This is a genomic window from Allobosea sp. (assembly GCF_035999205.1).
Lineage (GTDB): Bacteria > Pseudomonadota > Alphaproteobacteria > Rhizobiales > Beijerinckiaceae > Allobosea.
The window spans coordinates 671,728-726,846 of the sequence record NZ_DASYHA010000026.1 but is presented as its reverse complement, the minus strand read 5'-3'; the positions used below and the strand labels follow the sequence as shown (position 1 = coordinate 726,846).

The 55,119-nt window shown below is 66.8% G+C and carries 58 protein-coding genes and 1 tRNA gene (1 of these 59 only partly in view); 30 read left to right on the top strand and 29 right to left on the bottom strand.

The genetic code is table 11. The annotated features are described in order from the left end of the window. The 3 genes in view from VGN82_RS25450 to VGN82_RS25440 are tightly spaced (at most 19 nt apart) and all read left to right on the top strand, a layout consistent with a single transcriptional unit that may run on beyond the window. On the top strand, window positions 1-176 hold the 3' portion of the coding sequence (locus VGN82_RS25450) for a MaoC family dehydratase (RefSeq protein ID WP_327529856.1). Its footprint begins 322 nt before the window's first position; the window shows 176 of its 498 coding nt (coding positions 323-498); the start codon falls outside the window, past its left edge; it ends in the stop codon at window positions 174-176. 6 nt (window positions 177-182) lie between these two features. Beyond that, window positions 183-1,061 (top strand): HpcH/HpaI aldolase/citrate lyase family protein, encoded by an 879-nt coding sequence (locus VGN82_RS25445; RefSeq protein ID WP_327529855.1) that lies wholly within the window; start codon window positions 183-185, stop codon window positions 1,059-1,061. Between the two features lie 19 nt (window positions 1,062-1,080). Beyond that, entirely contained in the window at window positions 1,081-1,293 is a 213-nt protein-coding gene (locus tag VGN82_RS25440; protein WP_327529854.1) for a heavy-metal-associated domain-containing protein, read from the top strand. Between the two features lie 15 nt (window positions 1,294-1,308). On the opposite strand, the gene VGN82_RS25435 is transcribed toward VGN82_RS25440, so the two are convergent. Together VGN82_RS25435 and VGN82_RS25430 are read right to left on the bottom strand one after the other, a co-directional pair. Then, window positions 1,309-1,914, bottom strand: coding sequence for a flavin reductase family protein (locus tag VGN82_RS25435; RefSeq protein WP_327529853.1), 606 nt, complete (start codon window positions 1,912-1,914; stop codon window positions 1,309-1,311). Between the two features lie 4 nt (window positions 1,915-1,918). Beyond that, entirely contained in the window at window positions 1,919-2,488 is a 570-nt protein-coding gene (locus VGN82_RS25430; protein WP_327529852.1) for a nitroreductase family protein, read from the bottom strand. 104 nt (window positions 2,489-2,592) lie between these two features. Here VGN82_RS25430 and VGN82_RS25425 point away from each other — a divergent pair, with 104 nt between their 5' ends. Next, a complete protein-coding gene (locus VGN82_RS25425) occupies window positions 2,593-3,522 on the top strand; it encodes a collagen binding domain-containing protein (protein ID WP_327529851.1) in 930 nt (309 codons plus the stop codon). Window positions 3,523-3,626: 104 nt separating this feature from the next. On the opposite strand, the gene VGN82_RS25420 is transcribed toward VGN82_RS25425, so the two are convergent. From VGN82_RS25420 to thrS, 5 genes are all read right to left on the bottom strand, one after another. After that, a complete protein-coding gene (locus tag VGN82_RS25420; protein WP_327529850.1) occupies window positions 3,627-4,331 on the bottom strand; it encodes an SGNH/GDSL hydrolase family protein in 705 nt (234 codons plus the stop codon). 62 nt (window positions 4,332-4,393) lie between these two features. Then, a complete protein-coding gene (locus VGN82_RS25415; RefSeq protein WP_327529849.1) occupies window positions 4,394-5,596 on the bottom strand; it encodes an OpgC family protein in 1,203 nt (400 codons plus the stop codon). 231 nt (window positions 5,597-5,827) lie between these two features. Then, window positions 5,828-6,448 (bottom strand): GDYXXLXY domain-containing protein, encoded by a 621-nt coding sequence (locus VGN82_RS25410; RefSeq protein WP_327529848.1) that lies wholly within the window; start codon window positions 6,446-6,448, stop codon window positions 5,828-5,830. Next, window positions 6,445-7,731, bottom strand: coding sequence for a DUF2157 domain-containing protein (locus tag VGN82_RS25405; RefSeq protein ID WP_327529847.1), 1,287 nt, complete (start codon window positions 7,729-7,731; stop codon window positions 6,445-6,447). The genes VGN82_RS25410 and VGN82_RS25405 overlap by 4 nt, the downstream gene beginning before the upstream one ends. Window positions 7,732-7,884: 153 nt before the next feature. Further along, the gene (gene thrS, locus VGN82_RS25400) at window positions 7,885-9,885 is read right to left on the bottom strand and encodes a threonine--tRNA ligase (protein ID WP_327529846.1); all 2,001 of its coding nucleotides are present in this window, start codon (window positions 9,883-9,885) and stop codon (window positions 7,885-7,887) included. Between the two features lie 279 nt (window positions 9,886-10,164). Here thrS and VGN82_RS25395 point away from each other — a divergent pair, with 279 nt between their 5' ends. Then, a complete protein-coding gene (locus tag VGN82_RS25395) occupies window positions 10,165-10,392 on the top strand; it encodes a cysteine rich repeat-containing protein (protein WP_327529845.1) in 228 nt (75 codons plus the stop codon). Here the strand turns inward: VGN82_RS25395 and yidD are convergent. Then, complete coding sequence (gene yidD / locus VGN82_RS25390) at window positions 10,389-10,691, bottom strand: membrane protein insertion efficiency factor YidD (protein WP_327529961.1); 303 nt, start codon at window positions 10,689-10,691, stop codon at window positions 10,389-10,391. The two genes, VGN82_RS25395 and yidD, sit on opposite strands and share 4 nt — an antisense overlap. 82 nt (window positions 10,692-10,773) lie before the next feature. Between yidD and VGN82_RS25385 the strand changes: the two genes are divergently transcribed. Continuing rightward, window positions 10,774-11,520, top strand: a complete 747-nt coding sequence (locus tag VGN82_RS25385) for a phosphatase PAP2 family protein (RefSeq protein ID WP_327529844.1) — start codon at window positions 10,774-10,776, stop codon at window positions 11,518-11,520. A 31-nt stretch (window positions 11,521-11,551) separates the two neighbouring features. Here VGN82_RS25385 and VGN82_RS25380 read toward each other — a convergent pair whose 3' ends face one another. After that, the gene (locus VGN82_RS25380; protein WP_327529843.1) at window positions 11,552-12,004 is read right to left on the bottom strand and encodes an iron-sulfur cluster assembly scaffold protein; all 453 of its coding nucleotides are present in this window, start codon (window positions 12,002-12,004) and stop codon (window positions 11,552-11,554) included. Between the two features lie 203 nt (window positions 12,005-12,207). Here VGN82_RS25380 and folE point away from each other — a divergent pair, with 203 nt between their 5' ends. The 3 genes from folE (at window position 12,208) to VGN82_RS25365 (ending at window position 14,536) form a co-directional block, all read left to right on the top strand. Beyond that, window positions 12,208-12,828 (top strand): GTP cyclohydrolase I FolE, encoded by a 621-nt coding sequence (folE, locus tag VGN82_RS25375; RefSeq protein WP_327529960.1) that lies wholly within the window; start codon window positions 12,208-12,210, stop codon window positions 12,826-12,828. Between the two features lie 86 nt (window positions 12,829-12,914). Next, window positions 12,915-13,319 carry a phosphoribosyl-AMP cyclohydrolase gene (gene hisI, locus VGN82_RS25370; RefSeq protein WP_327529842.1) on the top strand — a complete coding sequence of 135 codons (405 nt, stop codon included), beginning with the start codon at window positions 12,915-12,917 and terminating at the stop codon, window positions 13,317-13,319. Window positions 13,320-13,564: 245 nt separating this feature from the next. Further along, a complete protein-coding gene (locus tag VGN82_RS25365) occupies window positions 13,565-14,536 on the top strand; it encodes a patatin-like phospholipase family protein (RefSeq protein WP_327529841.1) in 972 nt (323 codons plus the stop codon). Between the two features lie 12 nt (window positions 14,537-14,548). On the opposite strand, the gene VGN82_RS25360 is transcribed toward VGN82_RS25365, so the two are convergent. Further along, complete coding sequence (locus tag VGN82_RS25360; RefSeq protein ID WP_327529840.1) at window positions 14,549-14,980, bottom strand: CBS domain-containing protein; 432 nt, start codon at window positions 14,978-14,980, stop codon at window positions 14,549-14,551. Between the two features lie 165 nt (window positions 14,981-15,145). After that, on the bottom strand, window positions 15,146-15,967 hold the full coding sequence (locus VGN82_RS25355) for a rhomboid family intramembrane serine protease (RefSeq protein WP_327529839.1): 822 nt from the start codon (window positions 15,965-15,967) through the stop codon (window positions 15,146-15,148). Window positions 15,968-16,384: 417 nt separating this feature from the next. Between VGN82_RS25355 and VGN82_RS25350 the strand changes: the two genes are divergently transcribed. The 4 genes from VGN82_RS25350 (at window position 16,385) to VGN82_RS25335 (ending at window position 19,313) form a co-directional block, all read left to right on the top strand. After that, window positions 16,385-16,957, top strand: a complete 573-nt coding sequence (locus VGN82_RS25350; RefSeq protein WP_327529838.1) for a PAS domain-containing protein — start codon at window positions 16,385-16,387, stop codon at window positions 16,955-16,957. A gap of 61 nt (window positions 16,958-17,018) precedes the next feature. Beyond that, window positions 17,019-17,633 (top strand): PilZ domain-containing protein, encoded by a 615-nt coding sequence (locus VGN82_RS25345; RefSeq protein WP_327529837.1) that lies wholly within the window; start codon window positions 17,019-17,021, stop codon window positions 17,631-17,633. Window positions 17,634-17,749: 116 nt separating this feature from the next. After that, window positions 17,750-18,475, top strand: a complete 726-nt coding sequence (locus VGN82_RS25340) for an HAD hydrolase-like protein (protein ID WP_327529836.1) — start codon at window positions 17,750-17,752, stop codon at window positions 18,473-18,475. 202 nt (window positions 18,476-18,677) lie between these two features. Then, entirely contained in the window at window positions 18,678-19,313 is a 636-nt protein-coding gene (locus VGN82_RS25335) for a transglutaminase-like cysteine peptidase (RefSeq protein WP_327529835.1), read from the top strand. Between the two features lie 209 nt (window positions 19,314-19,522). Here VGN82_RS25335 and VGN82_RS25330 read toward each other — a convergent pair whose 3' ends face one another. Continuing rightward, window positions 19,523-20,053: a gamma carbonic anhydrase family protein gene (locus tag VGN82_RS25330; RefSeq protein WP_327529834.1), complete on the bottom strand. Its 531-nt coding sequence runs from the start codon at window positions 20,051-20,053 to the stop codon at window positions 19,523-19,525. A gap of 57 nt (window positions 20,054-20,110) precedes the next feature. Then, the gene (locus VGN82_RS25325) at window positions 20,111-20,437 is read right to left on the bottom strand and encodes a DUF6949 family protein (RefSeq protein WP_327529833.1); all 327 of its coding nucleotides are present in this window, start codon (window positions 20,435-20,437) and stop codon (window positions 20,111-20,113) included. Between the two features lie 179 nt (window positions 20,438-20,616). Here VGN82_RS25325 and VGN82_RS25320 point away from each other — a divergent pair, with 179 nt between their 5' ends. Beyond that, window positions 20,617-21,387: a hypothetical protein gene (locus tag VGN82_RS25320; RefSeq protein WP_327529832.1), complete on the top strand. Its 771-nt coding sequence runs from the start codon at window positions 20,617-20,619 to the stop codon at window positions 21,385-21,387. A gap of 103 nt (window positions 21,388-21,490) precedes the next feature. Here the strand turns inward: VGN82_RS25320 and VGN82_RS25315 are convergent, their stop codons facing one another. Then, window positions 21,491-21,703, bottom strand: coding sequence for a DUF3126 family protein (locus VGN82_RS25315; RefSeq protein ID WP_056806570.1), 213 nt, complete (start codon window positions 21,701-21,703; stop codon window positions 21,491-21,493). Window positions 21,704-21,903: 200 nt separating this feature from the next. Between VGN82_RS25315 and VGN82_RS25310 the strand changes: the two genes are divergently transcribed. Then, window positions 21,904-23,274 carry a serine hydrolase domain-containing protein gene (locus VGN82_RS25310; RefSeq protein ID WP_327529831.1) on the top strand — a complete coding sequence of 457 codons (1,371 nt, stop codon included), beginning with the start codon at window positions 21,904-21,906 and terminating at the stop codon, window positions 23,272-23,274. 60 nt (window positions 23,275-23,334) lie between these two features. On the opposite strand, the gene cysE is transcribed toward VGN82_RS25310, so the two are convergent. Next, window positions 23,335-24,183: a serine O-acetyltransferase gene (gene cysE, locus VGN82_RS25305; RefSeq protein ID WP_327529830.1), complete on the bottom strand. Its 849-nt coding sequence runs from the start codon at window positions 24,181-24,183 to the stop codon at window positions 23,335-23,337. Between the two features lie 187 nt (window positions 24,184-24,370). Then, complete coding sequence (locus VGN82_RS25300) at window positions 24,371-25,138, bottom strand: alpha/beta fold hydrolase (RefSeq protein WP_327529829.1); 768 nt, start codon at window positions 25,136-25,138, stop codon at window positions 24,371-24,373. Window positions 25,139-25,251: 113 nt separating this feature from the next. Between VGN82_RS25300 and VGN82_RS25295 the strand changes: the two genes are divergently transcribed. The 4 genes from VGN82_RS25295 (at window position 25,252) to VGN82_RS25280 (ending at window position 28,251) form a co-directional block, all read left to right on the top strand. Further along, window positions 25,252-26,235, top strand: a complete 984-nt coding sequence (locus VGN82_RS25295; protein WP_327529828.1) for a heparan-alpha-glucosaminide N-acetyltransferase — start codon at window positions 25,252-25,254, stop codon at window positions 26,233-26,235. 73 nt (window positions 26,236-26,308) lie between these two features. Then, window positions 26,309-26,560, top strand: coding sequence for a zinc-finger domain-containing protein (locus VGN82_RS25290; RefSeq protein WP_327529827.1), 252 nt, complete (start codon window positions 26,309-26,311; stop codon window positions 26,558-26,560). 107 nt (window positions 26,561-26,667) lie between these two features. Further along, window positions 26,668-27,846: an FAD-dependent monooxygenase gene (locus tag VGN82_RS25285; RefSeq protein ID WP_327529826.1), complete on the top strand. Its 1,179-nt coding sequence runs from the start codon at window positions 26,668-26,670 to the stop codon at window positions 27,844-27,846. Window positions 27,847-27,933: 87 nt separating this feature from the next. Continuing rightward, entirely contained in the window at window positions 27,934-28,251 is a 318-nt protein-coding gene (locus VGN82_RS25280; protein ID WP_327529825.1) for a hypothetical protein, read from the top strand. Window positions 28,252-28,260: 9 nt separating this feature from the next. Here the strand turns inward: VGN82_RS25280 and chrA are convergent, their stop codons facing one another. The 3 genes from chrA to VGN82_RS25265 all read right to left on the bottom strand — a co-directional run bounded on the left by chrA (window position 28,261) and on the right by VGN82_RS25265 (window position 31,880). Then, a complete protein-coding gene (gene chrA / locus VGN82_RS25275) occupies window positions 28,261-29,655 on the bottom strand; it encodes a chromate efflux transporter (RefSeq protein ID WP_327529824.1) in 1,395 nt (464 codons plus the stop codon). Window positions 29,656-29,664: 9 nt separating this feature from the next. Further along, the gene (locus VGN82_RS25270) at window positions 29,665-30,483 is read right to left on the bottom strand and encodes a sulfurtransferase/chromate resistance protein (RefSeq protein WP_327529823.1); all 819 of its coding nucleotides are present in this window, start codon (window positions 30,481-30,483) and stop codon (window positions 29,665-29,667) included. Window positions 30,484-30,617: 134 nt separating this feature from the next. Next, window positions 30,618-31,880 carry a hemolysin family protein gene (locus VGN82_RS25265; RefSeq protein ID WP_327529959.1) on the bottom strand — a complete coding sequence of 421 codons (1,263 nt, stop codon included), beginning with the start codon at window positions 31,878-31,880 and terminating at the stop codon, window positions 30,618-30,620. A 211-nt stretch (window positions 31,881-32,091) separates the two neighbouring features. On the opposite strand from VGN82_RS25265, the gene VGN82_RS25260 reads away from it, so the two are divergent. Beyond that, on the top strand, window positions 32,092-32,703 hold the full coding sequence (locus tag VGN82_RS25260) for a DUF938 domain-containing protein (protein ID WP_327529958.1): 612 nt from the start codon (window positions 32,092-32,094) through the stop codon (window positions 32,701-32,703). An 18-nt stretch (window positions 32,704-32,721) separates the two neighbouring features. On the opposite strand, the gene VGN82_RS25255 is transcribed toward VGN82_RS25260, so the two are convergent. From VGN82_RS25255 to VGN82_RS25240, 4 genes are all read right to left on the bottom strand, one after another. Next, window positions 32,722-32,808 (bottom strand) — tRNA-Leu (locus VGN82_RS25255). Between the two features lie 66 nt (window positions 32,809-32,874). Next, window positions 32,875-33,543 carry a DUF1190 domain-containing protein gene (locus tag VGN82_RS25250; protein WP_327529822.1) on the bottom strand — a complete coding sequence of 223 codons (669 nt, stop codon included), beginning with the start codon at window positions 33,541-33,543 and terminating at the stop codon, window positions 32,875-32,877. 28 nt (window positions 33,544-33,571) lie between these two features. Beyond that, the gene (locus tag VGN82_RS25245) at window positions 33,572-35,152 is read right to left on the bottom strand and encodes an AMP-binding protein (RefSeq protein WP_327529821.1); all 1,581 of its coding nucleotides are present in this window, start codon (window positions 35,150-35,152) and stop codon (window positions 33,572-33,574) included. A gap of 97 nt (window positions 35,153-35,249) precedes the next feature. After that, window positions 35,250-38,081 carry a phosphoenolpyruvate carboxylase gene (locus tag VGN82_RS25240; protein ID WP_414644388.1) on the bottom strand — a complete coding sequence of 944 codons (2,832 nt, stop codon included), beginning with the start codon at window positions 38,079-38,081 and terminating at the stop codon, window positions 35,250-35,252. A gap of 176 nt (window positions 38,082-38,257) precedes the next feature. Here VGN82_RS25240 and VGN82_RS25235 point away from each other — a divergent pair, with 176 nt between their 5' ends. Further along, window positions 38,258-39,460: a Zn-dependent hydrolase gene (locus tag VGN82_RS25235; protein WP_327529820.1), complete on the top strand. Its 1,203-nt coding sequence runs from the start codon at window positions 38,258-38,260 to the stop codon at window positions 39,458-39,460. Window positions 39,461-39,609: 149 nt separating this feature from the next. After that, on the top strand, window positions 39,610-40,524 hold the full coding sequence (locus tag VGN82_RS25230) for a DMT family transporter (protein ID WP_327529819.1): 915 nt from the start codon (window positions 39,610-39,612) through the stop codon (window positions 40,522-40,524). A gap of 34 nt (window positions 40,525-40,558) precedes the next feature. Here VGN82_RS25230 and gpt read toward each other — a convergent pair whose 3' ends face one another. From gpt to VGN82_RS25210, 4 genes are all read right to left on the bottom strand, one after another. Beyond that, the gene (gene gpt, locus VGN82_RS25225; RefSeq protein ID WP_327529818.1) at window positions 40,559-41,068 is read right to left on the bottom strand and encodes a xanthine phosphoribosyltransferase; all 510 of its coding nucleotides are present in this window, start codon (window positions 41,066-41,068) and stop codon (window positions 40,559-40,561) included. A gap of 135 nt (window positions 41,069-41,203) precedes the next feature. After that, window positions 41,204-43,030, bottom strand: coding sequence for a methyl-accepting chemotaxis protein (locus tag VGN82_RS25220; protein WP_327529817.1), 1,827 nt, complete (start codon window positions 43,028-43,030; stop codon window positions 41,204-41,206). A gap of 301 nt (window positions 43,031-43,331) precedes the next feature. After that, entirely contained in the window at window positions 43,332-44,099 is a 768-nt protein-coding gene (locus tag VGN82_RS25215) for a competence/damage-inducible protein A (protein WP_327529816.1), read from the bottom strand. Between the two features lie 138 nt (window positions 44,100-44,237). After that, window positions 44,238-45,095 (bottom strand): FkbM family methyltransferase, encoded by an 858-nt coding sequence (locus VGN82_RS25210; protein ID WP_327529815.1) that lies wholly within the window; start codon window positions 45,093-45,095, stop codon window positions 44,238-44,240. A gap of 153 nt (window positions 45,096-45,248) precedes the next feature. On the opposite strand from VGN82_RS25210, the gene map reads away from it, so the two are divergent. The 8 genes from map to VGN82_RS25170 all read left to right on the top strand — a co-directional run bounded on the left by map (window position 45,249) and on the right by VGN82_RS25170 (window position 53,946). After that, complete coding sequence (gene map / locus VGN82_RS25205) at window positions 45,249-46,073, top strand: type I methionyl aminopeptidase (RefSeq protein WP_327529814.1); 825 nt, start codon at window positions 45,249-45,251, stop codon at window positions 46,071-46,073. After that, window positions 46,070-46,867 carry a RadC family protein gene (gene radC / locus VGN82_RS25200; RefSeq protein ID WP_327529813.1) on the top strand — a complete coding sequence of 266 codons (798 nt, stop codon included), beginning with the start codon at window positions 46,070-46,072 and terminating at the stop codon, window positions 46,865-46,867. The genes map and radC overlap by 4 nt, the downstream gene beginning before the upstream one ends. After that, window positions 46,864-47,217, top strand: a complete 354-nt coding sequence (locus VGN82_RS25195; protein ID WP_327529812.1) for a DUF488 domain-containing protein — start codon at window positions 46,864-46,866, stop codon at window positions 47,215-47,217. The genes radC and VGN82_RS25195 overlap by 4 nt, the downstream gene beginning before the upstream one ends. Before the next feature lie 168 nt (window positions 47,218-47,385). Further along, window positions 47,386-48,801, top strand: a complete 1,416-nt coding sequence (locus VGN82_RS25190) for a circularly permuted type 2 ATP-grasp protein (protein ID WP_327529811.1) — start codon at window positions 47,386-47,388, stop codon at window positions 48,799-48,801. A 73-nt stretch (window positions 48,802-48,874) separates the two neighbouring features. Further along, window positions 48,875-49,816 (top strand): alpha-E domain-containing protein, encoded by a 942-nt coding sequence (locus tag VGN82_RS25185; RefSeq protein WP_327529810.1) that lies wholly within the window; start codon window positions 48,875-48,877, stop codon window positions 49,814-49,816. 84 nt (window positions 49,817-49,900) lie between these two features. Beyond that, window positions 49,901-50,728 carry a transglutaminase family protein gene (locus VGN82_RS25180; RefSeq protein ID WP_327529809.1) on the top strand — a complete coding sequence of 276 codons (828 nt, stop codon included), beginning with the start codon at window positions 49,901-49,903 and terminating at the stop codon, window positions 50,726-50,728. 115 nt (window positions 50,729-50,843) lie between these two features. Then, window positions 50,844-51,593, top strand: coding sequence for a proteasome-type protease (locus VGN82_RS25175; protein ID WP_327529808.1), 750 nt, complete (start codon window positions 50,844-50,846; stop codon window positions 51,591-51,593). Between the two features lie 172 nt (window positions 51,594-51,765). Further along, window positions 51,766-53,946, top strand: coding sequence for a putative bifunctional diguanylate cyclase/phosphodiesterase (locus VGN82_RS25170; RefSeq protein ID WP_327529807.1), 2,181 nt, complete (start codon window positions 51,766-51,768; stop codon window positions 53,944-53,946). A 28-nt stretch (window positions 53,947-53,974) separates the two neighbouring features. Here VGN82_RS25170 and VGN82_RS25165 read toward each other — a convergent pair whose 3' ends face one another. Further along, window positions 53,975-54,541, bottom strand: coding sequence for an exopolysaccharide biosynthesis protein (locus VGN82_RS25165; protein ID WP_327529806.1), 567 nt, complete (start codon window positions 54,539-54,541; stop codon window positions 53,975-53,977). A gap of 175 nt (window positions 54,542-54,716) precedes the next feature. Continuing rightward, complete coding sequence (locus VGN82_RS25160; protein ID WP_327529805.1) at window positions 54,717-54,986, bottom strand: usg protein; 270 nt, start codon at window positions 54,984-54,986, stop codon at window positions 54,717-54,719. Window positions 54,987-55,119 lie beyond the last annotated feature (133 nt).

Genomic DNA, 55,119 nt, shown 5'->3' with positions numbered 1-55,119 from the left:
ACACGATCAACTGCACCACGGAAATCGTCGCCAAGCGCGAATCACGCTCGCGCCCGGATGCCGGCATCGTCGAGTTCCACCACCGCGCCTACAAGCAGGACGGCACGCTGGTCGCGCAGTGCCGGCGGCAGGCCTTCATGCGCCGCCACCCTGCGCCTGCAACCGTCGCGGTCTGACCCCTCATGCGCTCGCTTCTCTTCGTTCCCGGCGACAGCCCCCGCAAACAGCAGAAGGGCCTCGACAGCGGCGCCGACGCGCTGATCCTCGACCTTGAGGATTCCGTCGCACTCGACGCCAAGCCGCAGGCCCGCGAGATCACCCGTGCCTTCCTGGAGGCGACGCGCGCCCTGCCCCGGCGCCCCCGCCTGATCGTGCGCATCAACGCACTGTCCACCGGCCTGACCGAGGCCGATCTCGACGCGGTCATGCCGGGCGCGCCGGATGCGATCATGCTGCCGAAATCGGAGGGCGGCACCGATGTCAGCCACCTCGCCGCCAAGATCGCCGTACGCGAAGCGGAGAGCGACCTGCCGGATGGCGCGACCAAGATCATTCCGATCGCGACCGAGACCGGCAAGGGCATCTTCTGCCTGGGCAGCTATGCCGGCGCGACACACCGGCTCGCCGGCCTGACCTGGGGCGCGGAGGATCTGTCGGCCGATCTCGGCGCGGAGACCAACCGGCTTGAGTCCGGCACCTATACCGATCCCTACCGCCTTGCCCGCTCGCTGACGCTGTTCGCCGCGGCCGCGGCACAGGTCGATGCGATCGATACCGTCTTCACGGCCTTCCGCGATGCCGAGGCGTTTCGTACCGAATGCCTTGCGGCACGGCGCGACGGCTTCGCCGGCAAGATGGCGATCCACCCAGATCAGGTCGCACCGATCAACGAGATCTTCGCTCCCTCTCCGGAGGCCCTGGCTCGGGCAGAGGCGATCATCGCCCTGTTCGATGCCAATCCCGGCGTCGGCGTGATCGGGCTGGATGGCGAAATGCTGGATCGTCCCCATCTCATCAGGGCAAAGCGCGTCAAGGCACGCGCTCAGAAGCTGGCTGAATGAACCGCTGGAGGCGATTCCAATGACTCGGGTTTTTGAGGTTTCGGGCATGCATTGCGGCGGCTGCCTTTCGCGGGTCCAGCAGGCCGCGACGAGGCTCGCTCCCGGCACGACGGTCACGCTCGATCCGCCGCGGCTGACGCTGCCCGAGGGCGCGGCGCTCGACGCTGCCGCGATCAACGCGGCGCTTGCCCCCCTCGGCGACTATCGCGTGAAGGCCCCCTCAGGGGCCTGAGCGAGCACCACCGCCCTAGCCACCTGGCGGGCGCTGGATCGAGAACAGGTGGTCGACCTCGGCATAATCGGCATAGCCGCAGCGCGCGATCGGATGGGCCGCGGCGGTGTCGAAGCGTCCATCGCGGATGAAGGCGTCGTCCATGAAGATGCCGACGACCTGTCCCAGCACCATCCAGCGCTCCACACTGTTGCCGTCGAGATCGACGAGCTGCTGCACCGAAAGCAGCTTGCATTCCAGCGCGGCCGGGCTCGCCGCGACGCGCGGCGGCCTGACGAATTTCGATGCCGCCATCTCGAGCCCGGCATGGCCGTACTCGCTCGTGCCGCGCGCCAGCGGCGCCGAGGTCTGGTTCATCGGATGAGCGAGCGACTTGGTCACCAGCGAGCAGGTGAATTCGCCGGTCTCCTCGACGAAGGCGATCGCGTCCTTCTTGCCCTCCGAGGAGAACATCACGATGTGCGGCCGCGTCGAGACCGCGTTGAAGAAGCTGTAGGGCGAGAGATTGATCTCGCCCTTGGCGCTCATCGCCGTGATCCAGCCAATGGGACGCGGCGTGACGATCGCCTTGAACGGGTCGTGCGACAGGCCATGGTCCTGCAGGGCCGGCGAATAGATCATGGCCTCAGGCTCCGTAGTGGCTGACGATATCGGCAAGAACCGGCCGATCCCGGTCGGAGGGGACGGATGTGGCCGTGCCGAGATGGACGAAGCCGGCGATGCGTTCGCTGGCCGAGAGCCCGAATGCATCGAGCACGCCGCGGTCGAACGAGAACCAGTTCGTCAGCCAGCTCCCCGAAAAGCCCATCGCCTGCGCCGCGACGAGCATGGTCATGCAGACGGCCCCGGCGGTCAGCTCCTGCTCCCATTCGGGGATCTTCACATGCGGCCCCGCCCGCGAGACCACGGCGACGATGACCGGCGCGTGCAGCAGGCGCTGGCGCTCGAACTCGACCTGTTCGGGCCGGGCCTCGGGATTGCGCGCACGAAACGCCGCTGCCACCACCTCGGCGGCCTTGGCACGGCCCTCGCCAGAGAACACGATGAAGCGCCAGGGCACCAGCTTGCCATGGTCGGGCACGCGCGAGGCGATCGTCAGAAGCTCCTCGAGCTGCGAGGCATCGGGACCGGGCGCGGTCAGGAATTGCGGCGGCACCGAGCGGCGCAGCTTGAGGAGGGAGAGCGTATCGGTCATGAAGCATCCGGATGCGAGGAACCGTCACAGACCTAGTGTTTCGCCATGATGAGGACAAGCGAGCCTGCTGAGACGTGAACGCACGGGTACCGAGGGCTGTGAGCATGCTTGAATTGGACGGGTTTGAAGGACGGCGCCGGCTTGCCGCGAGCCTGCTCGCGATCGCGCTCGCCCTGGATCCCGTTGTCGGCTCGGCGCAGGTCCAGCCGGCGATGCAGGCGCCGGCGCTCGGCAACGACGCTGCCCCCCCGTCGATCCAGCCCGCTCAATCCCAGACGACGCCTCTCGCCTCCCTGACCTTGACGGCGCAGTTCGCCAGCGACCGCAAGCCGATCCGCTCCGGCCTCGTCTGGCGCGTCCTGAGCGAGACCGCCGACGGTTCACCGCCTCGCATCGTGGCACGCTCGACGGACGCCCAGCCCTTCTTCTCGCTCGAGCCCGGCACCTATCTGCTGCATGCCGCCTATGGCTTCGCCAGCGGCACCAAGCGCGTCACGCTCGGCCCGATGGGCCTGCGTGAGCAGATCTCGATCAGCGCCGGCGGGCTCTCCCTCGCGGGCTCGATCGGCGATGCGCCGATCGCGCCGGCCCAGCTCAGCTTCCAGATCTTCGTCCCGCTGCAGGGCAACTCGGAAGGACGCCTCATCGCCAACGCCAAGGGCGGCGAGCTGATCCGCCTGCCGGAGGGCACCTATCACGTCGTCTCGACCTATGGCGATTCCAACGCGATCCAGCGTGCCGATGTGAAGGTCGAGTCCGGCAAGGTCACCGATGCGACGCTGCATCACCGCGCCGCCCGCGTCACGCTGAAGCTGGTCGCAGCTCCTGGCGGCGAAGCCTTCGCCGGCACCGCCTTCAGCGTGCTGACACCGGGCGGCGACGTCATCCGCGAGGCGATCGGCGCCTTCCCGCAGGTGATCCTGGCGGAAGGCGACTACGTGCTGATCGCCCGGCAGGAGGGACAGGTCCACTCCCGCGACTTCAAGGTCGAATCAGGCCTCGACCGCGACATCGAGGTGCTGGCGGCGAAGTAGGTTTTCCCGTCCGGTTCGGCTCGCCCCCTCCACCATCCCGACAAGCTGCAGGGCTGCCCACCGCTACCGAAGCGGATTCTGGCGGCGCGGGGGCTGGCCGCCCCTCAGTTCGTCGGTCTGGGACTGACTGCCAGTTCCGGCCTGGCGCCGGTCAGGGCACCGACAATGCCGTCGGCGAGGCGGATGGCGAGGCAGCGATAGGCGGCATCGACCATATGCGTCCCGTCCATTCCGACGAGCTCTTCGGGGGTAAAGCGCTTCGAGCGAGCCCAGTCCCGCATCATCCCATAGCGCGGGAAGATCGAGACGCCCTGTTCGTCGGCGGTCTTCTTCAGGATCGCACGGTACTCGTCATAACGAGGATAGCGCCCCTCTCGCGACAGCCACGGCAGGTCCATCATCACCATGTCGATGCCGGCAGCCTGGACCTTGAGGATGCCCTTGCGCAGAATCTTCGCGAGCTTGTCCTCGCTGACGTGATTGATCACGTCGTTGACCACGGTCTGCCAGATGACGATCGAGGGCTTGAGCTCGACCACATCGGCATCCATCCGCAGCAGCATCTCATAGGCCGACTGGCCGCCGACGCCCTTGTTGATGACGGTGACATCCGCATTCGGCAGCCGCCGGCGCAGTTCGTCCTGCAGCACGGCGGGGTAGGCCCTGTCCTCGGCACTGGCCCCGGCTCCGGCGGTCGTCGAGGAGCCGATTGCGACGATGGTGAGCTTGCCCGTCTCGCGCAACGCCTTGCTGGCGGCCGGCAGGACGGGCTGGAACGCGGTCTGCACCGTCCCGGAGCGGCAGCGCATATCCGTGCTTGCGGCAGGTAGCGCAGGGTTGGCCGAAGCTCCGCCCAACCCCGCCAGGAGGGTCAGTGCGGCTGCGCCGACGCCCGCCGCGAGGCTGCGGACGCATCTGCTGCGCCGGAGAGTGTGATCGACTGGTACCACGTCAAAAACATCCCTAATCCGACCAGCAATGTAATGCCCACCGCGGAAACGAGCAACTGAGGCCCCAGGGCGAAGCCGGTCTCGGCCAGGATGATCTGGCCTGTGATCGCCAGCACCGTCCCGGTGCAGAACACATCGAGCGAGTGACGTCCGACCACCGCGAGCGTCCGACCGACGGCATGGCGCAGCATTCCTTCGCCGGCGGGCAGCCAGCGCATGGCGAGCCAGGCCAGCGCCGCGACATGAAGCAGGCGGCTCCAAGCCTGGTTGGTCTTGTCGGAACCGAGTTGAACCGAGTCGAACCAATCGTTCAGCAGCGCGATGCCGATCGGATTTCCGGACGAGGTCTTCGCAACATAGGCGCAGACGAGGAAAGCCACCGCCAGCGCATCGAGCCAGGGCAGGCGCGGGGCGGCGATGCCGCGTTGCGTGGCGCAGCCCAGGATCACGCCGAGGGTGAAGACGACCTGCCAGGCGAAGGGGTTGAAGAACCAGCCGGCGGCATGAACGTTGGTGAAGTTCAGGCCGAGCCAGAGCGCAGCCTGCCAGATCGCGAGCGAGACCAGAAGGGTTCCGAGCGGGCTGATGCGCACCGCCAGATAGATCACCGGGAACAGCGCCAGCAGCACGATATAGAGCGGCAGGATGTCGAGATAGGACGGCTGGTAGCGCAGCGTCAGCACGTCGATCAGGGCTTCGAACGTGTCGGAAAAGAAGGGCTGGATGTTGATCGCCTCGACATAAAGCGGGTTCTGCGTGCGCGTCACCGCGGCTGCCACAACCCCGCAGACGATGATGAACACGGCAATATGCGCGATGTAGAGCGTCCAGACCCGCGCGCCGATCTTCAGCGCGCCGACCGCCAGGCCACGCCGTTCGATCAGGTTGCCATAAGCCAGCGTCGCCGAGACGCCGGCGAGCAGCACGAAGGCATCGGCGGCATCCGAGAAGCCGAAATTATGCGGCATGTAGCCGGCAATCACGTTCCCCGGCATGTGATTGATGAAGATGATCAGCAGTGCCAGCCCGCGGATGACATCGATGCGTGCATCCCGCTGCGCCGCTGGCGGCGCACCTTCCGGGCCGCGGCCCAGGAACAGGAATCGGGAAAGCGCCTGCGTCACGAATGGCATCCGGAATGGGTTGGCCGAGGCTAGATAGGGGAACGAGCCGCATCGGCAGAGGTTCCCGAACATGAACGGAATCTGTCGGGTCCGTTCATCTGCTGTTCATAAAGCAGAGGCGGCGCCGCGTCATCAAGCTTCGTTTCACAAGCCTGTGTAGCGACCGCCCGCCCATATCCGGCGGCACGAGCACACGAAGGTGAGGAAGTGAAATGACGAAGAATTGCGCCCCTAGTAGGGCGGCTCGGCGTAGACGAGCTTGCCGTCGATCAGCAGGCGCTTGATCGCGGCCTCGCCACCGGCGGAGACAGCCGCGACCACCTCGATCCGCGCACGGGGCGTGGTCTCGATCGCACGCCCCTCGCCCTGCGGCACGAAATAGCTCTCCAGTCCGTAGGCGATCCGCAGGCGTCGCCGTCCGGACGCGCAATCGGTCTCGCCTGCATCATTCAGGGCGCAAGCACCCGTCGACTGGACGCGGCCAGCGATCACGACATCGCTGCCCGACACCGTCGGACGGCTCCGGGCCACGGCGGTCGCGCGCGCGAAGCCCTCGGCATCACGCGTCAGGGTGACGAAGACGGCGTCGCCGCGCTTGAACCCGCTTTCGCCGCCAGCGGGGCCTTCCACCGTGCTGATCGGATAGGCGAGGACGACATAATCACCGCGGAACAGATCGCGCGGATCGACCGGGACGGTCTTGAGCCGCACCTCGGCTCCGTTGCGCAGAATGCCGGCCCGGCTCTCGACCAGAGCTAGCAGCCCGCCGGTCAGGAGCAGCATCGCCGCAAGTGTCCGCCAGAGCAGCGGCACCTTCCTGATCAGCAGGTCGGCGGAAGGAACGCGCATCATGCGACCTCCCCGGCCGGACGCGAAAGCCGCGCGAACAGCCGTCGCGCTCCGGTCGCCAGGCCAAGCAGGACGACGCCCGCCACGAGGAAGAACAGCGACTGGTCGAGCAGTGTCCCGATCGTCTGCCAGAGCAGGATCAGGATCGCGAGCCCGAACATCGCCGAACCGGCCAGCGTCAGGCGCCTGACGCCGCCGGTGACGCCCGCAACGACGAGGCAGATCGCCGCCGCCAGCACCAGGCTGGCCACGATCACCTTGCCGGCAAGGCCGACGACGGCGCCACTCCAGAACACCGGCGGCACCAGCAGGCCGAGGAGCAAGGCGATAGCCAATGGCCAGGCGAAACGCTTCTCCCGTGCCAGCGCAGCCAGGCCCGCAATCACCAGGATGGCAACGGCATAGGCGACGTAGTTCAACCAGATCGCCGATCCGGCACGCGACTCGCGCACATCGAGGATGCGGATCAGCTCGACATCGAGGACGAGGACCAGCCCGAGCAGCCCCCAGGGCAGGCAGCAGGTCAGCAGGGCCGGCCCGCCGCGGTCGAGCGCCCATCCACCGAGCGCGACAAATGCAGCCGAAACGGCGAGCGCATAGGCGAGGAGGCCGTAGTCGAAGCGGCTGTTCATCCAGTCGCCCGGCAACAAGGCGAGCCAGAGCCCGAGCGCGAGCACGGCCAGATGATGCACCAGCCGGTTGCTCCGCGACAAAGCGATCCACGATGCCGGGAGATAAAGCAGGAAGAAGGCGAGATGGATCGCGCCCTGGCTCTCCTGCCAGCGCCCGACACTCCAGGCGCAGAGCGCCACCAACGCGACGACGAGTGCGCCGTTCGAGCCCAGCAGGAAGGCGACGCCAAGCGCGCCGAGCGCCACCAGCAGCGCTCCCGCCGGCCAGTCCGCCGGCAAATGGTACATCTGGCCGATCAGCGCGATCCCGGCCGCGAAGACGAGCACGCCACAGGTCGCAGCCGCATCGGCGCCGGCGGACGATCCCCTGCTGTCCAGCCTTGCGGCAATGCCGAGCGCCGAGATGACGCCAATCAGGATCATCGCCAGCTTCGCGAGTCGCGGAATCGCCTCCCAGTTCGCCGCCACGAAGGCGGCGACGCTCGCTGCGATCAAGAGACCGCCGAAGAGCCCGAGCAGGGCGGGCAGCCGGAAACCGCCCTCGGCGGCGACCGAGCGGCGGATGGCGCTGGCGGAATCCGCGTTGAGCAGCCCTTCCCCGACCCAGCGTGTCAGATCGGCATCGAGCCGCTTGCGATAGGAGCCTGTCAGCATCGCCAACAATCTGGCATGGCGACGCCGGCTTTGGCGAGAGGTCGCAAAGCGCGCTTCATGCTCCGGCTCGCCCCGAGAACCTCCGTCCGGAGATTCTCGGGTCTACGCTTCGCTTCGCCCGAGAACAGCGCCCGTGGCGGCACGACGGAGCCCTCAGCGCGCCGCCCGCACCGCCTTCGCACGCGCCACATCCGGCGGCATCGCCTCCTCGCCGAGCGCCGCGAGGGCGGCGTCGAGCGTCAGCACGGTCTGCGCCTGGCTGCCGAGACGGCGCACCGTCACGGTCTTCTCCTCGGCCTCGCGCTTGCCGACGGCGAGGATGACCGGAACCTTGGCCAGCGAATGCTCGCGGACCTTGTAGGAGATCTTCTCGTTGCGCAGATCAGCACGCGCGCGCAGGCCAGCCGACAAGCAGGCCATGGTGACCTCCTCGGCATAGGCATCGGCCTCGGAGGTGATCGGCGCGACCACGATCTGCTCAGGCGCGAGCCAGAGCGGGAAATGTCCGGCGAAGTTCTCGATCAGGATGCCGGTGAAGCGCTCCAGCGAGCCGCAGATCGCGCGGTGGACCATCACCGGCTGCTTCTTCTCGCCATCCGAACCGATATAGAAGGCGCCAAAGCGTTCCGGCAGGTTGAAGTCGACCTGCGTCGTGCCGCACTGCCAGTCGCGACCGATGGCGTCGCGCAGGACATATTCGAACTTCGGCCCGTAGAAGGCGCCCTCGCCCGGATTGACCTCGGTCTTGATGCGGTTGCCGGACTGCGTCGCGATCGTCGTCAACACGTTCTGCATCACCTCCTCGGCATGATCCCAGAGCGCGTCGGAGCCGACACGCTTCTCGGGCCGCGTCGAGAGCTTGATGACCAACTCCTCCGTGAAGCCGAAATCCTCATAGACCGAGAGGATCAGGTCGTTGATCTTCAGGCACTCGGCCGCGAGCTGCTCCTCCGTGCAGAAGATGTGCGCGTCGTCCTGCGTGAAGCCGCGCACGCGCATCAGCCCGTGCAACGCGCCCGAAGGCTCATAGCGGTGGACATTGCCGAATTCCGCAAGCCGGATCGGCAGATCGCGATAGCTCTTCAGCCCATGCTTGAAGATCTGGACATGGCCGGGGCAGTTCATCGGCTTCAGCGCGAAGACCTTCTGGTCCTTCGTCGCGTCGTTCGGATTCTCGAAGGCCGAGGCCGATTTCACCGCGAACATGTTGTCCTGGTACCAGCCCCAGTGTCCCGAGGTCTCCCAGAGCGACTTGTCGAGCACCTGCGGCGCGTTGACCTCCTCGTAGTCGGCCGCCAGCCGGCGCCGCATATAGGTCAGGATCTCCTGGAACAGCCGCCAGCCCTTGGAGTGCCAGAACACGACGCCCGGCCCCTCCTCCTGGAAATGGAACAGGTCCATCTCGCGGCCGAGCTTGCGGTGGTCGCGCTTCTCCGCCTCTTCGATCTGCTTGAGATGGGCATCAAGCTCTTCCTGCTTCGCGAAGGCGGTGCCGTAGATGCGCGTCAGCATCGCGTTGTTGCTGTCGCCGCGCCAATAGGCACCGGCGGTCTTCATCAGCTTGAAGGCGTTGCCGACCTTGCCGACCGAGGTCATGTGCGGGCCGCGGCAGAGGTCGATCCACGCCCCTTGAGCGTACATCTTCAGCGTCTGGTCGGCCGGGATCGCATCGACCAGCTCGACCTTGTAGGTCTCGCCCTTGTCGGCAAAGAACGTCTTCGCCTTGTCGCGGCTCCACTCTTCCTTGGTGAAGGGCGCGTCCCTGGCGATGATCTCGCGCATCTTCTTCTCGATCGCGGGGAAGTCCTCCGGGGTGAAGGGCTCGTTGCGCGCGAAATCGTAGAAGAAGCCGTTCTCGATGACGGGCCCGATGGTGACCTGCGTGCCGGGAAAGAGCTCCTGCACGGCCTCGGCGAGGACGTGGGCGCAGTCATGCCGGATCAGTTCGAGCGCGCGCGGATCCTCGCGCGTCAGGAACTCGATCTTCGAGTCCTTCGCGATCGGATCGCCGAGATCGGCAACGACGCCATCCAGCGCCATCGCGACGGTGCGCTTCAGGAGAGAGGGCGAGATGCCGCCGGCGATCTCCTTTCCGGTGATTCCGGCAGGAAACTCGCGCTTGGCGCCATCGGGAAATGTCAGGGAGATCGTCATCGATCGGATGTCCTGCTCACTCGGGGATACGAGCCCCGTAAGACAAGGCCGGATACAGGTTGGGCAAATACTCGGACGAGCTTGCGCGGAGATGTCCGTATCCGGGTGAGGACACCACCGAGGCGCCCCGCCTATACGAGCATGGGGCCACAGGCAATCGCTTCAGGACGAAGCGCAGCAAAACCTGTCGGTTTCGTCGTGTTTTCCTCACCGCTCGGCAAGGTCTCGCCGGCATGATGCAGCCTGCCGCCACGTTTCAAGCCACCGGAGACCCGCGCCGTGATCCGAGCCCTCACCCTCGCAGCCGCCCTCGCCTTCGCCGCGCAGCCGCTTCTGGCCCAGGATCGCACGGCGCTGCGTGACGCCTGCGCCAAGGACATCGCAACCCACTGCCCTGGCGTACAGCCCGGCGGCGGGCGCATCGCAGCCTGCTTCAAGGACAACCTGCCGAAGCTCTCGGAAGGCTGCCGCACGGCCTTGAAGACCAGCGCCAGCGCGGTCGACTAGTCGGCGTCCGGCGCGTTCACCCCGCGCCAGCGCCCGTAGGACCAGGGCCGGTACCAGCGCGAGCCCTCGGGCAGCTCCTCGCAGACGAGGTCGATTCCGCTCGTCCCCAGCGGTGTGCAGCGGCAAATCCGCGCGACACCGATCCAGCCGCCACGCCACAGCCCGAAGCGCTGGATCGCCTCGTCGGTATAGGCCGAACAGCTCGGCCAGTGCCGGCAATGCCGGCCGATCAGCATCGACAGGCTGAGCTGGTAGCCGCGGATGGCGTAGTGAGCGCCGCGTCGCGGCGCCTGCTTCAAATGCGCCGCCTGCGCGAAAAGACGTGACAAGCCGCGCTGCGATGCCCTTTCATCGCGCTCGTCATCAGAGCCGAGATTCGCCATGCATCGCCCCGTTCCGCGACCGTTTCCGTTCCGCCATGGCGTCGCCGCGCTGTGCCTGGCGGCGGGATTGCTGTCGCTGCCTGCCGCCGCGAGCGCTCAGCATCGCACCAATCTGCTCTGGCTCGAGCCGGGCAAGGTCGACATCGCCCGCATCGTCGGGCTGCCCCCGGCGATGAACTCGCCCGAGCACAAAGCCGAGTTCGACGAGGTCATCCAGATCTCGACGACCCGCACGCCCGAGCGCGAGAAGGCTGCGATCGCCGACCAGTACCAGACGCTCGCCCGCTTTCTCGAAGGCGCCGGCATCCCTTTCGCCGGAAACGAGCACCGTGAGGTCCGCCTGCTGTTCCGGGAGGCGCAGGTCGAACTCAGCCTGGTGCTGCTCAGCGTGCGCCGGATGACGAACCGCACGCGCCCCTTCTCCGCCTGGAGCAAGGTAAGGGTCAAGCCATGCCCCGGCGGACGCCCCGACGGCACCTCCTTTCCGGCGGGCCATGCGGCGACGGCCGCGCTCTATGCCGAACTCCTCACCGAGGCCGCGCCGGAACTCGCCACGAAATTCGAGGAGCGCGTCAAGGACTACAATGAGAGCCGCCTCGTCTGCGGCTTTCATTACCGCAGCGATCTCGCCGCAGGTGACAGGGCCGGCCGTGCGGTGGCCAAGGCGCTCCTCGCCGACCGCGCCTTCCGGGCTCGCTTCGACGAGACCAAGGCCGAAACCCGGCTGGCACTCGGCCTGAAATAGGTCGCCCCTGCCCCAGGCACGCTTGAAACTCTCAAGCGACCGCCTGCGGCTCGCGCCGCTTCTGCTCGATCTGCCCGATGGCGTCGACGACGGCATCGAAGGTCAGCATCGTCGAGGCGTGGCGCGCCTTGTAGTCGCGCACCGGCACCAGCACCGACAGATCGGACCATTTGCCGGTGGGCGGTTCGGCATTGTCCTTCAGGATGGCGCGGGCCTGCTCCCGGACCAGGCGCAGTTCCTCGGCGGTCGAGCCCACGACATGGCGAGCCATGATCGAGGACGAGGCCTGGCCGAGCGCGCAGGCCTTCACCTCATGCCCAAAGCCGGTGACGACATCGCCATCCATGGTGACATCGACTGTCACGGTCGACCCGCATAGTCGCGAATGGGCCTTGGCCGTGGCGTCGGGAGCGGGTAGGCGCTCCAGCAGAGGAATATTGGCGGCCAGCTCGAGAATGCGCTTGTTGTAGACGTCGCTCAGCATGTCGTGCTCTCCACCGGCCTTGGAATGACCGGCGCTCGTCGCCAATATAGGATGGAAGGTCGGCCGGCGGGAGAGCATCCCTCGTCGCGGCTTTTCGAGGACGAACTTGTCGCAGCATTCGCGTGGCAGGCCGATGCGGGCTTGTACGACCGCGAGCGTGTCATGGTAACGGGAGGCACCACGTGAACCCAGTGGTTAAGTCCTTGTCCGTCGAGCGGGCGATCGGCCCCTCCGCAGACAAGTTTCTGGTCAAGAAGCCGACGCAGGAACAGGCCGAAGAGGCCGTCCGCACGCTGATCCGCTGGGCCGGCGACGATCCGGCGCGGGAGGGCCTGCGCGAAACGCCCCACCGCGTCGCCAAGGCCTACAAGGAATTTTACAAGGGCTATGCCGACGATCCGGATGACATCCTCGACCGTGTCTTCGAGGAGGTCGAGGACTATCAGGACATGGTCCTGGTGCGCGACATCCCGTTCTATTCGCATTGCGAGCACCACATGGTGCCTTTCGTCGGCAAGGCGCATATCGGCTACTACCCGTCGAAGGGCGTCGTCGGGCTCTCCAAGCTCGCCCGCATCGTCGATGTCTTCGCTCGCCGCCTGCAGACGCAGGAGACGATGACCGCCCAGATCGCCAAGGTCATCGAGAGGGCGCTGAAGCCACGCGGCGTCGCCGTGCTGATCGAAGCCGAGCATATGTGCATGTCGATGCGCGGCGTACAGAAGCAGGGCTCGACCACCCTGACCACGCAGTATACCGGCCTGTTCAGGGATCCGGCCGAGCAGGTTCGCTTCTTCACCATGGTGAAGTCCCCTGGGCTGTAGCCCGTTGCTTTGCGTTTGGCCGACAGACCCGCCGGCACTACAAGGGCGCATCGTCGCGATGCGCCCTTTTTCGTTCGGAGCCTTCCATGCCGCCCTTTCCCACTGCGCCGGACAAGCAGGCCCTCGAGGAGGGCACGACGCTCAGCCCGCGCTTCGACGCCAACGGCCTCGTCACCTGCGTCACCACGGACGCCGCCACCGGCGAGCTGCTGATGGTCGCCCATATGAACGCCGACGCACTGGCGCGTTCGATCGAGACCGGCGAAGCCTGGTACTGGTCGCGCTCGCGCGGCGAGCTCTGGCACAAGGGCGCGACCTCCGGCCAGATCCAGACCATCGTCGAGATGCGGGTCGATTGCGACCAGGACGCGCTCTGGCTGAAGGTAAATGTGGCGGGCGACGGCGGCTGCTGCCACACCGGGCGCCACTCCTGCTTCTATCGCGTCAAGCCGTTGCGCGAGGATGCCGCAAGGCCCCTCGCCTTTGGCTGAGGCCGATCGCCGCAATTGAGAAAGCCTTCACCAAGCTTTCATTTTTCCGTCAAATGCGACCGGTACCGGCAACCTTTGTACCGGCGGTGACGGTTTGATCATGGAAGCCTGCGACGCTTGGGTCTCCCCGGAGGGACCGGCCCATGTTGTGGGAAAGTGTCGCGCGGCGAGCCCTTGGATTGGGCGGAGGCGGGCTTGGCGAAGGCGGGCTTGGCGCAAACGGATCTGGCGGAGGTAGAACGCCGATGAACGAGCTGAGCGTGGAAACGCCCGCGCCGAACGGCCGGCCCAAGATCGGACTGGCGCTGGGCGGCGGCGCGGCTCGTGGCTGGGCCCATATCGGCGTGCTCGAGGTTCTGAACGAGGCCGGGTACCGGCCGGACGTGATCGCCGGAACCTCGATCGGCGCCGTCATCGGCGGCTGCTTTGCCGCAGGCAAGCTGGACGAGATCGCCGAGTTCGCCACCAACCTGACCAAGCGCCGCGTCGTCGGGCTGATGGATTTCCATATCGGCGGAGCCGGCTTGATCGGCGGCGGCCGCCTGAAGCGGCTGCTCGAGCGCGATCTCGCCGATCAGCGCATCGAGACACTGCCGATGCGCTTCGTCGCGATCGCGACCGAACTCGGCACCGGCCATGAGATCTGGCTGACCAAGGGGCCGCTGGTCGAGGCGTTGCGCGCCTCCTATGCGCTGCCGGGCGTGTTCGACCCGGTCAAGCTCGGCGGGCGCTGGCTGATGGACGGCGCGCTGGTCAATCCGGTACCCGTCACAGCGGCGCGGGCGCTCGGCGCCGATGTCGTGATCTGCGTCAACCTCAACAGCGAGCTCATGGGCCGCGGCACCACGATCCAGAACCACATCGCCGAGCCCGATCCCGAGGTCGTTCCGGAGATCGACGTCCAGCCGACCTCGCGCTGGCTCGGGGGCATCACCGGTGCGGCGCGCCGGGTCCGCGAACTCGTCGGCGGCTCGAACGAGGCCCGGCCCGGCCTGGCCGGGGTGATGATCGATGCCTTCAACATCACCCAGGACCGGATCTCGCGCTCGCGCCTTGCGGGCGATCCGCCCGACGTCATGATCGGCCCAAAACTTGCCCGCACCGGCCTCTTCGACTTCCACCGCGCCGAAGAGACCATCGAACTCGGCCGCCAGGCGACGCGACGCATGCTCGAAGATATCGAGGCCGCCATCGCCGGCAGCCGCATCTCGGCCTGAAGCGGCAGACCGTCAGGCCATTGCGATATAGTCGCGCATCGCCCGGCTTTCGGCCTCGATGGCGGCGACGCGGTGCTTCACAACGTCGCCGATCGAGACGATGCCGACGACGCGACCGCTCTCGACGACCGGGACATGGCGGAAGCGGCCGGATGTCATCAACTCCATCAGCTCATCGACGCTGGTTTGGTAGCGGCAGGTCACCACCTTCGACGTCATCACGCGGGAAACGGCGCTTTCGAGCGCCGCGGCGCCGTGCTCGCCCAGCGCCCGGATGATGTCGCGCTCGGACAGGATCCCGACCAGGGCCCCGTCTGCACCCATCACCGCCACCGCGCCGATGCGCCGTTCGGTGAGCGTGCTGATCACTTCGGCCAAGGTGCGATGCGGCTGGACCGAAATGACTTCCCGACCCTTGTCTCCCAGCAGTTGCTCGACATTCATGGCATCATCCTCCGTGCGGTGGCGCCGTTATGCGGCGCGCGGGATCACCGTGATCCCCGCTGCCGCCGACGAACATCACCTGCCGGGAGGGCCTCGGGAACGTAGCGAATGTCGCGAGTGTGGGGGAAGACGAGGACGCGGGCAAGCTCCGCGGGCGGGCTGCGCTCAGCGGCGCAACGCGCCCCTGTCCAGCAAGGGAAACAGCAGGAGCCCGGTCAGGAATCCGCCGATATGGGCCTCCCAGGCGATGCTCGTCTCTTCGCCGAAGATCGGCACCAGTCCCGCTCCGAACAGGATATTCGTCGCGAACCAGACCACGATGAACAGCAAGGCGCGTGAATTGCGCCACAGCTCTCCCATCGGCTCGGCGGGAATGGCGCGGACGACCGCATCGTCGGACAGCGAGCCGAAGCGCAGCCCCGGCGCAAAGACGAAGCGAATCGCAGCCGCGGTCGCCCCCGACACCGCAGCCGAGGCGCCGACGAGCGGCAGCACGTCGAGCTCGCGCGAGAACCAGTGCAGCAGCGCGCCGCCGATGGTCGAGAGCCCCATCAGGGTCAGGAAGCGCCCGCTGCCGAGCCGGCGCGCCACCGGGCTGCCGAAGGCCGCAAGCCAGACGACATTGGTGATCAGATGGACCCAGGAGCCATGCAGCAGCCCGTAGCTCAGCAGCGTCCAGAGCCTGGGGCCGCCATCGGCCAGCAGGATCCGGACCAGCTGCAACCGGCCCGCCAGCTCCTGTCCGGCTGTCGATGTCGCCACCGCGCTGACCATCTCGTCGAGACGGTCCGGCGCGAGCCAGAGGCTCAGCCGTGCCGGAACGAAGGCGAACCAGGACATCAGAATATAGTCGTCATAGTCCGAGAGCAGCGAGCGGGCGCCCTGTATCAGCGCCAGCGCCACGATCAGCCAGACGACGGAGGCCGGCAGGTTGACGGCAGGCTCGCGTGGTGACGGCGAAGGAGGACTGGAGGGAACGTGGGACATGCGCCGCAACCCTTGCCGAAGCCACCGTCCGTGGCAAGCGACGGCACCCGCCGGCCTCAACGAAAAAGGGGAGCCGCCTTGCGGCGCTCCCCTTTTCCCCCGGCGTTGCGGACGTTGCGATGGCCAACATCGCACGCCGCGGTCACGTCCCCGCCGGCCCCTCCGGATGCAGGTTCAAGCCCCGCAAATCACGTACAATTTGATAAGCATTTTAATCGGTTATCCACAAACGCAACCTTTCGTTAACCCTAACGCGCCGTTCACCCGAACAGCCAGGAGCGCACATGGCAAGACGGTATGGCGCCTGCGTCCTTCGAATCATGAAGGACTGATTCGTCCCTCCTCCTGACGCTTCTGCTCCATTCCGGGACGCAGGGGCTTCGGCGGAAGGCGAGCCGGGCAGCATTGGGTAACGGAATGAAAAACACGAGCACGCGCCTGGTTTTCGACTACTGGGACGCTCTTCGGGGCGAACGGGCGGCACCGGAGCGTGGCGAGATAGAGCCGGGCGCGCTGCGTCACGCGCTGGCCGATACCTTCGTTCTGGAGAATGAACCAATCGGACCTGTCTTCAGGCTTGCGGGAACGCGGCTCTGTGCCCTCATCGGCCATGAATTGCGCGGGCGCGCCTTCACGGCGCTCTGGCCCGATGTCGAATCGCAGGCCGAGATGCGCCGCCTCACGCAGACAGTGATGGACGAGAGTGCCGGCGCGGTCGCGGGCCTGGCCGGCGAGACACATAGTGGCGCCCCCGCCTATCTCGAGCTGCTGCTCCTGCCCTTGCGCTATCGCGGCCGTACGCATGCGCGCATGCTCGGCGCGCTATCGGCCGCCACGACGCCGGAATGGCTCGGCCTGGACACTCTCGAATCGATGCGCATGATCTCGCTGCGCATGCTCTGGCCGGGCGTCGGCCTGCGCCCGCAACCCCAGCCCGCCATGCGTTCGCAACCGCCCAAGTTCATGGTTCTGCCGGGTGGCCGGGCCTGAAGGACTAACCGCTCGTTAACCAGAGGACTTATAGGATCGGCCCGAAACAGGCTGACCCTTGATGTTGAGCGCTCTCCAAACGCCCCGGACGGCTACACGCACTGTTGAGCGCAGGCGGCATCATCGTATGAAGGTCGTGCTGTTGGGGCGCTATATGCTGCCCAATCGCATGGAATATCCCTGCCAGACGATCGACATCTCCCCCGGCGGCGTTCACCTCGCCGCGCCGGCCCGGGCCAACCCCGGCGATCGCGTCATCGTCTATCTCGAACATCTCGGCCGCATCGAAGGCACCTGCGTGCGCACGACGATGGAAGGCTTCGCGATGACCATCACCGCGACCAGCCGCAAGCGGGAGAAGTTCACGGCGCAGTTGACCTGGCTCGCCAATCGCGAGGAACTCGGCCTGCCCGAGGATAGGCGACACGAGCGAGTCATCCCACGTAATCCACGTGCGATCGTCACGATGGAGGACGGGGCCGAGCATGTCGTCCGGCTCATCGACATCTCGCTGTCGGGCACCGCATTCACGACCGATCTCGACCTGCCGATGAACACGCCGGTCCGGATCGGCTCGACGCCGGCCAAGATCGTGCGCCGCTTCGACGGCGGCTTCGCCGCGGAGTTCCGCTTCCCGCTCTCGGCCGACCTGCTCGACGAGAACCTGGAACTCTGAGCCTCCGGGCCATCCCCTAGCCCACCCGCCGGGGCCATCCCGCGCGTTTCGGCAGAGCATGCTTGCGCGGGCCGCCGCCAGCCGCCATAGCCAGCAGCTCTTCCGGAGCGCTGCGAATGCCGGCCACGCCGTACAAGCTGATCATCTTCGACTTCGACGGCACCCTGGCCGACACCTTCCCATGGTTCGCCCGCGTCCTGAACGGCGTCGCCGACCGCTACCGCTTCCGCAGGATCGCGCCGGACGAAGTCGAGGCGCTGCGTGGGCACAGCGCGCGGCAGCTCATCGCTCATCTTGGCGTAGCACGGTGGAAGCTGCCCTTCATTGCCCGCCACATGCGTCAGCTGGCGGCCAGCGACGACCAGCCAGTCCCGGTTTTTCCTGGGATCGACACCATGCTGCGAGAGCTCCGGCGCGAAGGCTTCGTCCTGGCCATCGTCAGCTCCAACTCGGAAGGCAACATCCGGCGGGCGCTCGGCAGCGAGCTGGCGGCAACCTTCGCACATTTCGCCTGCGGCGCCGGCTTGTTCGGCAAGACGACGAAATTCCGCCAGATCGCAAAGCGCGCCGGCATCGAGCACAGACAATGCCTTTGCATCGGCGACGAGATCAGGGATTTTGAAGCTGCCAGCGAAGCCGGCATGGCCTTTGGCGCCGTGAGCTGGGGTTTCACCAGCCCCGCCGCGCTGCAGGCGCTCGGCCCAGACTTCATGTTCCCGCACCCCGACGCCATCGCCGCGGAATTGCTCGGCATGGATGTGCAGACACCTCACACAACGCCCGACGGCACGACCGGAAAAGGGGCTTTCGTTCAAGAATCGGCTGCACCAAGCAGTGGTTAATCAATCTCTATTTGGAACGAAGCCATAATTAACAGCCCCTGAATTCTGCCACCCGATTTGACGACAAAACGTTGTGCCACGATTTATGCTAAGAAGAGCGACCAGAGTAGACTGGCGAATTCGCTACAATTGTTCGTTTTCATTTCAACTCAAATCCATGCGCTGACGGCATCGTCCACCCCAGGGACAGAAAGGGGACGACATGCCTTCAAGACACCGCAGCTTCATGGGTACCGCTCTGGCGCTTCTGATGGTCGCCGCCGGCGCCTCCGCAGCCCAGGCACAGCAGTCCGGCGCCGGCATTCCGGTCGCCAGCGCACCGGCGAACGTCTCGGGCGACGCCCGGGCGCCTTACGCCTGGACGGATCTCTGCAAGCGCATGCCGGCGGAATGCCGCGTCAACCTGAATGAGGAAGAGCGCGTCGAGATGACGCCAAAGCTCTGGAAGACCCTCGTCACGCTCAACCAGCGTATCAATCGCGAGATCGAGGCGGTCACCGACCAGGAACACTGGGGCGTGGTCGATCGCTGGGACCTGCCGGAGGACGGCAAGGGCGATTGCGAGGACTATGCGCTGCTGAAGCGCAAGCGCCTCGCCGAGACCGGCGTGCCGCGTCGCGCCATGCTGATCACCGTCGTCATCGACGAGGAGAATGCCGGCCACGCCGTGCTGATGGTCCGCACCGATCGCGGCGATTTCATCCTCGACAACAAGCGCAACGCCGTCCTGCCCTGGAGCCAGACCGGCTACGTCTACGTCAAGCGCGAGTCGCAGCTGCGGACGGGCTGGACCTCGCTCGGCGGCGCACAGACATCGACGGTCGCCTCGGTTCGCTGAGGTCGCGGAGAGACGGCCGTATCGCCCTCATTCCGGCGATCGGCCCGACGAGATCGGAGAGGCCATGGCCTCTCCTGATGGACGGCGAGACTTGGTCACGTCCCCACCCACCCGTCCCCAGACCGGGTTTCGCCATAGGGCCGGCTCCCTTCCCCGGGGGGCCGGCCCGCACTGCTTCAAGGGGTAGAAGCACCGCACGAGAGGGCGCGTCAGTCGAGCCTGACCAACCCTGCAGCGAACTGCTTCCAGCGCGCGACATAGCCGCGCGCCGTGCCGGTGATGCCGGCGACCGCGGCCTCGTCGAGCGTGCGGATCGCGCGTGCCGGCGAGCCGACGATCAGCGAATTGTCGGGAAACTCCTTGCCTTCCGTGACCAGCGCATTGGCGCCGACGAGGCTGTTGCGGCCGATCCTGGCGCCGTTCAGCACGGTCGCGCCCATGCCCACGAGACTGTTCTCGCCAATGATGCAGCCATGCAGGATGGCGCGGTGGCCGACCGTACTGCCCTCGCCGAGCACGAGCGGAAAGCCCATGTCGGTGTGCAGCACGCACCCTTCCTGGATGTTGCTGCCGGCGCGGATCTCGATCCACTCATTGTCCCCGCGCAGGACGGAGCCGAACCAGATGCCGACATCGACGCCGATGCGGACCCTGCCGATCAGATGGGCATCTGGCGCCAGCCACCATTGCCCCGCCGGCGGCGTCTCGGGCTTCAATCCGTCGAGTGAGTAGAGCGGCATGTCGGCATCCTTCCGGGAGGCGGGCCCGGCAGGAGTGACCGCCTCAAGGCATCGCCGTCAAGAGCTGAGCATCTGCAGCAGATCGAGCACGATCCGGCCGCAGGCGATGCTCCAGACCGAGGCGATCATGGCCGCCAGCATCACGAACATGAAGGGCCGGCCCTCGATCCGGCGGCCGCGTACGGTGTTGCGCACGATCAGGAATGGCGCGCTGAAGACCACGACCGGCACGCTCGCCACCGCGAACAACCCGCCCGCCTGAAGCAGGCGAAAATCGGCCCGCTGCGCCGTAAACAGTTCGAAGGCGCTGGCGAGCAGGCCCGCGAAGGCGAAGCCGATGAACAGCGACTGGATCGCCTCGAGTGCGGCAGGTTCGATCGTCAAGGGCTTCTGGCTCCCGCGGGCGATAGCGCCGGACCCTGCCGCATGGTTTACGAAGTGTGAAGAAAAGCCTGAACCGATGGTTAATGCCCAACCTCCAGGCAAACCCGCGCGGCGGCATGGTTTACGGGCCGTTAACGCGCTGATGCTTCAGTAGCGGCAGCATTTCCGAAGGCATCGCCGTGACCGCATATCATCCCCAGGATCTCGTCGCCGAGCCATCCCTGCACGCCCAGCAGAGCCAGCCCGCTCTGCCCGGGGCCGGCCTCACGACACTGGTCCGCTCGCGTCTGAAACGGCCGCCCCCGCCCTTGCCGCGCGCCGACGCGGCCCTGTTCAAGACGGCCATCGCGATCATGCTTGCCGGCGCGCTCGCTTCCGGGCTGGCGCTCTACCTGACGCATCGGACCGAAGACGGCGAACCCGTCGTCCAGCCGGCGAGGATCGGCTCGATCGCGCTGATGGTGCCGCAGAATCTGACAGGTGCAGAGCCCGACGATTCGAGCAGGCTCGTCGGCATGGTCCGCCTGCGCCTCGACTGGCCGAGCTTCGGCCCGGCCCAGGTCGGCCCGTCGCAGACCCAGAACCGCCAGCGGCTGCTCGTGACGTTGACCCCGCAGGACAAGGTCAACGAGCCGCAGACGCAATTGTCTGTCTATGCGCGCTTCCTGACGCCGACCGTCTGGTCCAACCCGGGTGGACTCGTCGTGCGCGGCTTTCGCAAGGGCTCGCCTTATGAGAACGACGAACTCTATGTTTCGGTGCCGGATGGTCGCGGCTTTGCCGCGCGCTGCCCGCTCGACAACGGCAGATCCGACCTGGACGAGCCATGCCGTGTCACGTTCCGGCATCGCGGAATGGATGTGAACATCCGCTTCCCGCGCAGCATCATCGCCGACTGGGAGCTGATGCTCGGCGGCGTGCGCCGCACCATCGACGGCATGATGCGCTGAGCGCAGTCTCCGGCCCCGCGGCGCGGATCGACGTCCGCGAGGCACCGGAACACAGAAGGCCGCGCTCGGCGGCCTCCGCAGCAACGTCCCGGGAATGGCGGGCTCAGTCTTCCAGGTCGACGTCCAGGATCGCCATCGTAAAGTTGAACGAGCGGTCACCATCCTCGTCGTCGACATGGATGATGCCGATGAACTCCTCGCCGAGATAGACCTCGGCCGAATCGGTCTTCTTCATCCGCGCGCGAACGCTGATGGCATGGTTGGCGAAGGTGCGTCGCAGGTACCCTTCGAGCTTGGCGAGTTCTGTCTTGTCCACGGTGTCGGTCCTTATCGGTTGACGGGAGCGATGCCATGACCGGCCCGGGAGGGCAAGCAAAAGCGGTCCCACGGATGTCTGGTACCGGAGCGAGCTTTGGCGGTGAGCGTGCCGCATGCCCGTCGTTTCCGGGCCGGGGTTTCAGCCCGGCGCGCCGGCGGCCATAGTACCGCTCCCGACGCTGACTGTGGATTCCGGCGATGACGACCTGGCTTGCCCCCGCCCTCGACTACGTCTCTTCCTGGCTCGCCTTCCAGCATCAGCATCACCTGCAGCCTGGCGTCGCGATCGCGGTCACACAGGGCGACCGGCTCATGCTCGAGGCGGCGTTCGGACAGGCCGATCGTGCGACGGGCGAAGCCCTGACGCCGCGCCACGGCTTCCGCATCGCCTCCCATTCCAAGAGCTTCACCGCCGCCGGCCTGCTGAAGCTGGCGGAGGCTGGGCGCCTTCGCCTCGATGACGCTGTCGGAACCTATGTGCCGGGTCTGCACCCCGAGATTGCCGCGGCGACGCTGCGCCAGATCGTTTCCAACAGTGCCGGTCTGACACGCGACGGGCCCGATAGCGGGCAGTTCACCGACCGCCGCCCCTATCTGGACAAGGCGACCCTGCTGGCCGATCTCTCCGCACCGCCACCCTTGCCGGCCTCGCAGCGCTTCAAGTACTCGAACCATGGCTTCGCGCTGCTCGGACTCGTCATCGAGGCGGTGACCGAGCGCCCCTATGCCGAATGGATCGCGCAGGAGGTCGTGGCCGCCGCCGGGCTCCTCGAAACCACGCCAGGCATCGAGGGCTGGGGCGCGAGGCCGATGGCGAAGGGCCATAGCGGGCGCCAGCCGCTGGACCGGCGTATCGTCATTCCCGCCGACAACCCCGGCCATGCCATGGACGCAGCCGCCGGTTTCGTCGCCACCGCCGCCGATGTCGCGCGCTATTTCGCGCAGCTCGCGCCCACGGCATCGACCAGCATCCTGTCCCCCCTATCGCGCCGGGAGATGAGCCGCCGCCACTGGGCCGACGACGAGAGCGTGCTCGGCCGGCATTACGGGCTCGGCACGATCTCCGGCGGCCGGGGCGGCTGGCGCTGGTTCGGTCATTCCGGCGGCTTCCAGGGCTTCATCACCCGCACCGCCGTCTTCCCCGAACAGGACTTGACGGTGTCCGTGCTGACCAACGCCATCGATGGCCTGGCACACCCCTGGCTCGACGGCGTCGTCTCGATCCTCCGGCGGTTCAAGGAGGAGGGCCCGGCCTCCGCCGACCGCGCCGACTGGAGTGGCCGCTGGTGGACCCTGTGGGGCTGCAACGATCTGGTGGCGATGTCCGGCAAGGTTCTCGTCGCGAATCCGGCCCTGCTCGAGCCGTTCCAGGACGCTCCCGAGATCGCCTTCGAGACGCAGGACACTGGGCGCATCGCGCGAGCCTCGGGCTTCAGCAGCCCCGGCGAAACGGTGACGCTGAACCGCGGCGCCGATGGCCGCGTGGAATCGGTCCGGCTTGGCGGCGGCCTGCTGGTGGCGAAGGAGGCCCTGCAGGCGGAGATGACGGAGCGCTACCTGAATTCGTAGCGGCTGTCGGGAGAAGCCCGCCGCCGCAGCAGCTTACGGCAGCGGCGGGCCTGTGCCCGGTCAGATGTAAGCGCCGCTGTCGCCCGACAGGATCTGGTCCATCGAGCGCGACGGCTCGGCACAGCCGGCCTCGCCGACGACCTTGGCGGGCACGCCCGCCACCGTCTTGTTGCGCGGCACGGCCGAGAGTACGACCGAGCCGGCCGCGACCCGGGCGCATTGCCCGATCTCGATATTGCCGAGGATCTTGGCACCCGCGCCGATGAGCACGCCCTTGCGGATCTTGGGATGGCGGTCGCCGCCCTGCTTGCCCGTGCCGCCCAGCGTCACGTCCTGCAGCATCGAAACATCGTCCTCGATCACCGTGGTCTCACCGACGACAAGGCCGGTGGCATGGTCGAGGAAGACGCCCTTGCCGATCTTGGCTGCTGGGTTGATATCGGTCTGGAAGACCTCCGAGGAACGGCTCTGGAGGTAGAGCGCGAAGTCCCGGCGGTCCTGCCGCCAGAGCCAATTCGCCAGGCGATGGCATTGCAGGGCATGGAAGCCCTTGAAGAAGAGCACGGGCTCGAGGACGCGGTAGCAGGCCGGATCACGGTCGAGCACGGCGAGCACATCCGCCCGCATGCCCTGCGAGACCGTCTCATCCGCGGCCAGCGCCTCGGCAAAGGCCTGTTCGATCAGGTCGGCGGAAACGGCCGGATGCCCCAGCCGCACGGCGACGCGATGGCCCACCGCAGCCTCGAAGCTCGGCTGGTTGAGCACGGAGGCGACGATCAGGCCACCCAGCGAAGGCTCGGCGGCGACCGCAGCCTCCGCCTCGCGCCGCAACCGCGACCAAACGGGATCGAGACGATCGAGCCCGGTCGCATGATCGCGTGCCTCGGCGACGGAACGCCCTGACGACATGGTTGTTCTCCGGAAAAGTCGTTCGGCGATGCAAACACTAGCACCGGATGCGGCATTCGCACCAAAGGTGATTGCAGGGCCGAGTTGATTCAACGTGGCAGGCGGCGGATTCAGTCTTTGAGCTGCCGTCGACAACACATTGGCGTCGCACGCTTTTCCATATTGCCACCAAACAGCGCGATCATTCTCACAAACGCGACAGAAAGTCGAGCACGGCCTGCTTGTGGCTCTTGTCGCCGACGGCGAGGTTGTGGTCGCGCCCCTCGACGTCGAAGGATTGGGCACCAGGGATCAGCGCCGCCAGTTCGGGCCCCGAGCCCGCGACATCGTCCTTCGTGCCGACACTAACGAGCGTCGGCACCGCGATGCTGCCGACCTGGGCCACGCTCAAGGTCTGGCGCGAGCCCCGGATGCAGGCCGCGAGTGCCTTGAGATCGCTTTTCGTCGCATCAGCGAAGGCACGGAACATCCGCTGCATCGGGTCGGTGAGCACGTCCAGCGACGGCGCCTCCATCGCATCCGCGATGCCCAGCGGCAGGCCGACACCCTCGACCAGATGGATGCCGAGCCCACCGAGCAGCAGCCCCTTCAGCCGCTGCGGATGCGCCAGCGCGAGATGCGCCGAGATCCGCGCCCCCATCGAGTAGCCCATGACGAAGGCGCGGGGGATGTCGAGGTGGTCCATCAGCCTGCGCACATCCTCGGCCATGACCTGCGAGGAATAGGCGGCGGGGTCGTAGAGCTTCTCGCTCTGGCCGTGGCCGCGATTGTCGAGCGCGACGACGCGATAGCCGGCATGGGTCAGCGTCTTCGTCCACTGGGTGTTGACCCAGTTGACCATGTGGCTGGAGCCGAAGCCGTGGACGAGAATGATCGTCTCGTGGCGGTCGACCTCCCCCGTCGGGGCGAGGTCGATGAAAGCGAGCGTGACGCCGTCGGATGAGAAGCTCTGCATGGCGAACCGTCGTGATGGCAATGGCGAAGCCTCCCAGTGCCATGTCGAGCGTGGTTTGGGTAGCCGCACCGGCGCAAGCTGCCTATGAAGGCGGACATGAGCCCGATCACGTCATGAGTGAAGCCGCTTCCTCCGCAGCGCGGCCCCCTTCCCGCTCGCGCCTCGAATTCGTCGATCTGGCGCGCGGCTTCGCGCTGCTCGCCATGTTCGTCTTCCACTTCGCCTATGATCTCGCCGATTTCGGCCTGACCGACGTCGACGTACCGAACGAACCGGGCTGGCGCCTTTTCGCACGGTTGATCGCGGGCTCCTTCCTGACGCTGGTCGGTGTCAGCCTCGTGCTGGCGACACGCAAGGGCCTGAACCGCCGCGCCTTTCTGAAGCGGCTCGCCATGGTCGCTGGCGCGGCCGCGGTGGTGACGATCGCCACCTTCTTCGCGATGCGATCGAGCTTCATCTTCTTCGGCATCCTGCATCACGTCGCACTGGCGAGCGTGCTGGCGCTTCCCTTCCTGCGTCTGCCCGTGCTGGTCGTGGCGGCCTCCGCGATCATCGCCTTCGCCCTGCCCCGGTTCGTCGCCTACCCGCTGCTTGACGAGCCCTGGCTGGCCTGGCTCGGCTTCTCCAGGGCCCCGCTGGTCTCGGCCGATTTCGTGCCGGTCTTCCCCTGGTTCGGCTGCGTGCTCGGCGGAATCGTGCTGGCCCGGCTGGCGCTGCCATGGATCGAAGGCTCGGCGCTTGCCGGCTGGCGGGCCAAGGCACTGCCGGCACGGCTCGTCGTCTGGGGTGGTCGCCACAGCCTGCTGGTCTATCTCGTCCACCAGCCCGTCTTCATCGGCCTGCTGATGCTTGCCCTGCAGATCATGCCGATGCGGCCGGTCGCGGACGAACAGCCCTTCATGCAGGCATGCCAGCGAAGCTGCGCGCAGGGCGGCTTCGATCGCAATGAATGCGAGCCGCTCTGTGCCTGCACGGTCGATTCGCTGAAGCGCGAGAGCCTGTGGCCCAAGGTCCGCGACAACAGCCTGAGCGAAACCGAGCGGACGCGCATGACCGAGCTGGCCCAGGCCTGTCGGCCTCCATCGAAGCCGCGCTGAGGCAATCGCGCACTGGCGCTGGGCCGCCTGGCGCGATAGTTTGCGGCCACATCACGAGCTAAGAGCGACGCACATGGCCGACCACGGCATTCCGCATTTCCACAACGACACCGGCGTAGCCGTCATCCATGTCGGCGCGCATGAGTTCAAGTGCATCGGCGCCAAGCCGCCCTTCGACCACCCGCATGTCTATCTCGACATGGGTTCGGACCACGAGATCGTCTGCCCCTATTGCTCGACGCTGTTCAAGTACGACGCCTCGCTGAAGGCCGGCGCCTGCTCGCCGCCGGAATGCGCGCATCACGAAACGTCCAAGGCGGCCTGAGGGAATCCGGCCCGAGAACGGGCCGTACAGCCTGGAACCGCATCCGCGGCGCGGGTTCTGAGGGGCCCCCGCGCCCAATCTGAACCAAGTGCTGAAGGCCTTCCGCTTTGTCCGCTCCTCATTTTCTGATCGCCGGCGCCGGGATCGGCGGGCTGACCATGGCCCTGTCCCTGGCCCACCGTGGCATCTCCGCGACCGTCATCGAGAAGCGGACCGGTTTCGGCGAACTGGGCGCCGGCCTGCAGATCAGCCCCAATTCCGGACGCGTGCTCGACGAGTTGGACCTGACCTTGCCACTGAAACGCGTCAGCGTCAGTTCGCACGGCCTGCTGATCCGCCGCTGGAGCGACGGCACCCAACTGCTCGAGATGCCGCAGCATCCCGAACGGCTGCCGACGCCGTTCCGGATGCTGAAGCGCAACGACCTGCACACAGTGCTGCTCGATGCCGCCCGCGCCATGCCGAATATCCGCCTCATGGTCGGGCGGGCCGTGCACGAGATCGCCCAGGACGAGACCAGCGTCTCGGTCGCCCTCACCGGCCAGAGCGGCAATGGCGAGACCATCCAGGGGCTTGGCCTGATCGGCGCGGACGGATTGTGGTCGCAGGTCCGCGACCTGACGGGCGACACCTCCCCCCCGGTCTTCACCGGCTACGAGGCCTGGCGCGCGCTGGCGCCCGGCTCGAAGGCCGAGAAGCCACGCGTCAGCCTGCATCTCGGCTCGGGTCGCCACATGGTCCATTACGCGGTCGCAGGCGGCCGCGAGACCAATGTGGTGGTGATCCGGCCGACGAAGCAGGCCCGTGAGGGCTGGTCGCGCGACGGCGATACCCAGGTCCTCGCGGAGCATGTCGCCGGCGGCTCGCAGGCGCTGCGGGAGCTCGTGTCATCGGCCAAGGGCTGGCAGGTCTGGTCGCTGTTCGACCGCAAGCCCGCGGCCATGGCAAAGGGGCGCATCGCGCTCTTGGGCGACGCCGCCCATCCGGTCCTGCCCTTCCTCGCGCAGGGCGCCTCGCTCGCGATCGAGGATGCCGCCGTTCTCGCCCGTCTGCTGGCGGAGCGACTGCAGGCCGAGGGCGCACCCGGCGTCCCGGCCGCGATGGCGGCCTATGCGGCAGCGCGGGCGGCCCGGGCGGCGCGCGTCCAGGAAGCCAGCCGCAGCAATGGCCGGACCTACCATCTCGGCTGGCCCTGGAACATCGGGCGCGACATCGGCCTGCGGCGCCTCGGCGCGGAGGGGCTGCGCAAGCGCTATGGCTGGCTCTACGACTGGCGCGATGCGTGAAAATCCAGAAGACTTGACCTTGGGTGATCTCGTCTTCGCCGCATTTCGTACCTAGCTTCCGATGATCTGCAATCGGATGAAGGTGTCATGATCCGCGTCAATCTCTACGAACAGCTCGGCGGCCGGACCGCCCAAATGCCACGCTGGGCCGCCTGGCTCGCAATGGCGGCGAGCCTCGCCGTCGGCATCGTGCTGTTCCTGATCGCCGCGAGCCTCGCCCTGATCCTCATCCCCGTCGTCGCCGTGGCCGGTGCGATCGCCGTCTGGCGCCTGCGCAGCAAGATGAAGGCAGCAGGGATCGACCCGTCCGCACCCTTTCCGCAGCAGCGCGGTCAGGCCGGGCACGTCGAGATCATCGACGCCGAGTACCGCATCATCGACCAGGGCGAGCCGCCCCGCCGCTGAGCGCCGTCGTCACGGCGCAAATCGTGTCAGGACAACGCCTGCGATGGCGCAGGCCGCGAGCGTCGGGATCATCCCGGCCTTGAAGCGCAGCATCGCGACCATCGCAGCCGCTGACAGCAGCGCCGCCCGCCAGTCGAGCGAGGCGAGCACGGGCCAATCCGGCGAGAGGCCGAGGATCTCCAGCGGTCGCACCTGCCTGAACAAAACGTGCAGCCCAAACCACAAGGCGAGATTCATGATCACGCCGACGACGGCCGCGGTGATCGCCCCCAATGCCGCCGAGAGAGCCTGGTTGCCGCGCAGCGCCTCGACATAGGGCGCGCCGAGGAAGATCCAGAAGAAGCACGGCGCGAAGGTGACCCACAAGGTCAACAGGGCCCCGAGGCTGCCCGCCAGCAAGGGCGGCAGGTCTCCAGGCGCGCGGAACCCGGCGAGGAAGCCGACGAACTGCAGCACCAGGATGAGCGGGCCGGGCGTGGTCTCGGCAAGACCGAGCCCGTCGATCATCTCGCCCGCAAGCAGCCAGCCATGGGTCTCGACGGCGGCCTGAGCGACATAGGCGAGCACCGCATAGGCCCCGCCAAACGTTACTACCGCCATCGTGCTGAAGAAGCTGCCGAGCTGCGTCCAGACGCTGCCGCCCCCGGTCCAGAGCCAAAGCAGCAGCACGGGCCCGAGCCAGAGCGGCAGCCAGATCGCGATGGTCCGCAGCGCCTTGGCGCGCTTCGGCCGCACATGGGCGAGTTCGCCACGCGCGAACAGAACATCGACGATACCTGTCACGTCGGGACCCGCCTTGCCATGACCGGCCTGCGCCCCGAACAGCCGGGGCGCGAAACGGTGACCGATCCAGCCGATGATGCCGGCAGCCAGGACGATCGCCGGAAACGGCGCCTTGAACAGGAAGATCGCGACGAAGGCGATGATCGCGATCGCCACCATCGCCCTGTTCTTGAGCGCACGCCGGCTGATCCTGAGCCCGGCCTCGATCACCACGGCCAGCACCGCGGCCTTGACCCCGAAGAACAGGCCATCGACCAGCGGCACATGCCGGTAGAGCACATAGAGGATGCTCAGACCCAGCATCACCAGCGCGCCGGGCAGGATGAAGAGCAGCCCGGCGATCAGCCCGCCAATGGTCCGGTGCATCAGCCAGCCGATATAGACCGCGAGCTGCTGCGCCTCCGGGCCAGGCAGCAGCATGCAATAGTTCAGCGCATGCAGGAACCGCTCCTCGCCGATCCAGCGGCGCTCCTCGACCAGCTCCTTGTGCATCAGGGCGATCTGCCCGGCCGGTCCCCCGAAGGAGAGCAGACCGATGCGCGCCCAGACGCGCGTCGCCTCGGACAGCGTCGGCAGTGTCGTGGGGACGTCGATGCCCCCGTCGGTCGTCATGACGGTCATGGCGGCCCCCTATGACGTCGCCGGCCCAGCGGGCCAGTTGTGCGTTTCCTCGCTCGCATCACGGCACCAGCGATAGAACGCGTCGTAGAGCAGCATGCCTGCCTCCAGCTGTGCGAGATCATCCCTGAACATGCGTGACAGCCCCAGCGAAGCGGCGAGCAATCCGGACGCCTGCGGAACGTTCTCGAGCGTGGCGGTATCGGCGGCACGCACGATCGCGGCCAGCCGGTCGAGGGCCGGGCCGGCGAGCCCGAACTCCTCGATCATGATGTCGAATGTGCAACGCTCGCCCCGATGGCTCCAGAAGACGCCGTCGATGTCGAACGGTGTCGCATCGAAGCGCTCGGCCACGGCCGCGACCTCTGAGGGCGAGACGAACAGGAATACCGCCTCGCGATCGACGAAGCGCCGGATCAGCCAAGGACAGGCGATCCGGTCGACCTTCGGCCGCGTCCGGGTCACCCAGACGCTGCGCCCGGAGGCATCGCGCGGCGGGAGGGCATCGCTGCGAACCAGCGTGCCGCCGGCGTCTCGCCAGGCCTCGAACCCGCCGGCAAGGTTTTCGGCGGCGACATCATGATGGCGCAACCAGGCGGCCACGCCTTCGCTGAGCTTCAGGCCGCGCTGGCAGACGACGACGACGCGCCGGCCGGCATAAGCGCCCGCCCATGCCGCGACATCGCCATGGGAACGCTTGTCCGCGGCAGGCAGCAGGCGCGGATCTGCCGCGACATCCTCCGGAATGCGGACATCTATGATGACGGGCGCATCGGGCAGGCCGACGAGCCGGGACAGTTGGGCAGCGCTGATCGAGATGTTGGAAGACATGAGCGTCCATCCTGAGACCGAGGATATTGGACGCGAGCCTTGGGCCGAAGCCTCACGGGGTCGTCGCGATTGAACCCCTTGCCGAGGATTAGATCACGACGCTCCGGTGCCCGTCAACGCAGCATGTGGCGGGCTCAGTCGATCCGGCTGACCAGGATCTTGTCGATCCGTCGGCCGTCGAGATCGACGACCTCGAAGCGCCAATGCCCCTTCTCGAAGGCTTCGCCGACATTGGGCAGATGGTTCATCTCGGCCAGGATGAAGCCGGCAACGGTCTGGAAATCGGCATCGCGCGGGATATGGATCCCGAGTTCATGCGAGAATTCATCGACCTGCATCCAGCCGGCAACCAGCCAGGAGCCGTCCTCGCGCGTGACGATTGGCGGCTCGTCTTCCTCTTCCTCCTGGAAGGCGCCGATGATCGCCTCGAGCACGTCGCCGGGCGTGATGATGCCCTCGAAATGGCCGTACTCGTCGAAGACCAGGGCCATATGGACCCGCGAGGAGCGGATCTCGCGCAGGACATGCAGCGCGCCTGCTGTATCCATCACTACCGGCGCCTCGCTCACCAGCTCGCGCAAGTCGTGCTTCTCGCCCACGGAGAGGAAGTCGATCAGCTCCTTGACCACGACGACGCCGATGATCGAATCCGCCTCGCCTTCCTGCACGGGCAGGCGCGAACGGCGCGTGGCGCGCAGCTGCTCGCGAATCTCGTCGGCGCTGTCGGCGAGGTCGATCACCTCGACCTCGCGGCGCGGCGTCATCAGCGCCCGTGCCGAACGGTCGGCGAGGCGCATCACGCCGGAGATCATCTCGCGCTCGTCGCGCTCCAGCACGCCGGCGGTCTCGGCCTCGGCGATGATCGTGCGGACTTCTTCTTCCGTGACCTTCTCCTCGGGCTCGCCCTTGTGGCCGAGCAAAGCCAGGACCGCCTTGCCCGACACATCCAGCAGCAACACCAGCGGCGCACCTATTTTGGAGAGCAGCGACATCGCCGGCGCGACACGCGCCGCGACCCGCTCGGGATCGCGCAAGGCAATCTGCTTGGGCACGAGTTCGCCGACGATCAGCGACAGGTAAGTGATGGCGACGACGACGACGCCGACGCCGACGCCGTCCGCCATCGCCGGCGTAAGCCCTTGTGTCATCAGCCATTCCGACAGCCGCGAACCCAAGGTCGCGCCCGAGAAGGCGCCCGAGAGCACACCGACCAGCGTGATGCCGATCTGCACGGTGGAGAGGAAGCGGCCCGGATTGTCGGCGAGGCGGATTGCGGTGGTGGCGCCCCGGTTGCCTTGATCGCTGAGAACCTTGAGTCGGGCCGGACGGGACGAGACGACCGCGAGTTCCGACATGGCGAGCAGACCGTTGATCACGGTCAGGGCCACGACGATCAGTATTTCGGTTAACAAAACCAGTCCGTGTCATGCAAGACCGCACTGTTGGCGGCCCGCTTCGAGCCTTTCTTATAGCGGATGCCACGGTTATGGCGATGGCTCAGCGCAAAAAATTTGCGAGGGTGCAAGGATGCCCCGAGCATGCGCCGAGGATGCCGCGAGCATGACCGAAGACAGAGCGACGCCGTGGGAACCCTCGAAGCAGCCTCCGCTGGAGGACAAGCGCCTGCGCGCACCTGCCGCCGCCCGCAACCGTGACGCCATTCTTACGGTTCTGCGCGAGGTGCTGCCGACGACCGGCACGGTGCTCGAGATCGCCAGCGGCTCCGGCGAACATGCGGTCCATTTTGCCGCCGCGCTGCCCGCCCTCGCCTTTCAGCCGAGCGACCCGAGCGCCGACGCGCTCGCCAGCATCAGCGCGTGGACGGCGCAGCGCGGCGCCAACAACATCCTGCCGCCCCTCCAGATCAACGCCGCCGCCGAAGATTGGCCCTCCTGCGCCCCCGATGCGATCCTCTGCATCAACATGATCCACATTGCGCCCTGGTCGGCGGCACAGGGCCTGGTACGCCATGCCGGCCGGCTGTTGCCGGCGGGCGGGCCGTTGATCCTCTACGGCCCGTTCAAACGCCCGGATCGCCCGCTGGAGCCCAGCAACGCGGCGTTCGATGCCAGCCTGCGCGAGCGTGATCCGGAATGGGGCTTGCGCGAACTGGAAGACGTCGCGGCGCTGGCAGCGGCAGCGGGCTTCGGTGCGCCGGAGGTGATCGAGATGGCGGCGAACAACCTGAGCGTGATCTTCAGGAGACGTTCCGAGCGCTAAACCTCGGCTCGAAGAGGATGGTGCGGACGGCGGGGATCGAACCCGCATAGCCTTGCGGCTGAGAGATTTTAAGTCTCTTGCGTCTACCAGTTTCGCCACGTCCGCCTGATGGAGAGCGGTAGCGGGCGGACCGGCAATGCGCAAGCGCCGCAGCGGCTTATCGGCAGAAGCTCAGTTCCGCCGCGCGGGCTTGTACCATTCGACTCCGTCCGGATCGACATAGAGGCCCGGCGCCACATCCGAGCCGATCGGCTTCTGCTGCATCGGCACGCGTACCGTGTCGTCGCGGTCGCCTCGCTTCACGTAAGGTCCGCTCGGCTGCTGCCCGCCATGGCCATGCCCGCGCGAGGCGGCGAGGCCGACCGTGCCCTGCCGGCCGGCGACCTTGTCCTGAAGCTCCGTCACCGGCCGACCGGCAAATACGGTGCCGCCCTTTCCCTCGATCACCGGCCAGGCCCGGCGCGCCGCGCCCTCGCCGGTCACGCGGACCGCGATGAAGCGCGGGACATAGGTCGCGCCGCCCTTGCCGAAGCTCTCCCAACCGCCGGCCGTGACCATCTGCGCGCCGCAGCGCTTGTGGCTGCGCTCGCACAACGCGCGCGAGGCGTAGCGCGGAGCCTTCTGCTCGAATTCGGCGCGGGCGTTGCGATAGGCGAACTCGCATTGCTCGGCCGTGAGCAGGCCGGCTCCAATGCACTCGTCGCGCCGCTCATAGACGGCGCCCTGGACCGCCCCTCGCGTCTGCGCCGCGAGATCGGCCGGAGCGGCCAGAAAGAAAGCGGGCGCCAGCGCGGCGGCCCGCAGGCCCAGCAGGAGCGAAGCGGCGGAGGTCACGATCATGCGGTGCAACATCATCATGATTGTGGCTTTACAGCAGCGCCCGCCGGGACTTGGCGAGTTCCAGCGTCGCTGCGTAATCGATCTTGCCGTTGCCGAGCACGGGAATCGAATTGGTCACGAGGATGGCGCGCGGCATCCACAGCTCCGGGAAGCCCTGCGCCTTGGCGGTTTCGTGAAGCGCGCCGCGTTCGGCATCGGGCTTCTCGGTGACGAGCACGAGTTGCTCGCCCTTGCGGGCATCCGGCAGCGCCACGACGACATGGTTCTGGTCCGGCCACAACCCGGCGATCATCGTTTCCACCGCCGCCAGAGACACCATCTCGCCGCCGAGCTTGGCGAAGCGCTTGGCCCGCCCCCTGATGACGACGAAGCCGTCGTCGAGCGTGACGATGTCGCCAGTGTCGTGCCAGCCGTCATCCGGCGGCAGGAGCCTGCCTGGCTCGTCCGCGCTGAGATAGCCGGCCATGATATTGGGCCCGCGCACACGGAGCTTGCCCCCCTCGGTGATGCCCTCGACCGGTTCGAGCCGCGCCTCGATGCCGGGCAGGAGCCGCCCGACGCTGCCCTCGCGCATCGCGACCGGCGTGTTGCAGGCCAGCACCGGCGAGCATTCCGTGCAGCCATAGCCTTCGAGGATGGTGGTGCCGTAGGGCTCCCACAGGCGCCGCGTATCCGGCTTGACGCGCTCAGCGCCGGCCACGACGTAACGCACGCTCTTGAGATCGTCGGGGTCGGCGGCGCGAGCATAGCCCTGAAGGAACGTGTCGGTTGCGAACAGGAAGGTGCAGCCGGTCTCGCCGATCAGCTTAGGCACCTGCTTGTAGTGCAGCGGGCTCGGATAGAGCACGACCTTCATGCCGCTGAGCAGCGGCATCAGCAGCCCTGCCGTCAGGCCGAAGGAGTGGAAGGCAGGCAGCGGGTTCATGACGATGTCCCGCTCGGACAGGAATCCCGCCGCGAGTGCGAAGATCTGGCGGGCATTCGAGACCAGGTTGGCATGGCTCAGCACCACGCCCTTGGGCTTGCCCTCGGTGCCGGAGGTGAAGAGCACGACGGCGGGCTCGTCGGGCCGGGCCTGGTAGCGGCGCATCGCCAGCCCGGGCGCGAAGTTCGCCAGCACGCCCAATGCCTTGTCGAGACTGGTGATCTGCTTGCGCAGATCCTCGAGATAGATGATCCGCCTGCCCTCTCCCAAGGCGGCAAGCTCATCGTCGAGCTTGGCCTGGTCGACGAAGCGCCGCGAGGTCACGATCGTCCTGAGCTCGGCGAGTTCGCCGGCGGCCCGCAGGTTCTTGACCCCCGCCGTGAAGTTCAGCAACGCTGGCACGCGCCCGAAGGCCGTGAGTCCGAACAGCGTCACCGCCATCGCCTGAACATTCGGCAGGAGCACGCCGACACGCTCCCTCTCCGTCGTCTGGGCCGCCAGCTTGCGTCCCAGCACCAGGGCCCCGAGCACGAGGTTGCCGTAGCTCAGCGGCTTGCGCTCGGCGTCCTCGACGGCGATCCGGCCCTTGCCATGGCGCGAGACCGCCTGCAGCAGTGCCGCAAAGAGAGTGATGCGCGCGCCCGCTTCATCGAAGACGGGCAGGTTTCGATCGGCGTCGGCCATGCTTGGCTCGGCTCCCGGCAGGCGTTCCTCTTAGCCCCTGACTTAAGCCAATATGCTGACGTTGCAATGAAACGATGCGCGGAAACGCGCTTGATCCTCAGCCGAACGCTCCGATCTCGTGCTGGATAGCCCCTGAAATTTCCCGTAGCAGGTCGAACAGCTCCCGCATCGGCGCGATCACATCGCGATGCAGCGCCTCATAGGTGCCAGCCTCGCGCGGTCCGGGCGGCTCACCGAAATCGAGCCCGATCGTCGGGTCGGGTTTGAGCGGGAAGATCTCTCCCAGCAAGGCCAGGCAAGCCGGCACGTCGAGTCGCAGCAGCCGCTCCAGCAGCGCCTCGCGCGTCAGCCCGGCATGGGGCCGGAAATCCGGGATATGGCTAGCGCGCAGCCAGATGGCGTGCATCGCCGCAAGCCTGATCGCATGCAGCGCGACCAGCCTGACCGGCATCTCCGGGGTCTCCCCAGCAGCGGTCCTGAGCTTCAGCGCATCCGAGGACAGCCGCCAGAACAGCCGTCTCAGCGCCGGCGCCAGTTCCAACCGCGAGAGCGCATCGCCGACGGCGAGCAGTTCGTCGCGGCGGCCTTCCTTCGCCGTGCGCCGCGCCCGGTCGAACCAGCTACCGGGGTCGAGCGTATCGAGATAGGCGCGCAGCACGTCGAGGTCGCTTGCCGCCATCGCATGTTCGGCCAGCCGGTAAGCCCGGTCGAAACGGTCGGAGCGCTCTCGCATCGCGTTGAACAGGTCTGGCGCGCGTGAAGCCGCCTGGCCGATGCCATGGACGCTGTTCGCCAGCCAGCCGAGCTGCTGCAGGATCGCGTTGTTGGGGATCGCGCGCAGCTCGCGGGGATGGCGGATGCGCGTCGGCCCGCCGGCATCGCTCTGTCGGGCCGCCGGTCGCGAGCCGGTCTTGTCGAGGAGCGACGGGCCGAAGGTGCCGATCAGCGCGGCATAGCCGGGATCGTCCACGAGCGCGGTCATCTCCTCGCGCACGGTCTGGAAGAACTCGGTCGCGAAATCCGGCTCGTCATAGATTGGGTCGGACACCGGCTGGTTGGCCGGGCCGAGCACGGCTTCCGCGATCCGGCCGACCGTCGCGCCGGCGAGCTGCCGTGTACCGAACAGCATGTAGCCGTCGCTGCCCTGGAAGCTGGTCTCGCGCACAGTCCGAACGCCTGCCTTCGCAAACGCCTGCCGCGCCCAGGCCGGTTCGAGATAGGCCAGGCGGTCGGTCAGGCTGGCCGGATGGGCGCCGCGTCCCGCCGACTCGCCATGGGTGTCGAAGATCACCAGTTCGACATCGGCGAGATCGTAGCGCACCAGAAGCTCGCTGATCCGGATGCGCAGCCGCTCGACCCAGTAGGTCGCTGCGATCTGCCCGATGTAGCGGCCGGAATCGGAGTAACCGAACTGGATGCAGAAGCGTCCGTGGCGCTTGAGATAGGCGCGGAAATGCGGGCTGCGCAGCGCTTCGTCGATGATGCGCGGCCCCTGCTCCAGAGCATCCGAGGTCTCGAACAGCGGCGAGATCTCGACGCGGTCGGCAATGCCGTAGCGGCTCGCGAGCCAGAGCGCGCAGAGCAGCGTGTAGCCGGTCTCGGTCTCGGCCACGAGAAAGCGGACCGCCTTGCTGCCATCCACATGCTTCACGATCTGGGCGATCGTCATCAGCATCCGCGTCGCCGAGGCGCGCTCCGCCGCCAGCGCGCCGAAATCGACCGCGATCGGCTGGACCTTGCCGAGCAGCGCGTTGACCGCCGAAAGGAAGGCCCGGCGCTGCGCCGGCTGGGTCGGCTCCTCGTCGAGCGGAATGACGGCGCGCATGGCGTTGTGGAGCTGCGAGGCATTGAGCCGGAAATGCGGCAACGCAATCGACACGCCATGGGCGACGCAGCCCGCCTTGACCAGACACAGCGCCATGGTGACGTGGTCGTCGTCGGATTTGGCGAGCGCTTCGTCCAGCGCCGCGATTAGCCGCGACGCCTCGGGCAGCGCCGTTTCGCGCTCATTGACCAGCGCGAGCGCGAAGGCCTGCAGAGCGGGCAGGCTGGGCTGCGTCGAGATCGGCGGCGCCAGCGCAAGCTGCCGCTCGATGGCGGCCTGTGCCTGCCCCACCAGATCCCACACCTCGGCCGTGGCGGGCACCGCCGGAAGCTTCTCCAGGATGCGGACGAGCTGGCCCCGCTTCGATTCCAGCCGGTAGCGCAGCGTGTCCCACCAGCCGATGTCGGTGCGCCCGTCCGTGTCGCAGCCGACCCAGGAGGCCAGGGTGACAGGTCGCGGCACGAGGCGCTGCCACTGCTCGGGCCAGCGGCCACTGGCCGCGCGCAGCAAGGCCTCGTTGAGCCGGTCGATCGCGTCGCGCGCGTGACGGACCGCAAAGCGCGCCTGCTCGAACTCGTCCTGCAGGGTGATGCGCGCATCAGGCCGAAAAGAGAGCGTCGCCTGCTCGATCACGCTGTCGCCGGCCGAATCGCCGGAAGCGAGCGCCGCCAGCGCATGTGCCAGCTTCCGGCTCATGCCGAAGGTCGGATGGGCGGTAAAGACTGCGGCAAAGCGAACGCGCTCGACCGCCTCCCTGAAACTCTCGAAGGGATCGGCTTGCTTCGCCGCCTCGGTCACCATCTGCTCGGCCAGCGCGGCAAAGGCCGGCTCGCCGTCGCCCTCCATGCCGACATAGGCCGCGACTCGCCCGGCCCGCTGCCGCAACGCCTCCCGCCCGAGCAACCGCACGAGTTCCTGCGCGGCCGCGACGGTGAGCTCGCCACGGTCCATCCGGCGCGTCAGCCAGAGCGTGACCCGCAGCACCGGATTGCCAAAGGGATCCTCGCGCGAATCGCTGCGCGCCTGCGCGATCTCGTCCCGGAGCCTGGCGGCCAGCGCCACGGTCACGTCTTCCGCCATCGGAGCTTCCGCCCTGTCGTTCATGGCACCCGCCTCCCTGCCTTCGCATGAGGCAAGTTCCGGGCCGGTTTGCCAAGCCGGTCCAGCCCGGCCGGCGGCATGTGTCTTGCTCGACGGGCCATCGCAAGGTGAAGTGGCAGGCCTCGTAGCGGCGCCACGCTGTTTGCCCTTCCGATGTCCTCCCTGAAAGCGATCCAGCCATGCCTCCGGTCGATACCGATGCCTTCCTGCGGGACCTCTACGAGCTGCGCGGGATCGGAACCTTCAAGACCGGAGTCCACCGCCCAACCTATTCGCCGCAGGACATGCAGGCCCGCCGCTGGCTCGTCGCGAAGCTGACCGAGTGTGGGCTCGACGCCTCGATCGACGGCATCGGCAATGTCTATGGGCGACATCGCGGCGATGGCCCGCATCTTCTCGTCGGCAGCCATATCGAATCGCAGAACGAGGCGGGCTGGCTCGACGGCGCGCTCGGCGTCGTCGCCGGCATTGCACTGGCGCGCGCGGGGCTGCCCGTCGATGTCTGCGCCTTCGCCGATGAGGAAGGCCATTTCAACATCGGCCTGCCCGGCAGCCGGTCGCTGATCGGCGAAATTTCGGAGGAGGCCATCGACGGCGCCCGCAACCGCACCGACGGAACGCCGATGCGCGACGCCCTGCGCGCCGCCGGGCTCGAGGGCCTGCCGCGCCGGCTGCTCGAGCCCGGTCGGCACAAGGGCTACTACGAGATGCATATCGAGCAGGGCACACAGCTCGACAATGCAGGGCTGCGGCTCGGCGTCGTCACCGGCATCGTCGCGATCTGGCAGTGGCGGATCGTCGTCGAGGGGCAGCAGGATCATGCCGGCGGCACGACCATGGCGGAGCGCAAGGATGCCGGGCTGAGCGCCGTGCGGCTGCTCGCGGCGATTGACGCGGAGTTTCCGCGCATCTGCGGAGAGCGCACGACCTGGACCACCGGTCGCTTCCGCCTCGATCCAGACGCGCCCAACATCATTCCCGGCCGTGCCGAGGTCCTCTTCCAGTTCCGCGACGTCTCGGTGCCGGTGCTGGAGCGGCTGGAGACAGGCCTGCGCGCGCTGGTGCAGGAGGCGAACCGCCGCGAGCGCTGCAAGATCACGCTCACGCCGGTTTCGAAAATGGTGCCGGCGCTGTGCGACCCGGGGATGATGGAGGCGCTGTCGCAGGCAGCGGAAGAGCTCGCCCCCGCAGCCTGGCAGACCATGCCATCGGGAGCCGGCCATGACGCGCAGGTCCTGGCGCGGCGCATGCCTGCCTCGATGCTCTTCGTGCCCTCGATCGGCGGCATCTCGCATCACTGGACCGAGGACACGCGGGACGAGGACCTCGCCCTGGGCCTGCAGGTGCTGCACCGCGCCGCCGAGCGCTTCCTCGCGAGCTGAATCCCGCTCCCGGACCGATCGGGCATCTGCACTCGCCACGCTGGCGCGGGCCGTCTCCCCTTGCCCAGCGGCGCCTCTGCGCGCCATAGGAGCGGCCACCGGGCAGCGGTAGATCATGCCCAGGCCACCCCACATCGCGCAGGCCCATCGTGACAATATCCGCCTCCCCTGCTGCCGCGACGGCGCGCCGCAACCTTTGGCTCGGCATCGGCTGCGGCTTGCTGACCAGTCTGATCTGGGGCGTGCAGGCCGTCGTCTCGCGTCAGTCGGTTGCGGATGGCATGACCGCAGCTGACGTCACCATCCTGCGCTTTGTCGTCGCCTCTGCGATCCTCATGCCGCTGGCGCTGCGACGGATGAGGCCCTTCCCCTTCGGCAGGCTCGGCTGGCGGCGCTCGCTCATCCTGACCGCGCTCGCCGGAGCGCCCTACGCGCTGGTGCTGGTCGCCGGCGCCGCCTTCGCGCCAGCCCTGCACGCCTCGGTCATCGTGCCCGGCCTCATTCCTGTCATGACGGTCGCGCTCGTCTTCGCCGTGACGCGCGAGCGTCCCGGCACCCGGCGCATGCTCGGGCTCGCGCTCGTGCTGGCAGGCATCGCCGCCTTCGCCTGGCAGGCCTTCCGGCCGCAAGGGGCGCAGGACAGCGCCTGGATCGGCGATCTCTTCTTCGTCGCCAATGCGGTGATGTGGTCGGTCTTCGGCCTGCTGGCGCGGCGCTGGGGCACGGACGCCGTCGAGGTCACGATCGCGACCTGCCTGCTCTCGCTGATCGTCCTGCCGGTCTTCGCGCTGACCATGCCGGTGCGGCTCGGCGATGTGGCCTGGCCGGCGATTGCGCTGCAGGCGATCTATCAGGGTGCGCTCGTCGGCGTCGCCGCGCTGTTTCTCTATACGAAAGCGGTGCAGCTGCTGGGAGCCGCCCGCGCGACGCTGTTCCTGCCGCTGAACCCGGTCGTCACGGCGCTCGCCGGCATCCTGCTGCTGGGCGAATATCCCTCTGCCGTTGAGATCGCCGGCATGCTGCTGGTGATCGCGGGGATGAGCGTGGCGCTCAGGGCGCGCTGAGCGCCCTGCCCCGAGCCGTTAGCCCTCGCGGATCTCAGCCTTTGTGATCCTTGGCGATCGGCTCGACATAGGACAGCCCCATATCCCAGGGGAAATAGATCCAGGTGTCCTGGCTGACTTCGGTCACGAAGGTGTCAACCGTCGGAACGCCGGCCGGCTTGGCATAAACCGTGGCGAAATGCGCGTTGGGCAGCATCTCGCGGACAACGCGGGCGGTCTTGCCGGTGTCGGTGAGGTCGTCGACGACGAGGACGCCCTGCCCCTTGCCGTCGCCGATCGCCTTGATCGAGGGCGCGACGTCCTTGAGGACCTTGAGCTCCGACTGGTTCTTGTAGTCGTGGTAGCTCGCGACGCAGACCGTCTCGATCAGCCGCAGGCCGAGTTCGCGGCAGATGATCGCGGCCGGAACCAGCCCGCCGCGGGTGATGCAGACGATCGCCTCGAACGGCCCCTTCTCCGCTAGCCGCCAGGCGAGCGCCCGGGCATCGCGATGAAACTGGTCCCAGGAAACCGGGAAGGCCTTGTTGGACGTCGGTTCGGCCATGATGTCGGCTCCGGCTGATGATGGGCCAAGTGTTCCTTGACGAACGGCGCCCCTGATCAGTCCGAAAACCCTATCGACGGCGCGCTGGCAAGAGGGAGCGCGCCCGCCATCCCCTGAAAGCGGCTCCTGAACCTCTCAGAACTCCGCCCAGCCCGCCGTGTCGCCACCTGCGGCGTGACGCCTCGGCGAAACGGGGGAACGCAACGCGACGGCCGGAACCCGCTCGAGATGCGGCGACTGCGTCCTGATCTCGGAGGTCACGCGAGCCGCCAAGCCCTGCCCGGCGGCGCGATCGAGCGTGAAGGACGCGACCATCCCATTCAGAGCCGCCGTATCGCGCTGCAGATCCTGCGCGACCTTCGCGCTCTGATCGGCGAACATCGCGTTCTGCTGCGTCAACTCGTCCATATGCGCAACCGTGCGGGCCATTTCCTCGATGCCGTTCGACTGCTCGGTCGTCGCCGCCGAGATCTCGTTGACCGTAGCGGCGACCTTCGAAGCCGCTTCCTCGATCTCGCCGAGCGTCACGCCGGCATCCTTGACCAGCCCGACCCCAGCCTGGATCTGCTGCGTCGAATTGGCGATCAGCGCTTTGACCCCGCTGGCGGATTCGCTGCAGCGAGCGGCCAGTGCCCGCACCTCGGAGGCGACGACGGCGAAACCACGGCCGGCCTCGCCCGCCCTCGCCGCCTCGACGGCGGCGTTGAGGGCCAGCAGATTGGTCTGGAAGGCAATTTCGTCGATCATCGCGATGATCTCCGAGATGCCCGACGAGGCCTTCTCGATGCGCTCCATCGCCCCGACCGCTTCCCTCACGATCGCCCCGCCCCGCTCCGCGACATGGCTCGCCTCCTGGCCAAGCGCGACCGCCATGCGGGAATTGCCGGCGCTGTGCTTGACCGAAGCCGCGAGCTCCTCGGTCGTGGCGGCGGTCTCCTGGAGGCTCGACGCATTCGCCTCCGTCCGCTGGGCCAATTGCGCGCTGTCGGCGGAAATCCGGTTCGAAGCCCCGTCGATGCGGCTGGAAATCTCGCGCACCGAACCGACGACTTCAGCCATCGTGTCGAGCAGGTCGTTGACGCCGCTGCACAGGGACGCGACCTCGCCGCTCTTGCCGTCGAGCCCGACTCGCCCGGTCAGGTCCTTGTTCTTGGCCCGCGCGATGACTGCGCCGGTTTCCTGGACGGCCGCTTCCAGCTGCTTGCCCTTGAAGCTCGCCGTAATGTCAGTGGCGAACTTCACGACCTTGTAGGGCCGGCCACGCGCATCCATAACCGGGTTGTAGCTCGCCTGGATCCAGACCTCGCGGCCGCCCTTGGCGATGCGGCGATACTGCGCCGCCTCGTATTCACCGCGGCCAAGCCGCTCCCAGAAGGCCTTGTAGGCAGCCGACTCGCGCTCGACGGGATCAACGAACATGCGGTGATGCTGGCCGACGATTTCCGGCAGCGTGTAGCCGAGCACCGCCAGGAAGTTCTCGTTGGCGTGCAGCACCTTGCCGGTCAGGTCGAACGCGATCACGGCCTGGGCCTTGTCGATGGCCCGCTGCTGGCATTCGAGATCCGCCTGGTGATTCTTCTGCTCGGTCACGTCGAAGGCGTATTTGACGACGCTGACCGGCTTGCCGCTCGCTCCCATGATCGGGTTGTAGCTCGCCTGGATCCAGACCTCGCGCCCACCCTTGCCGTGCCGCAGAAACTGGCCGCGCACGAACTCGCCCCGGCCGAGATCGGCCCAGAACTGCTTGTAGGCGGCGGTATCGGCCTCGCCGGGTGGCATGAACAGGCTGTGGTGCTGCCCCTTCACCTCGGCCAGCGAATAGCCGGTCACCGCGAGGAAATTCTCGTTCGCATCGAGAATCCGGCCGTCGAGACCGAACTCGATGACCGCCTGCGACCGGTTGATCGCGGCGATCTGTCCTCCCGAGCGACGGCCGGCAAATGGATTCGAGAAGAAGCCCATCTGTACCCCCTGGCATGAGACCGCATCGACGTGTGCTGTCTCGACGACCCGCCGCCCGCTCCGAGGAGGGTGCACCGCTATGCGACGGCGCCCGAAATCGAATCAACGACCAGTCGAGATTGAGCCAAAGTGGTTGATGAATTCTTTCAATTACTCGAAAACCAAATAATACACATATCAATAAATAATACTCAAAGCCAAATTGAGCCTTACCTAAATGAATTCAGCGCTCGAATAAAATAGAATTACCGATCACAAAGGATATAGTTGTATAATTCTCGCTTTGGTTGCATTATATAGCCTAAAGATGTTCCGCTTTTGCCCGCTCGGATTGCAGCATGGTTGTGACAGCAACCATCGCCGCACTCAACTTTTCGGCATCTCGCGACCGCACAACCACATTCGTGTCCGGTCCCGTTTCCGAGAAGAAGGGGTATGAGCCGATTGAGACATCCGGATGGGCCCTTGCCACCTCGGCCAGCGCCGTTCCGATGTCGCCCTCGCGCAGTCCCGCCCGGACCGTGTCAGAGAGAATTTTGACGCCGGTCTTCAGCGTCGGCGCGACGACGTCGAGCATCGCCTGCATGATAGAGGGCACGCCGGCCATCACATAGACATTGCCGATATTGAAGCCCGGCGCCTTCGAGACCGAATTGGCGATGAGGTCTGCACCGGCCGGAATGCGCGCCATCCGCAGCCGCGCCTCGTTGAGTTGGTCGGGCGGAAAGCGCTCGGACAGCATTGCGATGGCGCGCGGGTCATGGTCGATCGAGACGCCGAAGGCGGCCGCCACCGAATCCGCTGTGATATCGTCATGCGTCGGCCCGATGCCGCCGGTGGTGAAGACATAGCCATAGCGGGAGCGGAGTGCGTTCAGGGCCGCAACGATATCCTCCTGGACATCGGCGACGATGCGGACCTCGCGCAGTTCGATGCCGATATTGGTCAAGTACTCGGCGATGTAGCCGATGTTCTTGTCCTTGGTCCGGCCGGACAGGATCTCGTCGCCAATGACGAGGATCGCGGCTGTGACGATCGCCGGAGCGGATGTCTGGTCGTTCGCGGTCATTCCCGGCTCCTGGCTCCGGCGGCGGGCGATCTTCGCGCCGCCGCTCAGCGACTAGAGCTAGGGGTTTGCAGGCGCCGGCTCAAGCGGCGCTAGGGGCACTGCGGTCATGCATGGCGCAAGGCGCCGGCGAGGCCTGCGTCAGCCCCGCTTGGCCTTACGTTCATAGACGAGGTTGAGGCGCGTCTGGGCCAGCAGCGTATAGCCGCTGCGCGCGAGTAGCGCGGGCAGGTCGCTCTGCCAGCGTTGGCGCGAATCCTCGATGATAATGAAGCCCGGCCACAGGCTCTCCGGCGCGTCGCGCAGGAAGGGTTCCAGAATCAGGTCCTCGGCTCCCTCGACATCAAGCTTGATCGCGTCCAGCCACTCATAGCCCTCGTTCTGCACGAGCGAGAGCAGCGTCATCGCCGGCACCCGCACCGCCGTTCCGACGCTGGAGCGCAGGATGCGAACGCTCGATTCACCCCGGTTCGTCGGATCGATGAAGAGCGTGAGTTCGCCAGGCTTGTCGGCCAGCGCGCAGGCGACTGCCTTGACCGTCCCGAACGGGTTCTGGGCGATGTTGAAGGAGAGCCGCGCGAAGACCTCGGGCTGCGGCTCGACCGCAAGGATGCGCGCGCTGGGGCCGGCCTTGGCCGCCACGAACAGCGAGTAGGCTCCGATATTGGCGCCGATATCGATGAAGCGGAAGCCGTCGCGCAGGCGCTCGGCCAGCAATCCGCGCTCCAGCGTGTCGAAGTACTGCGGCGTGAACAGGACGCGCTTCTCGCAGACATTCCCATCGGGATAGAGCCGCATCCGCGCGCCTAGCGACTCGATGTCGACGGGGCGGCCTTCGAGGGTGCGCAGCCCGAGCCGGCGCAGCGCATAGGCGATCTTGCGCCCGAGGAAAGTGTCGGACGCACGGCGCGTCCAGGCGATGATGCGCGCGAGCCCGCGCCGAGGCGCGAAGGTGCCGTAAGGCTTTTCCTCCGCCTGAGACTGTTCGATGATGGCCATTGCGCCAGCCTGATACACCCGGCCGCGCCCCGGCGCCAGCCGGGCGATCACGCCGCGGTCCGGGCTGCTCCAGGTCCCTTGCGCGCCGGACCAAACCCAATAGATATGGTCGGCGAGGACTTGCGCGGCGAAAATGACCTTTGACGAAGCCAGATGACATTTGACGAAACAACTGGGCGCACGCGCATGCGCGAGCCCGCCATCAAGATTCATGGACCCGAGGCCTTCGCGGCCATGCATAAGGCCGGCCGCCTGACGGCCGAAGGCCTCGACATGCTCGGGAGCTACGTCAAGCCGGGCGTCACCACGCAGCGCCTTGACGACCTCGCTTTCCAGTTCGCCATGGACAACGGCGCCTTTCCGGCGACGCTGTTCTATCGCGGCTACACCAAGTCGATCTGCACCTCGATCAACCATGTCGTCTGTCACGGGATTCCCGATGACAAGCCTTTGCGCGAGGGCGACATCCTGAACATCGACTACACGCTGATCGTGAACGGCTGGCACGGCGATTCAAGCCGGATGTACGGTGTCGGCGAAATTCCGCGCAAGGCGGAGCGGCTGGTCGAGATCACCTATGAATGCCTGTTGCGCGGCATCAAGGCCGTGCGTGCCGGCAACACCACCGGCGACATCGGCTTCGCCATCCAGCGTTACGCCGAGGCCGAGCGCTGCTCGGTGGTCCGTGACTTCTGCGGCCATGGGATCGGCCAGCATTTCCACGATGCACCGAATATCCTGCATTACGGAAGCCCCGGCGAAGGCATCGAGCTGAAGCCCGGCATGGTCTTCACCATCGAGCCGATGATCAATCTCGGCAAACCCGGCGTGAAGGTGCTCTCCGACGGCTGGACGGCCGTGACGCGCGACCGCTCGCTCTCGGCGCAGTTCGAACATCAGATCGGTGTGACCGAAACCGGCTGCGAGATCTTCACGCTCTCGCCCGCCGGCTTCGACAATCCGCTCGCCGCGAAATGACGGCGGAAGCGGGCAAGCGCCGGACACGTTCCGCGCCGCCCGCGCCCGGATTGTTCGGCGATGCCGGAACGGCACCGCCCTCCGCCCCGTCTCAGGCAGCTGCTGTCGCCCCGCCTCCCGAGCCGGCGCATTACCATGGCCACCGCGAGCGTCTTCGCGCCCGCTTCCAGGAAGCTGGCACGGATGCCCTGCCCGACTATGAACTGCTGGAACTCCTGCTGTTCCGCTCGATTCCGCAGCGCGACGTCAAGCCGCTCGCGAAGGAGCTGATACGGCGCTTCGGCTCCTTCGCCGAGGTGCTGGGCGCGCCGGCCGCGCGCCTGACCGAAGTGAAGGGGGTCGGCGCCGGTGTCGCACTCGACCTCAAGATTGTCGAGGCGGCGCTGCAGCGCATGGCCCGGGGCGCCGTCGCCAAGCGCACAGTGCTGTCGTCCTGGTCTGCCGTGCTCGACTACTGCCGCACGACGATGGCCTTCGCCGAGCGCGAGCAGTTCCGCATTCTCTTCCTCGACAAGAAGAATGCGGTCATCGCCGACGAGGTCCAGCAGACCGGTACGGTCGATCACACGCCAGTCTATCCCCGCGAGGTCATGCGCCGGGCGCTGGAGCTGTCGGCTTCGGCCGTCATTCTCGTCCACAACCATCCCTCGGGCGACCCGACGCCCTCCGGTGCCGATGTGAAGATGACGCGCGACCTCGTTGATATCGCGAAGACTCTCGGCATTGCGATCCATGACCATGTCATCGTCGGTCGTGACGGCCATGCCAGTTTTCGCGGACTCGGCCTGATATGACGCAGCCTTCGCTCAAGCGTGTCTACGAACCGCGGGCGGAAACGGACGGCACGCGCATCCTGGTCGACCGGCTGTGGCCGCGCGGCGTTTCGAAAGATCGAATCGACCTCTGGCTCAAGGACATCGCACCGAGCGACGACCTGCGGCGGCAGTTCCACGGCCAGCCGGAGCATTGGGACACGTTCCGTGCTGCCTATGCCGCCGAGCTCGGCGCCGCGCCGGCGAGGGCCGCGCTCGAAGTCCTCGACGAACGGCTGGCTGCCGGCCCGGTGACGTTGCTGTACGCAGCGCGCGACGAGGAACACAACAACGCCGTCGCGCTCAAGCTCTGGCTTGCAGAGCGGGGTTGATCACCGACCGCCCCGGCCCGCACGCGCAGCCATGCGACCAATTGCCGAGGCCGACCGCGTGTTTTTGCCCACGCAATAGGCAGAGCCCGGCGCGCACCTGACCATCGGCCCCCTTCCCGAACGCCTGCGAATGCGCATAGGCTGCTGAAAATGGGGAAAGAAGACTGCATGGTCGCGTTCGACGAGATGACCGGCTCGGGAGCCGAACTGAGGCCGGCCTATGACGCGCTCGACCGCTGGCTGAAGGAAGCGCCGCCCGAGATGCTGGCGCTCAGGCGCAGCCAGGCGGAGCTCTTCTTTCGCCGCATCGGCATCACCTTCGCGGTCTATGGCGACGAGGAATCGACCGAGCGCCTGATTCCCTTCGACATCATCCCGCGCGTCTTGACCAAGCCGGAATGGACCAAGCTCGAAGCCGGCCTGCGCCAGCGCGTGACCGCGCTCAACATGTTCCTGGCCGATGTCTACGGTCCCAAGGAATGCCTCAAGGCCGGCGTCATCCCGCCCGATCTGGTCTACCGCAACGCCTGCTACCAGCTCGAGATGGTCGACTTCCAGGTGCCGCACGGCATCTACTGCCACATCGCCGGCATCGACATCGTCAGGGTCGATGCCGACACCTTCTATGTGCTGGAAGACAACGCTCGTACCCCTTCCGGCGTCTCCTACATGATGGAGAACCGCGAGGTGATGCTGCGGCTCTTCCCCGAGCTCTTCGCCACGCACCGGGTCGCGCCGGTCGACAACTATCCCGATCAGCTTCTGGCCACACTGCGCTCGGTGGCGCCGCGCAAGGCGCCGTCCGATCCCAATATCTGCCTGCTGACACCTGGGCAGTTCAATTCGGCCTTCTACGAGCACTCCTTCCTGGCCGACAAGCTCGGCGTCGAGCTCGTCGAGGGATCGGACCTGCTGGTCAAGGACGACGTCGTCTATATGCGCACGACGCAGGGCCCGAAGCGCGTCGACGTGATCTACCGCCGCATCGATGACGACTTCATCGATCCCCTCGTCTTCCGCAGCGACTCGGTGCTGGGCGTGCCCGGGCTGATCGGCGCCTACAAGGCCGGCAACGTCACGCTGGCCAATGCGGTCGGCACCGGCGTCGCCGACGACAAGGCGGTCTACAGCTACATGCCGGAGATCGTGAAGTTCTTCACCGGTGAGGAGCCGATCCTGAAGAACGTCCCGACCTACAGATGCCGCGAGCCCGAGGCCAATGCCTATGTGCTCGACAACCTGGAGAAGCTCGTCGTCAAGGAGGTCAACGGCTCGGGCGGCTACGGCATGCTCGTCGGGCCCCATGCCAACAAGGCGCAGATCGAAACCTTCCGCCGCAAGCTCAAGGCCCAGCCCGAAGGCTTCATTGCCCAGCCGACGCTTGCGCTCTCGACCTGCCCGACCTTCGTCGCCTCGGGCGTGGCGCCGCGCCATGTCGACCTGCGGCCTTATGTGCTCTCCGGCGCCAATGGCATCTCCTGCGTGCCGGGCGGGCTGACGCGCGTCGCCCTTAAGGAAGGCTCCCTCGTGGTCAATTCGAGCCAGGGCGGCGGCACCAAGGACACTTGGGTGCTCGATGCATGACACCGGCCCCGCCTCCCCGCTGCCGCGCTCACCGGATGCAGCCCGCCTCGTCGCGAAAAGGCCAGATCTGACCATGCTCTCGCGCACCGCCGACAGCCTTTACTGGGTCTCCCGCTACGTCGAGCGGGCGGAATATCTGGCCCGGATTCTCGACGCGACCATGCGGCTCTCCAACCTGCCCTCGTCCTATGGCGGCGCCGGCAGCGAATGGCAGAGCGCGGTCGCGACCGCCGGCTGCGACGACGCCTTCGCCAGGGCCTATGGAGAGGCGAACGAGCGCAATGTCTGCGATTTCCTGACCTTCAATCCGGACAATCCGTCCTCGATCCGCAACTGCCTGGCGCTCGCCCGCTCGAATGCGCGTGGCGTCCGCACGGCGCTGACCTCCGAGATGTGGGATGCGCTCAACGGCGCCTGGCTCGAACTGCAGCGCTTCGAGAAGAAGCGCATGGACCGCGAGGAGTTCGCTGGCTTCCTCGACTGGGTGAAGAACGTCTCGCTCGTCTTCGACGGCTCCGCCTATCGCACCATGCTGCGCGACGACAGCTACTGGTTCTCAAGGCTGGGTGTCTATGTCGAGCGTGCCGACAACACCGCCCGCATCCTCGACGTGAAATACCATGTCCTGCTGCCTGCCAACGAGCAAGTCGGCGGCTCGCTCGACTACTTCCAGTGGACGACGGTGCTGCGCGAGGTGTCGGCGCTGACGGCCTATCACTGGGTTTACCGCGAGGCAGTCAAGCCGCTGCTGATCGCCGACCTGCTGATCCTGAATCGCCGCATGCCGCGCTCCCTCGCCGCCTGCTACGAGAACATCTCGCGCTTCCTGGACCTGCTCGGCGACGCCTATGGCCGGCAGGGCCCCGCCCAGCGCCAGGCCCGCAAGACGCTGGCGAACCTCTCGGGCACCAGCATCGACGACATCTTCCAGCACGGGCTGCATCAGTTCATCGAAGACTTCATCACCGAGAACAACCGTCTGGGCAACACTATCTTCGAACAGTATCTGCAATGAACCGTCGTCACGGGCTCGCTTCACGCGGCGGCGGCGACTAGAAGACACAGAGACGCGAACCAGCCCCTCACAACCTGCGCAACCATGCGGATCCGGATCTCCCACTCGATCGCTTACGCCTATGTCGAGCCCGCCCGGCATATCACGCAGATTCTGCGGCTGACCCCGCGCGATCATGACGGCCAGCACGTCATGTCCTGGCGCATCGAGCCGAATACCGACGGCCGCCTGCGCGCGACGCAGGACCCCTTCGGCAACATCGTGCACACCTTCCAGGCCGACGGCCCGATCGCCGAGATGGCGATCCAGGTCGATGGCCTGATCGAGACCAACGATCTCGCCGGCGTCGTGCGCGGAACGATCGAGCGCGTTCCCATCGACGTCTTCCGCCGCGACACACTGCTGACGAGCCCGGACGAGGCGCTGCGCGGCTTCGCCGTCGAGTCCGTGCGCAAGGCCGGCACGCCGCTGTCCCAGATGCATGCGCTAATGGAGGCGCTGCATGCAGAGACGGCCTGCGTCGAGACGGGGGAGCGCACGGGCGCCGGCGCGGCGGCTGCCTTTGCCGCACGCGAGGGCATCCCGCAGGACATCGCCCATATCTTCATGGCCTGCGCCCGCCATCTCGGCCTGCCGGCCCGCTACGTCTCGGGCTATGTCGCTGAGTCCGCCGACCTGCCCCATGCCAACGGCGCCCATGCCTGGGCCGAGGTCCATCTCGACGAGTATGGCTGGATCGGCTTCGACGCCGCCAATGGTCTGTGCCCGATCGACACCCATGTCCGCGTTGCGGCAGGACTCGACTTTGCCGATGCCGCGCCCGTGCGCGGCGCGCGCAAGGGCGGCGACGGCGAGGCGCTCTCCGTACTGATCAGCGCGCGCGAGGCGGGTGGGCGCTTCGCTAACCAGTAGCCTTGCCCGCCACGGCGCCAGTAGCCCCGTCGAATGGCTGGCGGGCGCGCTGGCGATATGCGACGACACGCCGGCAGATGCCGACATCGCTCGATACGAAGACAGGACCAGCCCCGTGACCTATTGCGCCGGAATCCTCGTGCAGGACGGGCTCGTGATGATCGCCGACACCCGCACCAATGCGGGGTTGGACGACATCTCGACCTTCCGCAAGCTGCACGTTTTCTCCTGGCCGGGGGACCGGACCTTCGGACTGATGACGGCGGGCAACCTCTCGGTCACGCAATCCGTCGTCAGCCTGCTGCATGAAGGGCTACCGAATCCGGAGACCGGCGAAATCGACAGCTTGCAGGGCGCGAGCTCGATGTTCCGCGCCGCCCAGCTGGTCGGCCGCGCGATCCGCCATGTCCGCGCCGAGGATGGCCCGGCCCTGAAGGATGCAGGCGTCAAGTTCGATGTCTCGATGCTGTTCGGCGGCCAGATCAAGGGCCAGCCGATGCGGCTCTTCATGATCTACGGCGCCGGCAACTTCATCGAGTGCGGCGTGGACGCGCCCTTTCTCCAGATCGGCGAGCACAAATACGGCAAGCCCATCCTCGACCGCGCGATCACCTACAAGACGCATCTCTACGACGCGTTGAAGATCGGCCTGATCTCGATGGATTCGACCATGCGCTCCAATCTCGGCGTCGGCCTGCCGATCGACCTGATCGTGATGCGCCGCGACGCGGACGAGCCGGAACTCAACCGCCGCATCGAAGCCGGCGAGCCCTATTTCCACGACCTGCGCGAGCGCTGGTCGGCGGCCTTGCGGGCCGCCCACACGGCGATTCCAAGGCCTCCTTACGAGCCGAAAGGCAGCTGACGCACTCCGGAAGTGCGCTCTGGATCGGGCTGAGAAAAGTCCATGATGCTTAAATGCGTCAACGGGATATCAAGATTCCCCTGCGATGTTCCGGCCCAATGGTACCCCCTTGGGACTGCTAATGCCGTCGCCTTTCGCCGCGAAGTTGACCAACGCAGATGCTTCCGCGCGGATGCTGAAGAGCACGGTCACAACCCTCGCTTGCGCCTTTCTGATGGTCATGGCGGCGGCCGGCGCGATCGTCGTCGCGATCATTGGCGACGCGAACCGTCTCGAGGCGCAACGTCAGCGCGAACGTGTCGAAGCTGCGATCGAGAGCCAGGTGCGCCTGCGCGAGTTGCGCTTCCAGAGCCTGGCCGCGGCTGGCGACCTGCAGAATGCCATCTCCGGCCCCTCTCCCCTGGCGACGCTTCAAGCGGCTTTCACCCGGCTCGGCAGCCGCTTTCTCGAGTTCGACGGGGCCTACATCGTTTCGGAATCGGGCCTGGTCTTTGCCGGCATCGAGGGCGACGCTCCGGCCGGACAAGCCGGCTATGAAGGGCTGAAGCATTTCAGCGGGGCCCTTCCGGGAATGTCGGTGCCCGGCAGCCCTCCGATGCGCAAGATTCCCGATCCGCGCGGCGTCCCCGGCACCGCCTCCTGGTCGCTGACGCATGATGGTCACGAAGCCATCAGCATGATGATGATCGACGTCCCTCATCGCCCGGGCTCTCTCGTCAGGCAGTTGCTCGGCCCCATCAAGGTCATCGGCTATCGGCGTGTCACGAGCTCGATGCTCGAGGATCTGTCCGAGCGCTACCGCGTGGCCGATATCCGGATCGTCCGCGAGATGCCGGCCGATCCCCTGTCGCGACGTGCCATCCCGGCCGCCGACGGGACCGTCCACGCCTGGCTGAGCTGGTCGCCCGAGCGGCCCGGCGACGCCATGCTGAAACAGTTCGTCTGGGCTCTGGCCGGCGTCGGGCTGCTGTTCAGCGCGATCTTCGCCTTCATCGTCCATCGCCTGCACGGCGCCGCCCATCAGATCGCGCTCCGGGAAGGCCAGATCCAGCGCCTGGCCGGCCAGGACGAATTGTCACTGCTGCCGAACAGGCGCACCTTCGACATCAGGCTCGACCAGGAGCTGGCACAGCTCGACCGCTCCGGCGGCGGTCTCGCGGTCATGCTGATCGACCTGGATCGCTTCAAGGCGGTCAACGATACCTATGGCCATACCGCCGGCGACGAGCTGATCCGCCAGGTGGCGCAACGATTGTCGAAGGTCGTGCGCAGCGGCGATACGGTGGCGCGCATCGGAGGCGACGAGTTCGGCGTCATCCAGACCCACGGGCACTTTCCCGCGGGATGCGCCGCACTTGGCGAGCGCATCCTCGAGAGCCTGACCGAACCCTTCATCATCATGGGGGTGGCGACGACGATCGGCTGCTCGATCGGCATCGCGCTCGCGCCGCAGGATGCGACCGATCGCGAAACCCTGCTGAAGCTGGCCGATACGGCGCTCTATCAATCGAAGAATGGCGGCCGCAACCGCTACTCCTTCTTCGAGGCGCAGATGAACCGCTCGCTGGCGCTCAAGCGCATGGTCGAGGAGGATCTGCGCCGCGCCATCGAGGACGGCGAACTCGTGCTGCACTACCAGCCACAGGTCTCCGTCGACGGCGCGACGATCGTCGGTGTCGAGGCGCTGGTGCGCTGGAACCATCCCGTCCACGGCATGGTTCCGCCGACCGAGTTCATCGGCATCGCCGAGGAACGCGGCCTGATCGTCCCCTTGAACGAATGGGTGCTGCGGCAGGCCTGCGTGGAGGCCAAGCGCTGGGAAGGCATCCGCCTGGCGGTCAACGTCTCGCCGATCCAGTTCCGGCACAAGGACTTCGTCGCCAACGTCATCCGCATCCTCGACGAGACCGGCTTCGATCCGGCGCAGCTCGAACTCGAGCTCACCGAGGGCGTGGTCGTCGACGATGCCGATGCGGCCGAAGCCGCGATGATGGACCTGCGCGCCCATGGCGTCGGCTTGGCGCTGGACGATTTCGGCACCGGCTATTCGAGCTTGATCTATCTGCGGCGCTTTGCGTTCGACAAGATCAAGATCGACCGTTCGTTCCTGGAATACATGGAGACCACCGGCGAATCCGCCATCCTGGTCCATTCCATCGCGCATCTCGGGCGGGCGCTCGGGCTGCGCGTCTGCGCCGAGGGTGTCGAGACGGCCGAGCAGCATCGCTTCCTGCAGGCGATCGGCTGCCACGAGTTGCAGGGCTTCCTGTTCTCGAAGGGCGTCACGGCCGACGAAATCGACGATTTGCTGGCGCAGGAAAAGCCCTTCGCCAAGGTGCTTGCCGCCGCCTGAGCGGAGATTGCCTGTCCCGCGCCTGTGTTCAGAAAAACAGGCCGTGGATGCCGCTGAAGATCGCGTAGGCGAAGCCCGCGCTGAGTGCGAGCCCCAACGCACCGAAGATCGCGCCGGCAATGATCAGTATCCCATCGCGCTCCACCAGTCCGAGACCGACGAGACAGACCGCGAGGCCGAGAGGGATCTGGCCGATGAACGGCGCCGCGACGACGAGGCCGAGCGCCAGGATCAGGATCACCAGGCCGAGCACCGGAATGGCGTAGGCGCCACCCAGCATCGTCAGCCGCGGCTGCGAGAAGCGCTCGAGCCTGATCAGGAGCGGCACCGCCCGGTCGACCGCCCGCGTCAGCACGGGCTTGCCGATGCTGCGCGCCAGGAGCGCCTGGGGCAGCCAGGGCATGACGCGGCCTGCCAGCATCTGGACGGCGACGAAGGCAAGCACGAGGCCGCAGACCAGCGGGATCGGCGGCGGCATCGGCAGGCAGTTCGGCAGGCCGAGCAGGACGACGAGCAGGCCGTAGACGCGGTCCTTCAGCGCGGCGACGATCGACCCCACCGCGATGCGCTCTCCGGGCAAGGCGGCGAGCGCCATCAGGAGTCCGGAGGTGCGCAAGGGTGATGACAAGGGATCAGGCCGGGCCGTGACAGGAGCAGCGGCCTAACACGCAGCGCCGTCGCGCAACAAGCAGTGCTGGCGCAGGCGCATCACGCGCAAAAGGAGGAGCAGCCTCGCCGAGGCCCCCTGCGCTTCGACGCAGCAGGGACGTTCAGTGCAGCGTCAGCACACCGTTGATGCTGACGATTTCAGCCGGCCGGATCAGCCGCGAATGCGCGATCGTCACCGAATGCAGGGGACCGTCGAGTTCGCGTTTCCAGAAGGCGAGGAAATCGTGCAGCACCGGGAAGCGCGGTGCGAGATCATATTGCTGCCAGATGTAGCTCTGCAGGACACTCTGGTGATCCGGCATCCGATAAAGGATGGTCGCCGTCGTCAGGCCGTATCCGGCCAGTTGCCGCATGAAGTCGGTGTCGGCCATTTGCTCTCTCCCGTCGTAGGCCCACGATGAAAGCTTAGCATTTTCACGACGATGCTGCGCCTGCCTGGTTAACAAAAACTTGCAAGCTTGCGTCGAGCCTGCTGCAATTGCGTCAGCGGTGGTCCGGCTGGAC

Bases quoted from the DNA above. Each gene is read 5' to 3' on its own strand.
- VGN82_RS25165 (WP_327529806.1), bottom strand. From the start codon at position 54,541: ATGGCGCTCGCCGCCTTGCCCGGAGAGCGCATCGCGGTGGGGTCGATC.
- VGN82_RS25250 (WP_327529822.1), bottom strand. From the start codon at position 33,543: ATGATCGTGACCTCCGCCGCTTCGCTCCTGCTGGGCCTGCGGGCCGCC.
- VGN82_RS25440 (WP_327529854.1), top strand. From the start codon at position 1,081: ATGACTCGGGTTTTTGAGGTTTCGGGCATGCATTGCGGCGGCTGCCTT.
- VGN82_RS25170 (WP_327529807.1), top strand. From the start codon at position 51,766: ATGCTGAAGAGCACGGTCACAACCCTCGCTTGCGCCTTTCTGATGGTC.
- VGN82_RS25360 (WP_327529840.1), bottom strand. From the start codon at position 14,980: ATGAATGTCGAGCAACTGCTGGGAGACAAGGGTCGGGAAGTCATTTCG.
- chrA (WP_327529824.1), bottom strand. From the start codon at position 29,655: ATGACCGTCATGACGACCGACGGGGGCATCGACGTCCCCACGACACTG.
- VGN82_RS25195 (WP_327529812.1), top strand. From the start codon at position 46,864: ATGACGCAGCCTTCGCTCAAGCGTGTCTACGAACCGCGGGCGGAAACG.
- VGN82_RS25220 (WP_327529817.1), bottom strand. From the start codon at position 43,030: ATGGGCTTCTTCTCGAATCCATTTGCCGGCCGTCGCTCGGGAGGACAG.
- VGN82_RS25270 (WP_327529823.1), bottom strand. From the start codon at position 30,483: ATGTCTTCCAACATCTCGATCAGCGCTGCCCAACTGTCCCGGCTCGTC.
- VGN82_RS25180 (WP_327529809.1), top strand. From the start codon at position 49,901: ATGCGGATCCGGATCTCCCACTCGATCGCTTACGCCTATGTCGAGCCC.
- VGN82_RS25295 (WP_327529828.1), top strand. From the start codon at position 25,252: ATGAGTGAAGCCGCTTCCTCCGCAGCGCGGCCCCCTTCCCGCTCGCGC.
- VGN82_RS25190 (WP_327529811.1), top strand. From the start codon at position 47,386: ATGGTCGCGTTCGACGAGATGACCGGCTCGGGAGCCGAACTGAGGCCG.
- VGN82_RS25340 (WP_327529836.1), top strand. From the start codon at position 17,750: ATGCCGGCCACGCCGTACAAGCTGATCATCTTCGACTTCGACGGCACC.
- VGN82_RS25210 (WP_327529815.1), bottom strand. From the start codon at position 45,095: ATGGCCATCATCGAACAGTCTCAGGCGGAGGAAAAGCCTTACGGCACC.
- VGN82_RS25240 (WP_414644388.1), bottom strand. From the start codon at position 38,081: ATGAACGACAGGGCGGAAGCTCCGATGGCGGAAGACGTGACCGTGGCG.
- VGN82_RS25235 (WP_327529820.1), top strand. From the start codon at position 38,258: ATGCCTCCGGTCGATACCGATGCCTTCCTGCGGGACCTCTACGAGCTG.
- VGN82_RS25420 (WP_327529850.1), bottom strand. From the start codon at position 4,331: ATGCGCTGCCGCTCCGGGACGGTGCAGACCGCGTTCCAGCCCGTCCTG.
- VGN82_RS25430 (WP_327529852.1), bottom strand. From the start codon at position 2,488: ATGACCGATACGCTCTCCCTCCTCAAGCTGCGCCGCTCGGTGCCGCCG.
- VGN82_RS25280 (WP_327529825.1), top strand. From the start codon at position 27,934: ATGATCCGCGTCAATCTCTACGAACAGCTCGGCGGCCGGACCGCCCAA.
- VGN82_RS25300 (WP_327529829.1), bottom strand. From the start codon at position 25,138: ATGCAGAGCTTCTCATCCGACGGCGTCACGCTCGCTTTCATCGACCTC.
- VGN82_RS25215 (WP_327529816.1), bottom strand. From the start codon at position 44,099: ATGACCGCGAACGACCAGACATCCGCTCCGGCGATCGTCACAGCCGCG.
- VGN82_RS25310 (WP_327529831.1), top strand. From the start codon at position 21,904: ATGACGACCTGGCTTGCCCCCGCCCTCGACTACGTCTCTTCCTGGCTC.
- thrS (WP_327529846.1), bottom strand. From the start codon at position 9,885: ATGACGATCTCCCTGACATTTCCCGATGGCGCCAAGCGCGAGTTTCCT.
- VGN82_RS25345 (WP_327529837.1), top strand. From the start codon at position 17,019: ATGTTGAGCGCTCTCCAAACGCCCCGGACGGCTACACGCACTGTTGAG.
- VGN82_RS25160 (WP_327529805.1), bottom strand. From the start codon at position 54,986: ATGGCCGACACCGACTTCATGCGGCAACTGGCCGGATACGGCCTGACG.
- VGN82_RS25350 (WP_327529838.1), top strand. From the start codon at position 16,385: ATGAAAAACACGAGCACGCGCCTGGTTTTCGACTACTGGGACGCTCTT.
- VGN82_RS25335 (WP_327529835.1), top strand. From the start codon at position 18,678: ATGCCTTCAAGACACCGCAGCTTCATGGGTACCGCTCTGGCGCTTCTG.
- VGN82_RS25445 (WP_327529855.1), top strand. From the start codon at position 183: ATGCGCTCGCTTCTCTTCGTTCCCGGCGACAGCCCCCGCAAACAGCAG.
- map (WP_327529814.1), top strand. From the start codon at position 45,249: ATGACATTTGACGAAACAACTGGGCGCACGCGCATGCGCGAGCCCGCC.
- cysE (WP_327529830.1), bottom strand. From the start codon at position 24,183: ATGTCGTCAGGGCGTTCCGTCGCCGAGGCACGCGATCATGCGACCGGG.
- VGN82_RS25380 (WP_327529843.1), bottom strand. From the start codon at position 12,004: ATGCTGAGCGACGTCTACAACAAGCGCATTCTCGAGCTGGCCGCCAAT.
- VGN82_RS25185 (WP_327529810.1), top strand. From the start codon at position 48,875: ATGCTCTCGCGCACCGCCGACAGCCTTTACTGGGTCTCCCGCTACGTC.
- VGN82_RS25425 (WP_327529851.1), top strand. From the start codon at position 2,593: ATGCTTGAATTGGACGGGTTTGAAGGACGGCGCCGGCTTGCCGCGAGC.
- VGN82_RS25410 (WP_327529848.1), bottom strand. From the start codon at position 6,448: ATGATGCGCGTTCCTTCCGCCGACCTGCTGATCAGGAAGGTGCCGCTG.
- VGN82_RS25330 (WP_327529834.1), bottom strand. From the start codon at position 20,053: ATGCCGCTCTACTCACTCGACGGATTGAAGCCCGAGACGCCGCCGGCG.
- gpt (WP_327529818.1), bottom strand. From the start codon at position 41,068: ATGGCCGAACCGACGTCCAACAAGGCCTTCCCGGTTTCCTGGGACCAG.
- VGN82_RS25355 (WP_327529839.1), bottom strand. From the start codon at position 15,967: ATGTCCCACGTTCCCTCCAGTCCTCCTTCGCCGTCACCACGCGAGCCT.
- VGN82_RS25385 (WP_327529844.1), top strand. From the start codon at position 10,774: ATGCATCGCCCCGTTCCGCGACCGTTTCCGTTCCGCCATGGCGTCGCC.
- VGN82_RS25405 (WP_327529847.1), bottom strand. From the start codon at position 7,731: ATGCTGACAGGCTCCTATCGCAAGCGGCTCGATGCCGATCTGACACGC.
- VGN82_RS25290 (WP_327529827.1), top strand. From the start codon at position 26,309: ATGGCCGACCACGGCATTCCGCATTTCCACAACGACACCGGCGTAGCC.
- VGN82_RS25365 (WP_327529841.1), top strand. From the start codon at position 13,565: ATGAACGAGCTGAGCGTGGAAACGCCCGCGCCGAACGGCCGGCCCAAG.
- VGN82_RS25245 (WP_327529821.1), bottom strand. From the start codon at position 35,152: ATGGCCGACGCCGATCGAAACCTGCCCGTCTTCGATGAAGCGGGCGCG.
- VGN82_RS25435 (WP_327529853.1), bottom strand. From the start codon at position 1,914: ATGATCTATTCGCCGGCCCTGCAGGACCATGGCCTGTCGCACGACCCG.
- radC (WP_327529813.1), top strand. From the start codon at position 46,070: ATGACGGCGGAAGCGGGCAAGCGCCGGACACGTTCCGCGCCGCCCGCG.
- hisI (WP_327529842.1), top strand. From the start codon at position 12,915: ATGCCGCCCTTTCCCACTGCGCCGGACAAGCAGGCCCTCGAGGAGGGC.